The organism is Delftia sp. WSY_16 (assembly GCF_043104415.1).
Taxonomy (GTDB): Bacteria; Pseudomonadota; Gammaproteobacteria; order Burkholderiales; family Burkholderiaceae_C; genus Comamonas; species Comamonas tsuruhatensis.
On record NZ_JBICKS010000003.1, the window covers coordinates 279984 to 336993 of the forward strand.

At 69.7% G+C, this 57010-nt stretch carries 45 protein-coding genes (1 of these 45 running past the window's edge); 17 read left to right on the top strand and 28 right to left on the bottom strand.

What is annotated here, in order from left to right:
* Positions 1 to 3: 3 nt before the first annotated feature.
* From ACF8O7_RS02080 to ACF8O7_RS02105, 6 genes are all read right to left on the bottom strand, one after another.
* Positions 4 to 519 carry a nucleoside deaminase gene (locus ACF8O7_RS02080; protein ID WP_126311247.1) on the bottom strand — a complete coding sequence of 172 codons (516 nt, stop codon included), beginning with the start codon at positions 517 to 519 and terminating at the stop codon, positions 4 to 6.
* Positions 520 to 533: 14 nt separating this feature from the next.
* Positions 534 to 1301, bottom strand: a complete 768-nt coding sequence (locus tag ACF8O7_RS02085) for an ABC transporter permease (protein WP_012203071.1) — start codon at positions 1299 to 1301, stop codon at positions 534 to 536.
* Positions 1302 to 1317: 16 nt separating this feature from the next.
* Positions 1318 to 2160, bottom strand: a complete 843-nt coding sequence (locus ACF8O7_RS02090) for an ABC transporter ATP-binding protein (RefSeq protein ID WP_017406667.1) — start codon at positions 2158 to 2160, stop codon at positions 1318 to 1320.
* Positions 2161 to 2229: 69 nt separating this feature from the next.
* Positions 2230 to 3267, bottom strand: a complete 1038-nt coding sequence (locus ACF8O7_RS02095; protein WP_017406666.1) for an ABC transporter substrate-binding protein — start codon at positions 3265 to 3267, stop codon at positions 2230 to 2232.
* Positions 3268 to 3322: 55 nt separating this feature from the next.
* Positions 3323 to 3838: a nucleoside deaminase gene (locus ACF8O7_RS02100; protein ID WP_012203068.1), complete on the bottom strand. Its 516-nt coding sequence runs from the start codon at positions 3836 to 3838 to the stop codon at positions 3323 to 3325.
* 10 nt (positions 3839 to 3848) lie between these two features.
* Positions 3849 to 4877 (bottom strand): ABC transporter substrate-binding protein, encoded by a 1029-nt coding sequence (locus ACF8O7_RS02105; protein ID WP_016446613.1) that lies wholly within the window; start codon positions 4875 to 4877, stop codon positions 3849 to 3851.
* A gap of 597 nt (positions 4878 to 5474) precedes the next feature.
* On the opposite strand from ACF8O7_RS02105, the gene ACF8O7_RS02110 reads away from it, so the two are divergent.
* Complete coding sequence (locus ACF8O7_RS02110; protein ID WP_016451933.1) at positions 5475 to 6497, top strand: isopenicillin N synthase family oxygenase; 1023 nt, start codon at positions 5475 to 5477, stop codon at positions 6495 to 6497.
* Between the two features lie 201 nt (positions 6498 to 6698).
* On the opposite strand, the gene ACF8O7_RS02115 is transcribed toward ACF8O7_RS02110, so the two are convergent.
* The 4 genes from ACF8O7_RS02115 to ACF8O7_RS02130 form a co-directional block, all read right to left on the bottom strand.
* Entirely contained in the window at positions 6699 to 6953 is a 255-nt protein-coding gene (locus ACF8O7_RS02115; RefSeq protein WP_012203065.1) for an acyl-CoA-binding protein, read from the bottom strand.
* Positions 6954 to 7069: 116 nt separating this feature from the next.
* Entirely contained in the window at positions 7070 to 7843 is a 774-nt protein-coding gene (locus ACF8O7_RS02120) for an ABC transporter ATP-binding protein (RefSeq protein WP_126311245.1), read from the bottom strand.
* A gap of 61 nt (positions 7844 to 7904) precedes the next feature.
* The gene (locus tag ACF8O7_RS02125) at positions 7905 to 9113 is read right to left on the bottom strand and encodes a M20 aminoacylase family protein (protein WP_126311244.1); all 1209 of its coding nucleotides are present in this window, start codon (positions 9111 to 9113) and stop codon (positions 7905 to 7907) included.
* Positions 9114 to 9307: 194 nt separating this feature from the next.
* Positions 9308 to 10465 carry an ABC transporter substrate-binding protein gene (locus ACF8O7_RS02130; protein ID WP_126311243.1) on the bottom strand — a complete coding sequence of 386 codons (1158 nt, stop codon included), beginning with the start codon at positions 10463 to 10465 and terminating at the stop codon, positions 9308 to 9310.
* Between the two features lie 197 nt (positions 10466 to 10662).
* On the opposite strand from ACF8O7_RS02130, the gene ACF8O7_RS02135 reads away from it, so the two are divergent.
* Positions 10663 to 12741, top strand: coding sequence for a molybdopterin-dependent oxidoreductase (locus tag ACF8O7_RS02135; protein ID WP_392442139.1), 2079 nt, complete (start codon positions 10663 to 10665; stop codon positions 12739 to 12741).
* 90 nt (positions 12742 to 12831) lie between these two features.
* On the top strand, positions 12832 to 14598 hold the full coding sequence (locus tag ACF8O7_RS02140) for an AarF/ABC1/UbiB kinase family protein (protein WP_126311242.1): 1767 nt from the start codon (positions 12832 to 12834) through the stop codon (positions 14596 to 14598).
* 220 nt (positions 14599 to 14818) lie between these two features.
* Here ACF8O7_RS02140 and ACF8O7_RS02145 read toward each other — a convergent pair whose 3' ends face one another.
* From ACF8O7_RS02145 to ACF8O7_RS02155, 3 genes are all read right to left on the bottom strand, one after another.
* A complete protein-coding gene (locus tag ACF8O7_RS02145; RefSeq protein WP_016446620.1) occupies positions 14819 to 15793 on the bottom strand; it encodes a tripartite tricarboxylate transporter substrate binding protein in 975 nt (324 codons plus the stop codon).
* Positions 15794 to 15874: 81 nt separating this feature from the next.
* Positions 15875 to 16888, bottom strand: a complete 1014-nt coding sequence (locus ACF8O7_RS02150) for a TraB/GumN family protein (RefSeq protein WP_126311241.1) — start codon at positions 16886 to 16888, stop codon at positions 15875 to 15877.
* Positions 16885 to 17907, bottom strand: coding sequence for a fumarylacetoacetate hydrolase family protein (locus ACF8O7_RS02155; RefSeq protein ID WP_126311240.1), 1023 nt, complete (start codon positions 17905 to 17907; stop codon positions 16885 to 16887). Before ACF8O7_RS02155 ends, ACF8O7_RS02150 begins: the two co-directional genes overlap by 4 nt.
* A gap of 126 nt (positions 17908 to 18033) precedes the next feature.
* On the opposite strand from ACF8O7_RS02155, the gene ACF8O7_RS02160 reads away from it, so the two are divergent.
* From ACF8O7_RS02160 to ACF8O7_RS02195, 8 genes are all read left to right on the top strand, one after another.
* Positions 18034 to 18813 carry an IclR family transcriptional regulator gene (locus tag ACF8O7_RS02160; RefSeq protein ID WP_012203056.1) on the top strand — a complete coding sequence of 260 codons (780 nt, stop codon included), beginning with the start codon at positions 18034 to 18036 and terminating at the stop codon, positions 18811 to 18813.
* 167 nt (positions 18814 to 18980) lie between these two features.
* Positions 18981 to 20159, top strand: a complete 1179-nt coding sequence (locus ACF8O7_RS02165) for a DUF3108 domain-containing protein (RefSeq protein WP_193615940.1) — start codon at positions 18981 to 18983, stop codon at positions 20157 to 20159.
* Between the two features lie 235 nt (positions 20160 to 20394).
* Positions 20395 to 20688: a DUF3567 domain-containing protein gene (locus ACF8O7_RS02170; protein ID WP_034363542.1), complete on the top strand. Its 294-nt coding sequence runs from the start codon at positions 20395 to 20397 to the stop codon at positions 20686 to 20688.
* A 238-nt stretch (positions 20689 to 20926) separates the two neighbouring features.
* A complete protein-coding gene (locus ACF8O7_RS02175; protein WP_016451943.1) occupies positions 20927 to 22384 on the top strand; it encodes a nitrate/nitrite transporter in 1458 nt (485 codons plus the stop codon).
* Between the two features lie 13 nt (positions 22385 to 22397).
* Positions 22398 to 23939 (top strand): FGGY family carbohydrate kinase, encoded by a 1542-nt coding sequence (locus tag ACF8O7_RS02180; protein WP_126311239.1) that lies wholly within the window; start codon positions 22398 to 22400, stop codon positions 23937 to 23939.
* Positions 23936 to 25618: a glycerol-3-phosphate dehydrogenase/oxidase gene (locus ACF8O7_RS02185; protein WP_126311238.1), complete on the top strand. Its 1683-nt coding sequence runs from the start codon at positions 23936 to 23938 to the stop codon at positions 25616 to 25618. Before ACF8O7_RS02180 ends, ACF8O7_RS02185 begins: the two co-directional genes overlap by 4 nt.
* The gene (locus ACF8O7_RS02190) at positions 25612 to 27159 is read left to right on the top strand and encodes an FAD-binding oxidoreductase (RefSeq protein WP_126311236.1); all 1548 of its coding nucleotides are present in this window, start codon (positions 25612 to 25614) and stop codon (positions 27157 to 27159) included. The genes ACF8O7_RS02185 and ACF8O7_RS02190 overlap by 7 nt, the downstream gene beginning before the upstream one ends.
* Position 27160: 1 nt before the next feature.
* Entirely contained in the window at positions 27161 to 27727 is a 567-nt protein-coding gene (locus ACF8O7_RS02195) for a glycerol-3-phosphate responsive antiterminator (protein ID WP_012203049.1), read from the top strand.
* Between the two features lie 8 nt (positions 27728 to 27735).
* Here ACF8O7_RS02195 and ACF8O7_RS02200 read toward each other — a convergent pair whose 3' ends face one another.
* The 12 genes from ACF8O7_RS02200 to ACF8O7_RS02255 form a co-directional block, all read right to left on the bottom strand.
* Complete coding sequence (locus ACF8O7_RS02200) at positions 27736 to 28830, bottom strand: AbrB family transcriptional regulator (RefSeq protein WP_046239402.1); 1095 nt, start codon at positions 28828 to 28830, stop codon at positions 27736 to 27738.
* 72 nt (positions 28831 to 28902) lie between these two features.
* Positions 28903 to 29481 carry a hemerythrin domain-containing protein gene (locus ACF8O7_RS02205; protein WP_126311235.1) on the bottom strand — a complete coding sequence of 193 codons (579 nt, stop codon included), beginning with the start codon at positions 29479 to 29481 and terminating at the stop codon, positions 28903 to 28905.
* The gene (locus tag ACF8O7_RS02210; protein ID WP_392442147.1) at positions 29478 to 33071 is read right to left on the bottom strand and encodes an LAGLIDADG family homing endonuclease; all 3594 of its coding nucleotides are present in this window, start codon (positions 33069 to 33071) and stop codon (positions 29478 to 29480) included. The genes ACF8O7_RS02205 and ACF8O7_RS02210 overlap by 4 nt, the downstream gene beginning before the upstream one ends.
* A 55-nt stretch (positions 33072 to 33126) precedes the next feature.
* Positions 33127 to 33804, bottom strand: a complete 678-nt coding sequence (locus tag ACF8O7_RS02215; protein WP_126311231.1) for a carbonic anhydrase — start codon at positions 33802 to 33804, stop codon at positions 33127 to 33129.
* A 15-nt stretch (positions 33805 to 33819) separates the two neighbouring features.
* Positions 33820 to 34641: a peptidylprolyl isomerase gene (locus ACF8O7_RS02220; protein WP_392442151.1), complete on the bottom strand. Its 822-nt coding sequence runs from the start codon at positions 34639 to 34641 to the stop codon at positions 33820 to 33822.
* 97 nt (positions 34642 to 34738) lie between these two features.
* On the bottom strand, positions 34739 to 35476 hold the full coding sequence (narI, locus tag ACF8O7_RS02225; RefSeq protein WP_392442154.1) for a respiratory nitrate reductase subunit gamma: 738 nt from the start codon (positions 35474 to 35476) through the stop codon (positions 34739 to 34741).
* On the bottom strand, positions 35473 to 36186 hold the full coding sequence (gene narJ / locus ACF8O7_RS02230) for a nitrate reductase molybdenum cofactor assembly chaperone (RefSeq protein WP_392442157.1): 714 nt from the start codon (positions 36184 to 36186) through the stop codon (positions 35473 to 35475). Before narJ ends, narI begins: the two co-directional genes overlap by 4 nt.
* Before the next feature lie 11 nt (positions 36187 to 36197).
* Positions 36198 to 37739: a nitrate reductase subunit beta gene (narH, locus tag ACF8O7_RS02235; protein WP_034363529.1), complete on the bottom strand. Its 1542-nt coding sequence runs from the start codon at positions 37737 to 37739 to the stop codon at positions 36198 to 36200.
* A gap of 18 nt (positions 37740 to 37757) precedes the next feature.
* The gene (locus ACF8O7_RS02240; RefSeq protein WP_392442160.1) at positions 37758 to 41612 is read right to left on the bottom strand and encodes a nitrate reductase subunit alpha; all 3855 of its coding nucleotides are present in this window, start codon (positions 41610 to 41612) and stop codon (positions 37758 to 37760) included.
* A gap of 67 nt (positions 41613 to 41679) precedes the next feature.
* Positions 41680 to 43140 carry an MFS transporter gene (locus ACF8O7_RS02245; RefSeq protein ID WP_043820416.1) on the bottom strand — a complete coding sequence of 487 codons (1461 nt, stop codon included), beginning with the start codon at positions 43138 to 43140 and terminating at the stop codon, positions 41680 to 41682.
* 16 nt (positions 43141 to 43156) lie between these two features.
* Positions 43157 to 44479 carry a nitrate/nitrite transporter gene (locus ACF8O7_RS02250; protein WP_126311225.1) on the bottom strand — a complete coding sequence of 441 codons (1323 nt, stop codon included), beginning with the start codon at positions 44477 to 44479 and terminating at the stop codon, positions 43157 to 43159.
* Between the two features lie 156 nt (positions 44480 to 44635).
* Positions 44636 to 45598: an AraC family transcriptional regulator gene (locus ACF8O7_RS02255; protein WP_126311223.1), complete on the bottom strand. Its 963-nt coding sequence runs from the start codon at positions 45596 to 45598 to the stop codon at positions 44636 to 44638.
* 130 nt (positions 45599 to 45728) lie between these two features.
* Here ACF8O7_RS02255 and ACF8O7_RS02260 point away from each other — a divergent pair, with 130 nt between their 5' ends.
* From ACF8O7_RS02260 to ACF8O7_RS02270, 3 genes are read left to right on the top strand one after another with little or no spacing between them, the layout of a single operon-like run.
* The gene (locus ACF8O7_RS02260; RefSeq protein ID WP_126311222.1) at positions 45729 to 47723 is read left to right on the top strand and encodes a TonB-dependent receptor; all 1995 of its coding nucleotides are present in this window, start codon (positions 45729 to 45731) and stop codon (positions 47721 to 47723) included.
* A gap of 26 nt (positions 47724 to 47749) precedes the next feature.
* Positions 47750 to 48829: a trans-aconitate 2-methyltransferase gene (locus ACF8O7_RS02265; RefSeq protein ID WP_126311221.1), complete on the top strand. Its 1080-nt coding sequence runs from the start codon at positions 47750 to 47752 to the stop codon at positions 48827 to 48829.
* On the top strand, positions 48826 to 50067 hold the full coding sequence (locus ACF8O7_RS02270) for an MFS transporter (protein ID WP_277849332.1): 1242 nt from the start codon (positions 48826 to 48828) through the stop codon (positions 50065 to 50067). Before ACF8O7_RS02265 ends, ACF8O7_RS02270 begins: the two co-directional genes overlap by 4 nt.
* A gap of 4 nt (positions 50068 to 50071) precedes the next feature.
* Here ACF8O7_RS02270 and ACF8O7_RS02275 read toward each other — a convergent pair whose 3' ends face one another.
* Both ACF8O7_RS02275 and ACF8O7_RS02280 read right to left on the bottom strand, forming a co-directional pair.
* Positions 50072 to 50743 (bottom strand): response regulator, encoded by a 672-nt coding sequence (locus ACF8O7_RS02275; protein WP_012203037.1) that lies wholly within the window; start codon positions 50741 to 50743, stop codon positions 50072 to 50074.
* Between the two features lie 28 nt (positions 50744 to 50771).
* Positions 50772 to 52670 (bottom strand): type IV pili methyl-accepting chemotaxis transducer N-terminal domain-containing protein, encoded by a 1899-nt coding sequence (locus ACF8O7_RS02280; protein WP_126311337.1) that lies wholly within the window; start codon positions 52668 to 52670, stop codon positions 50772 to 50774.
* Between the two features lie 161 nt (positions 52671 to 52831).
* Between ACF8O7_RS02280 and ACF8O7_RS02285 the strand changes: the two genes are divergently transcribed.
* Positions 52832 to 53716 carry a ChaN family lipoprotein gene (locus ACF8O7_RS02285; protein ID WP_392442165.1) on the top strand — a complete coding sequence of 295 codons (885 nt, stop codon included), beginning with the start codon at positions 52832 to 52834 and terminating at the stop codon, positions 53714 to 53716.
* Between the two features lie 3 nt (positions 53717 to 53719).
* Here the strand turns inward: ACF8O7_RS02285 and ACF8O7_RS02290 are convergent, their stop codons facing one another.
* Positions 53720 to 55675 (bottom strand): putative bifunctional diguanylate cyclase/phosphodiesterase, encoded by a 1956-nt coding sequence (locus ACF8O7_RS02290; RefSeq protein ID WP_392442167.1) that lies wholly within the window; start codon positions 55673 to 55675, stop codon positions 53720 to 53722.
* A 73-nt stretch (positions 55676 to 55748) separates the two neighbouring features.
* Between ACF8O7_RS02290 and purU the strand changes: the two genes are divergently transcribed.
* Positions 55749 to 56597: a formyltetrahydrofolate deformylase gene (gene purU, locus ACF8O7_RS02295; protein ID WP_013804418.1), complete on the top strand. Its 849-nt coding sequence runs from the start codon at positions 55749 to 55751 to the stop codon at positions 56595 to 56597.
* Between the two features lie 19 nt (positions 56598 to 56616).
* Positions 56617 to 57010 carry the 5' end (the start) of a LysR substrate-binding domain-containing protein gene (locus ACF8O7_RS02300; protein WP_017405258.1) on the top strand. It continues 530 nt past the right edge of the window, so the window shows 394 of its 924 coding nt (coding positions 1-394); it begins with the start codon at positions 56617 to 56619; the stop codon falls past the right edge of the window.

Consider the following 57010-nt stretch of genomic DNA (forward strand, 5'->3'; position numbering starts at 1 on the left):
GGCTCAGCCCTGTTGCCAGAAGCCCCGGTGCGGCGCCAGCATCTCCTCCTGCAGCGCAGGCACGGGCCCCACGACCTGCACGCTGCGCTGCCCGCGCGCGAAGACCTCGCGGCAGGGCAGGGACAGCGTGGGATTTTCGGGATGGTCGCCCGTCAGCGCCAGCAGCGCCGTTTCCTCGGCGCCGTAGAGCACGCGGCCTATGCCGGCCCAGTAGATGGTTCCGGCGCACATGGCGCAGGGCTCGAAGGTGGTGACCAGGGTGCACTGCGCCAGGTAGGCGCCCGGATAGTTGGCGGCCGCCGTGCGCGCCAGCGTGGACTCGGCATGGTTCACCGTGTCGATGTTGCCCTGCTCGGCCAGCACGGTCTCGCCGTCGGGCGCCAGCAGCAGCGCGCCAAAGGGATGGCGGCCCATGGCCATGGCCCGCTCGGCCACGGCGCCTGCGCGGCGCAGCTGGCGGGCCGCCTGTTCGTCGGTCAGGGGCGTCATGGAAGGTGTCGTCGCGGGTGCGGGCGTCATGGCCGGATTCTCCTTCACTCGCCCTGCGAGCCGCGCCGGGCCCAGCCCGTGGTGCGCTTTTCGATGGCGCTGAACAGCTCGTACATCACCATGGCCATGGCGCCCACCACGATCAGGCCGGCAAAGGCCAGGCCCATCTGCATGGACGAGCCGGCCGACACCAGCAGGTAGCCGATGCCTTCGTTGGCCGCCGTCATCTCGCTGACCGTGGTGCCCACGAAGGCCAGGGTGATCGCCACCTTCAGCGAGCCGTAGAAGTAGGGCATGGAGCGCGGCAGGCCGACCTTGATCAGCACGTCCCAGCGCCGGGCGCCCAGCACGCGCAGCACATCCTCCAGCTCGGGCTCCAGCGTGGCCAGGCCGGTGGCGATGTTGACCATGATGGGAAAGAAGCTGATCAGGAAGGCCGTGAGGATGGCCGGCCCCGCGCCGATGCCGAACCAGACCACCAGGATGGGCACGAAGGCCGCCTTGGGCAGTGCGTTGAAGGCGGTCATCAGCGGATAGAACGCCGCATAGGCCAGGCGCGAGGAGCCGATCAGAAAGCCCAGCAGCACGCCCACCACGATGGCGATGCCAAAGCCCGCCATCGTCACCCAGTAGGTGCGCCAGGCGTGGGCGGCGATGATGCCGCTGAACTCGGCCAGCTGCCGGCCGATGGCCCAGGGGCTGGGGAAGATGAATTCCGAGACCTCGAAGGCCGAGCAGATGACCTGCCACAGCAGGATGACCGCCAGCAGCAGCACCCAGGGCGCCCAGCGTTCCGCGTATTTCTTGTGCATGTGAATCTCCCCCGTTCTATTGTTGGATGGCCGCGCCGGTCTTGCGCATGGCGCCGATGTGGCCGCGCAGCTCGTGCACGATGTCGGTGAATTCGCGCGTGTAGGTCAGCTCCAGCTCGCGCGGGCGCGGCAGCTCGATGTCGCGGCGCACCACGAAGCGGCCCGGGCTCTTGCTCATCACGTACACGGTGTCGGCCAGGAAGACGCTTTCGCGCAGGTCGTGCGTGACCAGGATGACGTTGAAGCGCTGCTCGGCCTGCAGGTCGCGCAGCACGCACCACAGCTCCTCGCGCGTGAAGGCGTCCAGCGCGCCGAAGGGCTCGTCCAGCAGCAGCATCTGGGGCTCGTGGATCAGCGCGCGGCAGATGCTGGCGCGCTGCTGCATGCCGCCCGACAGCTGCCAGGGGTACTTGTCCTCGTAGCCGCCCAGGCCCACCTTCTGCAGCAGGGCGCGCGCACGCGCCTCGTACTCCTTGCGCTTTTGGCGGAACTGCGAGCGGTGCGGCTCCACGATCTCCAGCGGCAGCAGCACGTTGTCCACCGTGGTGCGCCAGGGCAGCAGCGACGGCGCCTGGAAGGCCATGCCCGAGATCTTCAGCGGCCCGGTCACACGCTCGCCGTTGACCATGACGCGGCCCATGGAGGGCATCTTCAGCCCCGTGGTCAGCTTCATGAAGGTGGACTTGCCGCAGCCCGAGGGGCCGACGATGGCGATGAACTCGCCGCGCCGCACCTGCAGGTCGATGGCCTCGACCGCGAAGTGGTTGGCGCGCAGCAGCTCCTCGTTGTAGGCAAGCCAGACGTCGCGGAACTCGACGAAGAAGGCGTCGTCATCGCCGTGGGATGTGGAGGAATTCATGTCAGGCAGCAGGCAAGGGCCGTGCACGCCACCCGCTGGCGCACGCGCACGGTGTCAATCACTTTGTCGTTACTTCTTGGGCAGGATGTTCAGCTCGGCCGCAGACGGCAGGAAGCTGCCGTTCCAGACCTCGGCCGGGTTCACGCGCGTCTTGGTGGCGTAGACATCGGAGACCTGCGACGCCATCAGCGACAGCCGTGTGGGCACGACCTGGCCAAAGCCCTCGGCACGCGCGTCGGCGCTGTTGACCACGGTGTCGATGGCCAGTTGCAGGCGGCGCGTCTCCAGCTGGGTGTTGACGATGCCGTCGCGCTCCTTCACGTAGGCAATGGCCGCGCCCGGGTTGGCGATGACTTCCTTGGCCCCCTTGGCGAAGGCCTGCAGGAAGGCCTTGATGGCGGCCGGGTTCTCCTTGATCAGCTTCGGGCTGGCGATGATGGCGTTGCCGTACAGCTTCACGCCGAAGTCCGCATAGGGCATGACCACCACGTCGGCGGCCTTGATGCCGCGCGCCTCCAGGTTCAGCAGCGAGGTGAAGGTGAAGCCCGTGATGGCATCCACGTCGCCGCGCACCAGCATGGTCTCGCGCAGCGGCGGGTCCATGGCCGTCCACTGCACGGTGCCGACCTGGTTGGCCTTGGCGAACAGCGGGAAGGCGCGGCGGCCCGCATCGAACACGGGCGCGCCCAGCTTCTTGCCGGTGAGGTCGGCCGTCCTGGCGATGCCGCTTTTCTTGAGCGCCATCACCGAGGCCGGCGTGTTGTTGTAGACCATCATCACGGCCACGGGCTTGTTGGGCATGTCCGGGTTGTTGGCCTGGAATTCCATCAGCGCCGCGATGTCGGCAAAGCCCAGGTCATAGGCGCCCGAGGCCACGCGCTGCACCACGCCGCCCGAGCCGCTGCCGGCATCGACCGTGACATCCAGGCCCGCGTCCTTGAAGTAGCCCTTGGCCACCGGCTGCAGGAAGAAGGCGGCCGGCCCCTCGAAGCGCCAGTCCAGCTGGAACTTCAGCGGCGTGGCCGCGTGGGCCTGTGTATGGGCCGTTGCCAGGCCTGCGCTGGCGGACAGGGCCAGGACGGTGTGCAGGAACAGTCGTTTTTGCATGGTGGGCTTCCTCTCTGATGGTCAAAAGAAACGGTGGGGACGGAACGGGGCCGGATCAGCTTTTCCAGGCGCCCTGGTGCGATGCGGCGGCCTCGCCGATCAGCGCCGGGCCTATGCATTCGATGGCGTGGGACGAGGCGGCGAACACATCGCGGCAGGACAGCTCGGCATCCTTCTGGTCCAGGCGCTCGCCGCGGAATTCGCGCAGGCGCACCGCGTCTATGCCGTAGACCACGCGGCCTATGGCCGACCAGAAGATGGCGCCCGCGCACATCACGCAGGGCTCGGCCGATGAATACAAGGTGGCTGCGGACAGCGCCTCGCGGTCATGCAGGGGGCTGGCCAGGCGGATGGCCGACAGCTCGGCATGGGCCGTGCAGTCGCCGCTCTCGCCGTTGGCGTTGGAGGCCTCGGCCAGCACGCGGCCATCGGCGGCCACGATGAGTGCGCCGAAAGGGCGATTGCCGCGCTGGCGCGCGCGGTCGGCCATGGCGATGGCGCGGCGCAGGTACAGGCCGTCGCGCTCGTCGAGCGAGGCCTCAAGGGGCAGTGAAACGGTGGCGTGGTCCATGTGCACTCCCTCAGGCCTTGGCCATGCGCGCGGCCAGCGGCGGCAGCAGGCTGCGGTTGAACAGCGCATCGGCCGACACGGGTGCCTTGAGGCCGAAGGCCTGGCTGACCTGCTCGGCCTGTCGGGCCAGCAGCTGCGGGTCGATATCGCCCAGGCCGTGGCGCTGCGTATCGGGCGCGGCCAGGTATTGCGAGGTGATGGCCCAGCGCGCCAGTTCCAGCTTTTCATCCAGGATGGGCTCGCGCTGGCGCACGGCGGCCACGGCCAGCGCGGGCTGGGCCAGGCATTCGATGAGGGCGCGGTTGCTGGCGCGCAGGAATCCCGCCACCAGCGCCGGCTGCTCGGCCACCAGAGCGCTGGAGGCCAGGATGGCATTGCCGTACAGCTGCACGCCCGCATCGGTGTAGCGCAGCACCGACAGCTCCTCGGGCTTGATGCGTGCGAACAGCGACACGGCCGAGTCATGGAAATAGGTGGCCGCATCCACATCGCCGCGCACCACCACGTTGTCGCGCGCCGAGAACTCCGTCGTGGTCCAGGCGAACAGGTCGGCCGGCAGGTTCTGGCGCTGCGCGACCAGGGGCCAGACGCGGCGCGTGGACTCCACGGCGGCGGCGGCCACCTTCTTGCCCTTGAGGCTGGCGAACTCGCCCGTGATGCCCCGGTCCTTGCGGCCGATGATGGCGAACGGCGCGCGGTTGTAGTACTGGTAGACGGCCTGCACGCGCGCCGCGCCTGCGTTCTGCGCATTGAACTCGATCAGCGAGCTGATGTCGCCCAGGCCCAGCTGGTAGGCGCCGCTGGCCACCCGCGTGATGGATGCCACCGAGCCCGAGCCCACGTCGATGCTCACGTCCAGCCCCTCGTCGCGGTAGTAGCCCTTTTGCAGCGCCACGAAAAAGGGCGCGGTCTGCGAGGTCACGCGAAAGTCCAGCGTGAACTTCAGCGGTGTCAGCGCCTTGCCCTGGGCGAAGGCACCGGGCATCACGGCACTGGCAGCGGGAAGGGCGGCGGCGGCAAGGAAATGGCGGCGTTGCATGGTGGAACTCTCAGTCGCTATCAACATGGGGACCGGCCGCTGGCATGGGGCCGGGCGGCTGGCGTGACATGAGCAATTTCCGGGCAACGCGCACTGGGCGCGTGCTGAACGCTTCTACTCAGTGATGCTTGTATGCAAAGTGCGTACCACCCCCTGAGTCGCTTCGCGCCTTCCCCCTCTCTCGCTGCGCGGGAGGGGGACGACACCCTCGGTGCGGGGCGGCCCTTCCTCGGCGTCACTGGGCTGGGCGGCGCCGGTTTTCGACGCGGCGGGCATGCATCAGATTGGTGCCAGACGGTTCCGATGCGGCGCGTGCACCAAGCTGCCCGGCCCTCTTGCACCACGATGGAACGCAGGCGGCCATGAACCGGCCTTCGCGGGCTGGCGCGCTGTTTGCTTGGGTGGTTGGCAAGAGTAGAAGCGTTCAGCTTGCCGGTCTGTGCCGGCGCGGGTCATTGCTCTTGAAGCGGGTGCGGGAGCGGCGTGGCTGCGACCTGTGCCCTGTCAGCCACTTCAAGAGCGACGGGCGGGATCGGTGTCTTTTTGCGCCGGCCGCCGCGTGCCTTGCCACTGCCTTTGCGGCAAAGGAAACAGACCATGAACATGCTTGCCAACCCCACCCTGCCTTCGGCACCGGCGTCAGATTACGCGCTGGGTGAACTCGCCAAGGAGGCCCGCATGGGCGGCCAGGGGCAGGAGACGCGCGCACGGGAGGTGCGGGTGATCGACATCTCCGACTTCGACCGCCGCAAGGCCGAGATCGCCGATGCGATCTGGCAGGCCTCGGTGGAGATCGGCTTCTTCCAGGTGTCGGGCCACGGTATTCCCCAGCCCGATATCGATGCGGCCTTCGGGCGTGCCGAGCAGTTGTTCGCGCTGCCGCGCGAGGTGAAGGCGCAGTGGCCGCTGTCGCGCAATGCGGGCTGGGAGCACAAGGCGCAGATCCGGCCTTCCACGCGCACGCCCGACCAGAAGGAGTCCTACCAGGTGACGCGCCCGCGCATGGCCGGCCTGTGGCCCACGCAGCAGGAGCTGCCGGGCTTTCAGCAGGCCACGCTGGACTTTGAGCGCCAGTGCTGGCAGGTGGGCATGCAGCTGCTGTCGTGCTTTGCGCACAAGCTGGGCTTCGATGCGGACTTCTTCACGCGCGCCCACGACCCTTCGGTGCCCGCCTACCAGAGCACGCTGCGCATGCTGCATTACTTTGCGGTCGACCCCGCGCTCAAGGATGAGCTGGGCCTGTGGCGCGCAGGCGCCCACACCGACTTCGACTGCCTGACCCTGCTGTTCCAGCGCGCGGGCCAGGGCGGCCTGCAGGTGCTGCCGGGCAAGGAGATGGAGGGCCAGCAATGGACGCCCGTGGACCCCGTGGAGGGCGTGATCACCTGCAACATCGGCGACATGCTCACGCGCTGGAGCGACGACCAGCTGCCCAGCAACTTCCACCGCGTGCGCAATCCCCTGCCCCATGAATACCAGGGCGCGCGCTACAGCCTGGCCTTCTTCTGCCAGGCCAACGAGGACGCGGTGATCGAGGGCCCGCAAAAGAAGTACCCGCCCATCACGGGCGCGGAGTACCTGCGCCAGCGCATCAGCGCGAACTTTTCCAACAAATATTGATCCCCCTGAGCGGCTGCGCCGCTTCCCCCTGAGGGGGACGACACCCTCGGTGCGGGGCTGCCCTTCCTCGGTGTCCCTGGGGTGGGCCGCGCCAGTTTCCAGCGCTCCACTCTTTGACATAGTGTGGTGTGGCCTGGCCGGAAACGACAAGGCCCCGGAGTCCGGGGCCTTGTCTGTGTCTGCGATCGGTGGTGGTGTTGATCAGCGCAGCGATTCGATCAGGTCGATGTACTGCTGCTTGGCGTCGTCGGCCGAGGTGTCCTTGAGCTTTTCCCAGGCGTCCCACTTGGCGCGGCCGACCATGTCGGTGAAGCTGGGCTTCTTGGCCTCGTTGTCGCCTTCGGTGGCCTGCTTGTACAGCGCGTAGAGCTTGAGCAGCGTGGCGTTGTCGGGGCGCTCGCTGATCGAGGTGGAGTTCTTGACGGCGGCCTCGAAGGCGGCGTTCAGATCGGACATGGCGGGTCTCCTGGTGGGCGGTTCGTGTAGCGGCACAGTGTAGCCAAAAATGCAGGAATTTAGAACGACCGTGCTTTTTTTCACCGTCGTCCGAACCGAGACCGGCCATGCCCCTCCTATGCTGCGCTGCACAGGTGCCCGGCCATAGGCCATAGGTCTGCCTCGCAAGGCACGGGGGCCGGCGCCTGGCCCCGGGCGCTGCCCGGTTGCAGGATGCGGCCGTGCTCCATCACGACCACGCGGTCGGCGACGGCGAAGGCCTGCTGGCGGTCTTGCGTCGCATAGACGGCCGTACAACCCAGGCTGCGCAGCAGCCGGGGAATTTCCTCGCACAGGCGCTCGCGCAGGTTGCCGTCGAGGCCGGACAGGGGTTCGTCCAGCAGCACCAGGCGCGGGCGCTCCACCACGGCGCAGGCCAGCGCCGCGCGCTGCTGCTGGCCGCCCGACAGGCTGCCGGGAAGGCGCTCGCCCATGCCCTGCAGCCCGACCAGGCCCAGGGTCTGCTGCACCCGCTCGTGGATCTGCGCGCGAGGCAGGCCGCACATTTCCAATGGGAAGGCCACGTTGGCCTGCAGGCTCATATGGGGCCAGAGCGCTTGGCCCTGGAGCACCAGGCCCAGCTCGCGCCGCTCGGGCGGCAGGGACTGCGAGGCGCTGGCCGCGCACTGCCCGCCCATCCAGACTTCGCCGCGGCTGGGCTGCTCCAGCCCGGCCAGGATCTTGAGCAGGGTGGTCTTGCCGCAGCCCGAAGGACCCAGCAGGGCCAGCACCTCGCCGGGCGCGATCTGCAGGCTGATGTCCTGGAGCACGGCGCGCTCGCCGTGGATGCGCTTGAGCTGCCGGGCTTGGACGGCCACGCCCTGCGCGGCGGAGGATTCGATGGAGGTCACAGGGACCGCATGCTAGGTGCGGTGTGTGACATGCCGGTGTCGGCCGGACCCTGCAAGGGCCTCAGCGCGTGGGCTCGCTCAGCCAGCGCTGGGCCAGCTTCACCCAGAACGTGGCGCCCTGCGGAATCAGCTGGTCGTTGAAGTCGTAGCTGGGGTTGTGCAGCGTGCAGGGACCGCCGCCGTGGCCGATGGCGCGGTGGTCGCCGTCGCCATTGGCGATGAAGCAGTAGGCGCCGGGCTTTTCCAGCAGCATGAAGGCGAAGTCCTCGGCGCCCATGGACGGCTCCTGGGGCAGCACGTTGGCCTCGCCCACGACCTCGGCCATGACGCGGCGTGCGAACTCGGCCTCGGGCGCGGAGTTGATGGTGGGCGGGTAGTTGCGCACGAACTCGAACTCGCAGCGCGTGTCATGCGCCGCACAGATGCTCTCGGCCAGGGTCTTCATGCGCCGCTCGATCAGGTCCAGCACCTCCAGCGTGAAGGTGCGCACCGTGCCCTGCAGCTCCACGCTGTCGGGCACCACGTTCGTGGCCTCGCCCGCATGGACCATGGTGACCGAGACCACGCCCGCCTCGATGGGCTTGACGTTGCGGCTGACGATGGTCTGCAGGCCCAGGATGAGCTGGGCCGCCACGGGCAGCGGGTCGATCACCATGTGCGGCATGGCCGCGTGGCCGCCCTTGCCGCGCACGACGATGCGGAACTCGTTGCTGGACGCCATGGCCGGGCCCGGGCCCACGGCCATGGTGCCGGCCTTCATGCCCGGCCAGTTGTGCATGCCGAACACGGCCTGCATGGGGAACTGGGTGAACAGGCCGTCCTCGACCATCTCGCGCGCGCCGCCGCCGCCCTCTTCGGCCGGCTGGAAGATCAGGTGCACCGTGCCCTCGAAGCTGTCGCGGTGCGCGGCCAGGTACTGCGCGGCGGCCAGCAGCATGGCGACATGGCCGTCATGCCCGCAGGCATGCATTTTTCCGGCGTGGCGGCTGGCGTGCTCGAAGGTGTTGAACTCCTGCATGGGCAGGGCGTCCATGTCGGCGCGCAGGCCGACGGCGCGGCCGCTGGCGCCGCCGTCACGGCCGTGGATGGTGCCCACCACGCCCGTGCGGCCCAGGCCGCGGTGCACGGCAATGCCCCAGCCTTCGAGCTGCCGGGCCACCAGGTCGGCGGTGCGCAGTTCCTCGAAGCACAGTTCGGGATGGGCATGTATGTCGCGGCGCAGCGCGGTGATCTCGGGTGCGCTGTCCAGCAGCTCCTGCAGCAAGGCCATGGGGTTCTCCTTCTAGAGCGTGTTATGCACTTTTAAGTACCCGCGTTGGTTCTGCGCGCTGGTGATCGCAAGGCGCAGTGCGCCGCCAAGGCTCATGCCTTGGCAAGCGCTGCAACGCCGCGAGCGCCTGCGCGCAGAGCCAACCCGAAGGGAAAGCCGGGAAAGGGGCCCGGCCCTTCTCCAATGCTGCAAGCCTACACCCGGACCTTGCCGTCGCCGGTCAGCATGGACAACTCCACGAAGCGCGGCTTGGCCGATTGCGGCTTGAAGGCCAGCGGGAAGCCGGCCACCTGCTGGCCGTGCATGGCGTCGAGCGCGGCCACCAGGCCGTCGCGCGTGGGCTTGCCCGAGGCCGAGGCCTGGCGCAGCGCATCGGCGAACACGCGTGCCGCCAGATAGCCTTCCATGCTGGAGTAGTTGGGCGTCAGCTTGCCGCCGCCCTTCTGGATGGCCGCCAGGAAATCGCGCGTGATCTGGCGCGAGGTCTGGAAGGGCGAGGGCACGACCTGGGTGACGACCACCCCTTCGGCATCCTTGCCCAGCGTCTGCGCCAGTGCCTGCGAGCCGACGAAGGAGACGTTGTAGAACTGCCCGCCAAAGCCCGCCTGGCGCGCGGCGCGCACAAAGGCCGCGCTGGCCGAGTAGGTGACGATCTGCACGATGACATCGGCGCCCAGCGGCACCAGCGTCTTGACGGCCGCCGCCACATTGTTCGAGTTGCGCTCCACCGTGGCCGCGCCCACGGGTTCCAGCCCCTTGGCGGCCAGCGCCGCCTTGACGCCGGCCAGGCCCGATTCGCCATAGGCATCGTTCTGGTGCAGCACGGCCACCTTCTTCAGGCCCAGGCCCGTGAGGTGCCGCACCATCAGCGCCGTCTCGTCGGCATAGGAGGCGCGCACGTTGAAGACCAGTTGGGCCAGCTGGGGCTGGCGCAGCGCGTCGGCGCCCGTCAGCGGTGCGAACAGGGGCACGCGCGCCTTTTGCAGCAGCGGCAGCGCGGCCATGCTGGTGGACGTGCCCACGTAGCCGAACAGCGCGAACACGTCGTCGGACAGGAAGCGCTGGGTATTGGCCGCGCAGCGCTCGGGCTCGTAGCCGTCGTCCATCACGCGCAGTTCGATGTTGCGCCGGGCAATGCCCCCCTGCGCGTTGAGCTGTTCGAAGTACAGCTTGGCGCCTTCATGGAAGGGCTGGCCGATCTGTGCTGCAGACCCGGTCAACGGGCAGGACTGACCCAGCACGATGGTGCCTCCCGCGTCCTGGGCGCGCACTGCGCCGGTCCAGGTGGCGGCAGCCGCCGTGCTGGCTGCGATGAACTGTCTGCGGCTGAACGCCGTCTTGGGTCGGAGCATGAACTTGCCTGTTTTTGTCACTGGAATCGGCGCCGTTGCTGCGTGCAGCCGGCTGCAAGGGTCCGCATAATAAAGACAAGCGGCGATTGCGGCATGCAAGACCGGCACCGCCCCTTGCCCGTGACGGCCTTTTCCTGTTTTTCCGGCTTTCACGGTTCTTTCGCAAAGTCCCCACCCTGTCCGAGACCGCTGCCACCATGTCCTCCGCCACGCCCCCACTCCAGGCCACCTCACAGGTGCTGGGCGCCTGCCCCCATGACTGCCCCGATACCTGCTCGCTGGTGACCACAGTCGAAGACGGCATCGCCAAAAGAGTCCAGGGCAACCCCGACCATCCGCACACGGGCGGCGTGCTCTGCGCCAAGGTCAGCAAATACACCGAGCGCAGCTACCACCCCGAGCGTGTGCTCACCCCGCTGCGCCGCGTGGGACCCAAGGGTTCCGGGCAGTTCGAGCCCGTGGGCTGGGACGAGGCGCTGGCCGACATCGCCGCCCGGCTGCACGCGCTGGCGGCGCGCGATCCCGAAACCATCCTGCCCTACAGCTACGCAGGCACCATGGGCCTGGTGCAGGGCGAGAGCATGGACCGGCGCTTCTTCCACCAGCTCGGCGCCTCGCTGCTGGACCGCACCATCTGCTCCAGCGCCGGGGGCGAGGCCCTGAACCTGACCTATGGCGGCAAGCTGGGCATGCGCGTGGAGCATTTCACCGAAAGCCGGCTCATTCTCATCTGGGGCAGCAACAGCATCGGCAGCAGCCTGCATTTCTGGCGCTATGCGCTGGAGGCCAAGCGCAACGGCGCACGCCTGGTGTGCATCGACCCGCGCAAGACCGAGACCGCCGACAAATGCCACGAGCACCTGCAGCTGCTGCCCGGCACCGATGCCGCCCTGGCACTGGCCCTGATGCACGAGCTGATCACGCACGGCTGGCTGGACCATGACTACATCGCGCGCCACACGCTGGGCTGGGAGGAACTCAAGGCCCGCGCCCTGCAGTGGCCGCCCGAGCGCGCGGCCCAGGTCTGCGGCCTGCCCGTGGAGCAGATCCGCCAGCTGGCGCGCGACTACGGCACCACCACGCCCGCGGCCATCCGGCTGAACTACGGCGTGCAGCGCGCGCGCGGCGGCGGCAATGCCGTGCGCGCCATCGCCTGCCTGCCGGCCCTGGTGGGCGCCTGGCGCCACCGTGCCGGCGGCCTGCTGCTGTCCGCCTCGGGCGCCCTGCCCGCGCAGCGCGCCCGATTGCAGATGCCGCACCTGCTGGGCGAGCGCCGCCCGCGCACCATCAACATGAGCACCATCGGCGACGCCTTGCTGCACGAAGGCGGCAACGGCTTCGGCCCGCGCGTGGACGCCATCGTGGTCTACAACAGCAATCCCGTGGCCGTGGCGCCCGAATCGGCCAAGGTCGTGGCCGGCTTTGCGCGCGAGGACCTGTTCACCGTGGTGCTGGAGCAGTTCATGACCGACACGGCCGACCTGGCCGACTACGTGCTGCCGGCCACCACGCAGATCGAGCACTGGGACATCCACGGCAGCTACGGCCATACCGACGTGCTGCTCAACCGCCCCGCCATCACGCCGCTGGGCCAGGCGCGCAGCAACGGCCAGATCTTCCGCGACCTGGCCGCGCACATGGCGCGGCACGATGCCGCCTTTGCCGCCGCCCATTTCCAGACGGGAGACGAGCAACTGTGCCGCGAAGCCTTCGAGGGGCGCGGCGTGGACTTCAACGAGCTGCTGGACAAGGGCTTTGCCACCCTGGCCCTGCCCGAGGCCCCCTTTGCCGAGGGCGGCTTTCCCACGCCCTCGGGCCGCTGCGAATTCACCAGCGCCGAGCTGGCGCGGCGCGGCATGGACCCGCTGCCCGACTACCTGCCCAACTACGAAACCGCCGAAACGGATGCGCGCTACCCGCTGGCCATGATCTCGCCGCCGGCACGCAACTTTCTCAACAGCAGCTTCGTCAACGTCAAGAGCCTGCGCACCATGGAAGGCCGCCCGCTGGTGGAGCTGCACCCCGACGACGCCGCCCCGCGCGGCGTGGCCGAGGGCGACCGCGTGCGCGTCTTCAACGACCGGGGCAGCTACGAATGCCACGCAACCCTCAACGGCCGCGCGCGCCGTGGCGTGGTCAACGGCCTGGGCATCTGGTGGCGCAAGCACGGCGACAACGGCACCAATGTCAACGAGCTCACCCACCAGCGCCTGACCGACCTGGGCCGCGCGCCCAGCTTCTACGACTGCGCGGTACAGGTGCAGCGGCTGGCCTGAGCCCCGCCCCGGAGGCGGGCGATTCCTGCGCAATGGCGTCTGGCGCATCGGCACAATGGACCGCATTGCCACCACCGACAGGAGATGCCCATGCTGCAAACCGCCGTGGTCGCCGTGCGCGACCGTGCCCGGCTGCAGGAAATCGTCGGCGTGCTGCTGCGCTTCGGGCTGGCCGACCTGGTCGACACGCTGGGCCTGGCCCGCTTCGCGCCGCGCGGCAGCCAGCCCCATCCCGAGCATCCGCTGGATGCCAGCCGCCCCGAGCGCCTGCGCATGGCCCTCGAACACCTGGGCCCCAGCTTCGTCAAGCTGGGCCAGATCATGGCCACGCGCTCGGACCTGCTCGCGCCCGAATGGACGGCCGCGCTGCAGCAACTGCACAGCCACGCCGCCCCGCTGCCCTGGGAGACGGCCCAGCCGTTGATCGAGCAGTCGCTGGGCCTGCCCGTGGAGCAGGTGTTCACGCATTTCGATCCCGTGCCGCTGGCCTCGGCCTCCATGGCCCAGGTGTACCGCGCGCGGCTGCCTGCGGCCGAAGACCGGGATGACCGGGATGACCGGGAAGGCCGGGAGGACGGCAGCGGCAGCGACAGCCCCCCTGCGGCCCGCGCTGCCGACATCGAAGTCGTGGTCAAGGTCCAGCGCCCCGGCCTGCGCCCCCAGATCGAGGCCGACCTGCGCCTGCTCGAGCACCTGGCGTTGCTGGCCCAGGAACAATGGCCGCAGCTGGCACGCTACCGCCCGCGCGAGGTCACGCGCCAGTTGGGACAGGCGCTGCGCGAGGAACTGGATTTCACCGTCGAAGCCCACAACGGCGACGCCGTGGCACGGCACTTTGCGGCCCAGCCCGAGATCGTCGTGCCGGCCATCCACTGGGCATTGAGCGGGCCGCGCCTGCTGGTGCAGGACTTCGTGCCGGGCGTGCAAGCCTCGGCCGTGGGTGCGGACCCCGCGCTGGACGGCCCGCTGCTGGCGCGCCGTGGCGCCTGCGCGTTTTTGCAGATGGTGCTGCGCGACGGCCTGTTCCACGCCGACCCGCACCCGGGCAACCTGCTGGCCCTGCCCGGCAACCGCGTCGGCTTCATCGACTTCGGCATGGTCGGGCGGCTGTCTCCCCAGCGCCGCCGCCAGGTGCTGGGCCTGATGCGCGCCCTGGTCGAGGGCCAGGGCCGCAGCCTCTCGGGCGTGCTGCTGGATTGGGCGGCCGAAAGCGAAATGCCCGGCCGCGCCCCGCCCTCGGCCGCGCGCATCGAGGCTGCCGTGGACCGCTTCGTGACCCGCCACGGCCCCGGCGCCAGCAATGGCCGCCTGGTCATGTCCCGCGCCCTGCAGGACTTCATGGCCCTGGCCCGCGAAACCGGCGTGGCCCTGCCCGCCGACATGGCGCTGCTGCTCAAGGCCCTGATCACGGCCGACCAGGTGCTGCTGCAGCTGGACCCGCAATTCGACGTGGTGCAGACGGCCACGCCCCTGGTCAAGGCCCAGCTGCTGCAGCGCTACTCCCTGCGCAGCCTGGCGCGCCAGCGCCGCGCCGCCATGGCGCAATGGATGGACCTGGCCGACGACGCGCCGCACACCCTGCGGCTGGTGATGCAAAGACTGCGCTCGGGCCGGCTGCAGGCCGACCTGGACATACGCCACATCGACCGCCTCTCCCAGGCCCTGGAACGCGCCGCCACCCGCCTGGCCCTGGCCGTGGTCTCCGGCGCCTTCATCCTGGGCCTGGCCCCCGGCCTGCTGACCATGGGCCCGCGCCTGTGGGGCATCCCCCTCTTCGCCGCCCTGGGCGTGGCCGGCGCCGCCGCCAGCCTGGCCGTTCTTTTCACCACCATGCGCAGGCAGAAGGCGCTGGATTGATCGCTGGATTGGCGATGAGCAACGCCCAAAGGCACCGCCAGCACACCAGCGCCCAAACCCGCCACGGCCCAACCCAGAGACACCGAGGAAGGGCCTACGCCGGCCGCGCCGCCCCGCACCGAGGGTGTCGCCGGCTGCCCGTACGCCCCCTCCGCGAAGCGAGAAGGGGCGCCGTGCAACGGGCTACGTGCAACGGGAAGGCGCGCAGCGCCTCAGGGGGTCAGTCCAGCTTCACGCCCGCGCTCTTGATGATGGCCCCCCAGCGCTTGGACTCCGCGCGCGACATGGCCAGGAACTGCTCGGGCGTGCCGGGCAGCGCCTCCATGCCGAAGTCCTGCATGCGCTTGACCACGGCGGGGTTGGCCAGGGCCTTGTTGAGCTCGGCGTTCAGGCGCTGCACCACGGCCGGGGGCATCTTGGCCGGGCCCAGGATGCCCTGGAAGGCATAGACCTCGGTGTCGGGCACGCCGACCTCGGCCAGCGTGGGCAGCTCGGGCAGGCTGGGCACGCGCTTGCCCGTGCCGATGGCCAGGGCGCGCACCTTGCCCGACTGGATTACGGGCAGGCCCGAGGCCAGGTCCAGGAACATGCAGGGCACCTGGCCGCCCATCACGTCGGCCAGCGCGGGCGCCGCGCCGCGATAGGGGATGTGCGTCAGGAAGGTGCCCGTGCGGTTCTTGAACATCTCCATGGCCAGGTGGTGGGGCGAGCCGTTGCCGGGAGAGGCGTAGTTGACCTGGCCCGGATGCGCCTTCACGTAGGCCAGGAATTCCTTGAAGGTCTTGGCCTCGAAGTTCGGATTCACCACCAGCGCCATCGGGAAGCGGCTGATGCCGCCGATGTAGGTGAAGTCCTTTTCAGGATTGAAGGACAGCTTGCTGAACAGGTGCTCGTTGTAGGCCAGCACGGCGTTGTCGGCCGACATGATGGTGTAGCCGTCGGGCTTGGCCGTGGCCACGATCTGGGCGCCGATGTTGGTGGAGGCGCCGGGGCGGTTGTCCACCACGATGGTCTGGTTCAGCGTCTGGCGCATGGCCTCGGCCACGGTGCGCGCCAGCACGTCGGTGCCGCCGCCGGGCGGATAGGGCACGACCCAGCGGATGTTGCTGGCGGGCCAGTCCTGCGCCTGTGCAAAAGGCGCGGCCATGCCGGCGGATGAGGCCGCCACGGCGGCCAGGAATTGTCTACGGTCCATTGTTGTCTCCTGTGGGATGGGTGTGGATGGGTCCTGGCCGCGCCCTGTTGCTTTTGTTCATGGAGGCGGCGGCCGTGTGTTTCAGGGCGGGCTGGCTGCGGGGAACTCCACGCGCTGCACCTTGAAGCCCTGGGCCGCCAGCAGCGCCGGCAGGCCGCGCGTGCCCACCATGTGCAGGGCGCCCACGGCGGCGAACACGCTGCGGCCGGAGCGGATCTGCCGCGCCACTTCGCGCGCCAGGCCGGGGTTGCGGCCATAGACCATGCGGTCGTAGTCGGCGCGCTCGGCGGCATTGGCCATGCAGTCGCACCAGTCGGGCAGGCTCTCCAGCAGGTGGATGCGGCCATCGGCCCAGACGCTTGCGATCAGGCCCAGCTTCTGGGAGGCGATACCGCTTTCCAGCTGGCGCAGGCCGGACTCCACCGTCTCGGCCACGCGCGCGGGGTCGTCCGAGACCAGTTCGCGCAGTTGCAGCTCGGGCGTCTCCAGGGACAGCACGGGCTTGTCCAGCGCGCGTGCCATCCCGGCCAGAGAGAAGTCGATGCCGTAGGCCGCGTCCAGTCCCTCGCTGCGGCCGGCCAGCGACAACAGGGTGATCACCTGGGCGTCGGGGCGCAGCAGGGCCAGCTCGGGGCCGGCGCAGGCCAGGCGCCTTTGCTCCTCAAGCCGGCGCTGGAGATCGCCGCGCAGCGGCGGCGCATCGGGCCGCGCCTGCATGCCGGCGAACAAGACCTTCATGACCTCGGGATCGAGGATGTTCAGCTCCAGCGCCAGGCTGTCGGAGGCGCGCAGCGCGTCCGCCACCGTGGGGCCGGGCACGCTCCAGCCGAGCTTGGCCGCGTGCATGGTCCCGTAGAGCCAGCTGGTGCGGCCCCGGTGCTCGATGCGCCACAGCAGCCCACGGTCCTGCGCCTTGCGCTGCAGGGCGCGGATCTCGTCCGTGCCGGGCATGCGCGCCTCGGGCGGGCAGGTGACGGGGTCCGCGGCCGGGGGCGCCGCGAATGCCCCCGCCAGCGGCGACAGCGCCAGCGCGGCCAGGCCGGCGCGCAGCGACCTGCCCGCCAGGCGCCACCAGGGTGCGCAGACGCGGCTCATTCGGCAGGCTCGACGATGTTCTGGTCGATGGCGCCGAAGATGCTCTGGCCGTCCTTGCCCTTCATCTCGATGCGGATGGTGTCGCCAAAGCGCATGAACTCGGTCTTGGGCGCGCCGTCCTGGATGGTCTCTATGCAGCGCTTCTCTGCGATGCAGCTGTAGCCCTTGGGCCACTCCATGCGCCGGTTCTTGCCCTTGCCGCTTTCCACGCCCTTGTTGCTCACGGTGCCGCTGCCCACGATGGAGCCGGCGCGCACATTGCGCGTCTTGCAGATATGGGCGATGAGCTGGCCGAAATGAAAGCTCATGTCCTCGCCCGCATCGCACATGCCGACCTTGCGGCCGTTCCAGGTGGACTGCAGCATCAGGTGCAGGCGGCCGCCCTTCCAGGCGTCGCCCAGCTCGTCCAGCGTCACGGCCACGGGGCTGAAGGAGGTGGCAGGCTTGGACTGGAAGAAGCCGAAGCCCTTGGACAGCTCATTGGGGATCAGGTTGCGCAGGCTCACGTCGTTGGCCAGCATGACCAGGCGCACGCCGCCCAGCGCACGCTCGGGCGTGGCGCCCATGGGCACGTCGGCGGTGATGACGGCGATCTCGGCCTCGAAGTCGATGCCCATGGACTCGCTGGGCACCACCACATCGTCGCAGGGGCCCAGGAAATCGTCGCTGCCGCCCTGGTACATCAGCGGGTCGGTGTAGAAATTGGCGGGCACCTCGGCGCCGCGCGCCTGGCGCACCAGCTCCACATGGTTGATGTAGGCCGAGCCGTCGGCCCATTGGTAGGCGCGTGGCAGCGGCGCCATGCACTGGCGCGGATCGAAGGCAAAGGCATGGACCGCCTTGCCGCTGTTGAGCAGGTGGTAAAGGTCCTGCAGCTGGGGCGCCATGTAGCTCCAGTCGTCGAGCACCTGCTGCATGCGGCTCGCTATGCCGGTCGCATAATGGGCCTGGCTCAGGTCGCGTGACACCACGACCAGTTGCCCGTCCCGCGATCCGTCCTTGTATGTGGCAAGTTTCATGCTGCTCCCCCGTGCCGCCGCCGCGCGCCACGGCATCCGGGCAGCGGCCTGGATACCCATGGCGACGCAGCCACGAATTACGATAAGTTAAATTGATTTAACTAAACAAAACCAAATTCTATTGCAATGGACAAGGAACGCGCAGGGATTCAATCGGTCGAGGTCGGTTTTACATTGCTGGAGGCGCTGACGCGCGCCCGGGGCCCGCAGATGCTCAAGGACTTGGCGTCCGACGCCGGCATGAGCGCCGCCAAGGCGCACCGCTACCTCGTGAGCTTCCAGCGCATCGGCCTGGTTACCCAGGACGCGCGCACCTCCCGCTACGACCTGGGCCCGGCCTCGCTCAAGCTGGGCCTGGCATCGCTGGCGCGGCTGGACCCCGTGCGACTGGCGCGCGAACGCATGCCCGCGCTCATGGAACGCATCCACCACACGGCGGCCATCGCCGTCTGGGGCAACCACGGGCCGACCATCGTGCACTGGGAGGAAAGCGCGCAGTCGGTCACCGCCAATCTGCGCCTGGGCGACGTCATGCCCATGCTGGCCTCGGCCACCGGGCGCTGCTTCGCGGCCTGGCTGCCGCGCGAGGTCACGGCCCCGCTGCTGGAGCCAGAAGTGGACAAGGCCCGCCGCATCCAGCGCAAGGACCTGCCGCTCACCCCCGAGGCCATAGACGCCATGCTGGCCGAGGTGCGCGAGCGCGGCACCGCCCGCGTGGTCGATACCGTGCTGCCCGGCATCGTGGCCTTTTGCACGCCGGTCTTCGACTCCTCGGGCCATATCGTGCTGGGCCTGACCACGCTGGGCTCGATTGCCACCTTCGACCCCGAATACGGCGGCGCCATCGATGCGCCGCTGCGCGAGGCCTGCGTGCAGCTGTCCCAGGACCTGGGCTGGAATGCCTGAGATGAAGCTACACCCCCTGAGTCGCTTCGCGCCTTCCCCCTGGAAGGGGGACGACAGCCTCGCTGCGGGGCGGCGCGGCCGGCGTAGGCCCTTGCTCGCTGTCCCTGGCCTTGGGCCGCGCCGGTTTCATGGGCTGTGGGTGGCGCGCAGCACTATGGATAACTGACATGAGCCTGCGCCAGCGCGCCCTGCCCGCCCTCACCGCCGTGGTGCTGGGCGGCCATGCGCTGGCCCTGCTGGGCCTGCCGCTGTGGAACCAGGTATCGGCACCGCGCACCGAGGTGGCGGCCATGCAGACACGGGCGCTGTCCCTGCCCGAGCCACCCGCTCCCCCGCCTGCCGCCGCGCCCGAGACACCTGCGCCCGTACCCAAGCCGCAACCCCGCCCTCGCCCCAAGGTCCAGCGCCCGACACCCGCCGCGCCCACCGCACCCGTGGCCGAGCCGCTGGACACGCCCATCCGCGAAACCGTGGAGCCCTTGCCGATGGCCGCAGCGCAGGAGCCTGCCGCATCGGACGCCTCGGAAACCGCCCGTGCTGCTGCCGATACGGGTGCCGGCAGCGAGCCAACCCCGGCCACACCGCCGGCGCCGCCCGCTCCCAAGCCCGAACCCGAAACACCGTCCGCTCCCTCGGCCGGCCCGGCCCAGGGCATGGCCATCACCTCGCCCGACGGCACGCCGCTGGCCTCCGACGCCCCCGTTCCCGTGCAACTGCCCGATCCCGCTCGGCTGTCGTTCGCCGTCACCGGCCAGGCCAAGCGCTTCAACTATTCGGCCAATGCCGAGCTGGTCTGGCGCCATGCCAACGGCCAGTACCAGGCCAGCCAGGAAGTCAGCCTGTTCCTGCTGGGCTCGCGCTCGCAGACCAGCGAGGGCCGCATCACCGACAGGGGCCTGGAGCCCAGCCGCTTCAATGACAAGGCGCGCAAGGAGCAATCGGCGCAGCTGGCGTTCGACCAGAACCTGGCGCGCTTCAGCACGGGCGCGCCCGACGCGCCCATCGCGCCCGGCGCGCAGGACCGGCTCAGCGTGTTCCTGCAGCTGTCGGCCCTGCTGGCGGCGGCGCCGCAGCGCTACCCGGCGGGCACGCAGATCAGCTTCATCACCGTCAGCGCGCGGCGCGCCGACCGCTGGACCTTCCGCGTGGGCGAGACCGAGACCCTGGAGCTGCCCTCGGGCAGCACGCAGGCGCTGCGGCTGGACAAGATCGCGGCGGCCGGCGATGACCAGCAGGCCTCGCTGTGGCTGGCGCCGTCCATGCAATACCTGCCCGTGCGCATCCGGCTGGCGCAGGACAACGGCGACTTCGCCGATCTGCAGCTCAAGAGCCGCCAGGCGCCATGACACAGGGGCCACCGGTGGGACACCGGTGATTTCCCGGTAGTCCTGCACTTGCAGCCAACGCCACCGCCCGCCTACCACAGCGCGGCCTGCGGCACACGCCGCAGCGCATGCCAATCCGTGGAATACTGCATGCAAGTGCCTGCGATAGATCGGGACCCCCACGGTCCTTGAAATCCGGTGCTTCGCAGCCATGTAGGCTGTGCGACGCCCGGCAACGGGCCAGAAAGGGAACACCATGCAAATGCTTTACGACTCCGAATCTTTTGTGGTGCTCCATCTGCGTCCCGACATGGATCCGGATGCAGCGGCCGGCGAAGCTGCGGTCGATGCCGCCCGTCAGCTGCCACGCCACGGCTTCGAAATCGTGGACAAGCGCTCGGGCAAGGAGGTCTATCTGGACGGCTCCTGGGCCGAGATGTTCCAGAAGCAGATCATCGCCTGGCAGCAGGACGCCCCCACCGAGGAAGAGGTCGAGGACGCCCTGGAGCGCTACGCCGGCCTGGCCCAGCAGCCTGTCGTGGTCCACTGACAGCACACAGCGCACGGTCCCGTGAAGGGACTTCGCGCCAGGCCCGCCGCAGGTTCTCTGCGGCGGGCCTTTTCTTTGGGCGCGGCCATTGCGCGCACCCTGGTGCTTTCACCGATCCGCAGGCTGCGCCTGCTGCCTAGAATCGCCGCACAGGTTCAAGATTTGAAGACCATCTGTGAGATGGTCTTGTCGCGCCTGTACGGTTTGCCGGCCTCTTGCAGAAACACAGGAGGCCAGCATGCAGACCAGCATCCACAGGGTTCGCGGCGTTCAGGATGTCATCGCCTACATCGACGCACGCCAGGGCATTTCAGGCCGCGCCGGCACCATCTGGTGGCTGGCCCTCGGCGGACTTTTCCTCGACGCATTCTCCAACTCCGCACTCAGCGTGGGCCTGGGCCCCATGACGCGCGACCAGCAGCTGACGCCGGCCGAAGTGGCCTGGATGACGTCGCTGGCCTCCTGGGTGTCCATCGCCTTCAATCCCATCGGCGGCTGGATGGCCGACCGCTGGGGCCGCATGCGCCCGCTGGTCATCGCCAAGGTGCTGGCCGTGGCCGGCGCGCTGCTGGTCAGCATGGCGCCCGACTACGCCACCATCCTCTTCGGACGCTTCTTCGTGGGCGCGGCCTATGGCATCGACTTCGCCATCGCCATGGCGGTGCTGGCTGAATTCACGCCCGCCCGCCTCAAGAGCCGGCTCAATGTCTGGCAGGGCATGTGGTACATGGCCGTGTGCAGCAACCTGGTGCTGGCGCTGTGGTTCCATTCCTGGGATGTGGGCGATTCGCTGTGGCGCTATTCGGTGGCCGCCACGGCGGTGTTCGGCCTGTTCATCCTGGGCATGCAGGCCGCGCTGCTGGTGGAAAGCCCGACCTGGCTGGCACGCAAGGAGCGGCTGGATGACGCCGCCCGCGCCATGACGCGCATCTACGGCGCACACGGCCAGCGCTTCGAGGCCGCGCCGCCCGCCGAACGCCTTCCCGTGCTCAACCCGGCGCGGCGCGGGCTGGCCAATGTGCTGCTGATCTTTCGCGGCATCTACCTGCCGCGCACGCTGCTGGCGGCCACGGTGCAGATAGGCCAGTCCATCCAGTACTTTGCCGTGGGCTGGTACCTGCCGCTGATCAGCGCCTCGCTGTTCGGCAAGGACTTCCGCGAGGCCACGCTGGGCGCGCTGGTGTTCAACGTGTTCGGCATCGTCGGCGGCTTCCTGTCGCCCGTCATCGGGCGCAGGCTGGGCCTGCGGCGGGCCTCGGCCTTCGGCTTTGCGCTGGTGTTCCTGATGCTGCTGGTGCTGGGCCTGTTCAACGGCCGCATGCCGATCTGGCTGGCCGTGGCCGTGCCCTCGCTGTTCATCCTCTTTCATTCGGGCGGGCCCGGCGCCAACGGCAAGAGCCTGTCCACGCTGTCGTTCCGCAGCGAGCTGCGCGCGGGCGCCAACGGCGTGATCGGCGCGCTGGGCGCCATGGGCGCGGCGCTGGGGCTGCTGGTGTTCCCGCTGTTCCGCCAGCAGTACGGGCTGGAGAACACCTTCCTCATCCTGTCCGTGGTGCCGCTGCTGGCCAGCATCGTCTGCTTTTCCATCCGCTGGGACCCCACGCGCACCACGGTGAACCCCGACGACGAGCCCGGCGCGCCCCAGTTCGCGGACGACGCCGCCCCGCCCGCCAAGATCGCTCAAACCACCGCCTGAAAGAGAACACCCCATGCACCATGAAGCCGTGATCCTTTGCATCGACGAAGGCACCTCGGGCACGCGCGCCGCCGTCGTGGGGCGCGACGGGCAGGTGTCCGCCCAGGACTATCTGCCGCTGGAAATCCACTGCCCGCGCCCCGGCGTGGTCGAGCAGGACGCCGACCTGCTGCTGGAGCGCACGCTGGACGTGTGCCGCCGCGCCATCGCCCGCGCCCAGGGCAGCGGCCAGCAGATCGTGGCCCTGGCCATTGCCAACCAGCGCTGCTCGGCCGTGCTCTGGGACACGGCCACGGGCCGTTCGCTGGCGCCCATCATGGTCTGGCAGGACTCGCGCCACCGCGACGAACTGGCCCTGCTGGCCGGCGACTGGGATGCGCGGCTGATCCGCCACGCGGGCCGGCCCGTGGGCGTGCGTTCGCCCTACCTGTGGGCCGCGCGCAAGCTGCGTGAGGATACGGCCGTGGCTCGTGCCTGGCAGCAGCGCCGCCTGGCCTTCGGCACCATCGACTCCTGGCTGCTGTGGCATCTGTCGGATGCGCGCGCCGTGGTCACCACGCCCACCAATGTGACCTCGGGCAACGCCTATGCGCTGGGCGATCACCGCTACCTGCAGGACTGGCTGGACGCGCTGGAGTTTCCCGCCGAGTTGCTGCCCCGCCTGTGCGAGGACGTGCAGGACTTCGGCCGCACGCGCACCGAGCTGCTGGGCCTGGCCGTGCCCATCCTGGCCTGCGCGGGCGACCAGCATGCGGCCGCCGTGGGCCTGGGCTGCCTGGAGCGGGGCCAGGCGCTGTGCGTGCATGGCACGGGCAGCTTCGTCGATGTGCTCACGGGAACAAAGCTGCCCGCGCATGACGCGGCCCATGAAAGCTCGCTGACCATGACGGCGCGGCGCATGGACGGTGTCTCGCGCTATGCCATCGAGACCTATGTGCCCACCACGGGATCGGCGCTCAACTGGATCTGCGAGAAGCTGCAGTGGTTCGACAACCCGCAGCAGATCAGCACCCTGGCCCGCGAGGCCAAAACGCCGACCGACCTGGTCTTCATCCCCGCGCTCACCGGCCTGCGCCTGCCGGCCATGGAGCCGGGCGCGCGGGCCTCGATCTCGGGCGTGTCCATGGCCACCTCGCGGCCGCAGCTGGCGCGCTCCATCCTCGAAGGCATTGCGCATTCCGTGGCCTCCTGCGTGCAGGCGGACGAGGCGGCCGCAGGCACCGAGGTGGGCGAGCTGCTGGTGGGCGGCGGCCTGTCGGGCAGCGATGCGCTGCTGCAGATCCAGGCCGACCTGGGCGGCCTGCCCGTGCGCCGCCTGGCCGATACCGACAAGGCCAGCCTGCGCGGCATCGCCTTCATGGCCGGCAGCGCAGGCCTGCTGTGGGACGGGCTGGAGCAGGCCTGCGCCACGCTGCGCACCGAAGCGGTCTTCACCCCGCGCATGGCCGCCGACGAGCGCGGCGAGCGCCGCCGCATCTGGCGCGCCCGCGTGGGCGACGAACTGGCCCGCGCCCGGGCCCCCGGGCGCAGCGCCGCCCTGGAGGGCTGCGCATGATGCAATGGCCCTTTGGCAAGGAGCGCAGGGACAGCGCCATGCTGACCCAGACCGCGCCGCTGCAGCTGCAGCGCGCGGACCAGCTCGCGCGGCTGGGTGACGAGGCCTTCGACCTGCTGGTCATCGGCGGCGGCATCACGGGTGCCTATGCGGCGCTGGACGCCAGCCTGCGCGGCCTGCGCGTGGCGCTGGTGGAGAAGGACGACTTCGCCTCGGGCACCTCGTCCAAGTCCTCCAAGATGGTGCACGGCGGCCTGCGCTACATCGAGCAGGGCAACCTGGGGCTGGTGCGGCACTCGCTGCTGGAGCGCCAGCGCCTGCGCCGCAATGCGCGGCACCTGGTGCAGCGCCTGCCCTTCCTGTTTCCCGTGATGGAGCGCGACGGCGTCTTCGACGCCCGGCTGGCCAAGGCCTTCGGCAGCCTGCTGTGGACCTATGACCTGGCCGGCGGCTGGCGCGAAGGCATCCTGCACCGCAAGCTCGGCAAGGCCGAGGTGCTGTCGCACTGCCCGACCTTCCGCGAAGAGCAGCTCCTGGGCGGCTACATGTACTTCGATGCACGCGTGGACGATGCGCGGCTCACGCTGGCCGTGGCGCGCACGGCGGCCTTCCATGGCGCGGCCGTGCTCAACCATGCCCGGGCCACCGCCATCACGCGCAACGCCCACGGCGGCGTGGACGGCGCCATCGTCCAGGCCGATGGCCGCGAGATCACGGTGCGCGCGCGCAGCGTGGTCATGGCCACGGGCGTCTGGCTGCGCGACTGGGATGGCCGCAGGCCCGACCAGCAGGCGCAGCTGCACGTGCGCCCCGCCAAGGGCGTGCACGTGGCCATTCCCTGGCTGCGCATACGCAACGACTGCACCGTCACCATCCCCGTGCCGGGCCGCAGCCGGCGCGCCACCATCACGCGCTGGGGCGATGTGTCCTACCTGGGCACCACCGACGAGGACTATGCGGGCAGCCTGGACGACGTGCACTGCACGCGCGCCGAGCTGGACTTCCTGCTCGAAGGCGCCCGATCGGCGCTCAAGGTGGACCTGTCGCCCGAGGACGTGGTCGGCTCCATCGCCGGCTGCCGCCCCCTGGTCGGCCCGCCCGGCGGCAAGACCGTGGAGATGAAGCGCAACCACGAGATCCATGTGGCAGCCGACGGCCTGGTCACCATCGTCGGCGGCAAGCTCACCACCTCGCGCCACATGGCCGAGCAGACCGTGGACGCCGTGGAAAAGCTGCTGGGCCGGCGCACGCGCTGCACCACCGCCTCCGCCTTCCTGCTGGGCGCGGCCGGCTACGACGCCCAGGCCATCACGGCCACGGGCGGACTGTCGGCCCACCTGGGCGAGCGCTACGGCACGGAGGCGCGCTTCGTCAGCGACATCCTCGACGCGCATCCCGCGCTGGCCCGGCCCATCGTCGAGGGACTGCCCCACACCGAGGCCGAAGTCCTCTACGCCGCGCGCCACGAAATGGCGCGCACGGTGGAAGACGTGCTCTCGCGCCGCATGCGCGCACGCCTCATGGCGCGCGATGCGTCGGCCCGCGCCGCAGCGCGCGTGGGCGACATCCTGGCCCAGGAACTGGGGCTGGCACCTGCGCAGATAGCGCAGCAGATCCACGACTACCGCCGCGCCATGGAGCGCGAGAAACAGATTTTGATGGGAGACATCCAATGCTGAGCAAAGACGCAATCGCCCGCGGCTACAACCGCCGCAACTACGTGGTGGGCGCCCCCACGACCCCGGGCTGGGCGGCGCAGGCCGCACCCGCATCCGAAGGTGCGGCCACTGGCAGCCCCTGCGGCCTGCAGCACGAGCCCGTGGCCGTACCCGAGGCTGTGCTCGCCGCGCTGCGCGCCGCCTGCGACCGCGTGCAGACCGAGCGCGCCGACATCGTGGCCGGCACGCGCGACTGGTGGGCGCGCACCATGGTGGCCGAGACCTCGGGCCACCCGGCCACGCCGCAGGCCGTCATCGCCCATGCATCCACCGTGGAGCAGGTGCAGGCCGTGATGCGCATTGCCGACGCGCACGCCATTCCCGTCACCGTCTCGGCCGGGCGCAGCAACGTCACGGGCGCGGCCCTGCCCCTGCGCGGCGGCATCGTGCTGGACCTGTGCGAACTCAATCGCTTCATCGCCATGGACGAGCAAAGCCAGATCGTCGAGGTCGAGGCCGGCATGTTCGGCGACGTGTTCGAGGAAACCATCCAGCGCCGCCACGGCATGACCATGGGCCACTGGCCCTCGTCCTTCGGCATCAGCACCGTGGGCGGCTGGGTGGCCTGCCGGGGCGCGGGCCAGCTGTCCACGCGCTACGGAAAGATCGAGGACATGGTCCACGGCATGGACGTGGTGCTGGCCGATGGCCGCCTCGTCACCGTGGGCGGCTACGCGCGCGCGGCCATCGGGCCGGACCTGCAGCAGCTGTTCATCGGCTCGGAAGGCACGCTGGGCGTGATCGTGCGCATCCGCTTCAAGCTGCACCGCCTGCCCGACCACGGCCGCGCCATCGCCTATGGCTTCGCCAGCTTTGCCCAGGGCCTGGAGGCCTGCCGCCAGATCCTGCAGCAAGGCGCCAACCCCGCCGCGCTGCGGCTGTACGACGCGCTGGAAAGCGGCGTGCAATTCGGCCGCAGCGACCTCAACGTGCTGCTGATCGCCGACGAAGGCGCGCCCGAGATCGTCGATGCCGTCATGGCCATCTGCGAACGTGTGTGTGCACCCTTGGGTGAACGGCTGGACGGCGCCGCCACCCTGGAGCGCTGGCTGGACACGCGCTACCTGACCGGCAAGAGCGCCGAGGGCTTCAAGAAAGGCCCGGGCTTCGTCGCCGACACGCTGGAGATGTGCGGCCCCTGGAAAGACCTGCCGGCCATCTACGAGGAAGTGGTCGCCGCCCTGCAGGCCATCCCCGGCACCCTGGCCGGCTCGGCCCACCAGTCGCATGCCTATGTGGATGGCGCCTGCCTGTACTTTTCGCTGCGCGGCGAGGTGGCCGTGGACCAGCGCGCCCAGTGGTACCGCGCGGCCTGGGACGCGGCCAACGCCGTGCTGCTGCGCCACGGCGCCACGCTCAGCCACCACCACGGCGTGGGCCTGCTGCGCGCGCCCTACATGCGGCAGTCGCTGGGCCCGGCCTTTGCGCTGCTGGAGGCCACCAAGCGCATGCTGGACCCCAAGAACCTGCTCAATCCCGGCAAGCTGGGGCTGGACCTCTGACATGGGCCGCCCGGACAACTCCCTGGGCGCGCGGCTGGCGCGCCGCCCCGTCATCGCCACCCTGTACGGGGCCGAGCAGATGGACGCGCTGCTGGCCAGCCAGGCCGAAGTCGCCATCGTCGCCAACATCGAACTGCGCCGGCTGCGCTCGGTGATCTCCACCATCACCGGGGCGGGCAAGATCGCCATCGTCAACATCGACAGCTGCGACGGCATCTCGCCCGACAAGGGCGGCGTGGACTACCTTGTGGACCTGGGCGCCAGCAGCCTGCTGTCCACGCGCGTGGCCACCATCCAGCGCGCCAACAAGGCCGGGCTGCTGACCATGCAAAAGGTCTTCGTCACCGACCGCTCCACCTGGCCGCGCAGCATCAAGGCCGTGGAGCAGAGCGACCCCAACCTCGTGCAGATCATGCCCGCCCCCATGCTGGCCCACATCACCGAGGCCGAGCGCCGCATCCTGCCGCCGCTCGTGGCCTCGGGCTTCGTCTGCAGCCAGGAGCAGGTCCAGCAGGCGTTGGCCGGTGGGGCGATTGCGGTATCGACCAGCGACAGTGGGCTGTGGTGAGGTGGGCCCTAGGCCGTGCGCGACGCGGCCGGCCCGCGCGCCTCCACCCAGCGGAACAGCGGCGCCACCAGCAGCAGCACGGCGATCAGCCGGCAGACCTGGAAGGCCGTGACCACGGGCACGCCCAGTTGCAGCACCTTGGCGGTGATGGCCATCTCGGTGATGCCGCCCGGCGAGGTGCCCAGCAGCAGCGTGACCCAGGGCAGGTCCACGGCCAAGTGCAGCAGCCAGGCAAAGCCCGCGCAGATCGCCATGAGCCCCACGGTGCCCACGGCCACGGAGCCCAGCCAGCGCGGCGCGGTGTGCAGGAATTCGCGCTTGAAGCGCACGCCCAGGCTGATGCCGATCACCAGCTGCGCCGCATTGACCAGGGCCTGGGGCACGGCCGACAGTTCCTGGCCGCACATGGTCAGCAGCATGGACACCAGCAGCGCTCCCAGGAACCAGGGGTTGGCGCGCCTGAGCCGGTCCATGGCCCAGGCGCCCAGGCCCGTGAGCACGGCCAGCAGCGCCAGCCCCGGCCATTCGACGATGCGGATGCTGGGCGGCGTCAGCCCCTCCAGCCCGTGCAGGCCACTCCACTGCAGCGCGAACGGAATGCTCACGGTGACGATGACCAGGCGCAGGCTGTGGCTGGCCGCCACCAGGTCGGTGCGCGCGTTCTCGCGCTCGGCCAGCAGCGTCATCTCCGACGCCGCGCCAATGGCGCCAGCGAAATAGGTGGTGGCGCGCATCTCGCCAGCCGGTATCTGCGGCATGCGCGGCGCATGCACGCGGTACAGCCAGGCGCCGAAGCCCCAGCCCAGCAGCAGCGCCCAGACAATGGCCACGGCAATCGCCCACCACAGCCCCGCGATCAACTGCACCACGGCCGGCGTGAAGTACAGGCCCAGCGAGGCGCCGATGATCCACTGCCCGCCGTTGCGCAGCCGGCCCGAACTGGCCGTGGGCGCGCCCAGGATGGAGGCCAGCGAGGTGGCGATCAGCGGCCCCAGCATCCAGGGCAGCGGCGTGCGCAGCCACAGGCACAGCTGGGCGGCGGCAAGGGCGCCCAGCAGGGTCAGTGCGATGCGAAGCAGGAAAATGGGGCGGCGCTCGGGCATGGCAGGCGAGGCGGGGTCAGGTCCAAAGCCTGCGAGTATCGCCGCGCCGGCTCCCGCGCGCTGCCGGCGGCGCTATCTCCGTGACAGGTCCGCGCCGCGCCGCACGGCCATCTCACGGCCCATGGCCGCCTGCGTTGCCTCTGGCAGCAGGCCGCGCGCCTGGGGGTAGGCCAGCCGCTCTTCATTCTCGACATGGCTGGCATAGCAGGCCGCGAAGCGTTCGAACACCGCCTCGTCAGCCGCGCCAAAGCCCTGGCAACGCCCCTCGGCCATGTCCAGCAGCGGCTGGCGCGCCAGCGCCCAGTCGGCGCTCATCAGGCCGTGCTCGCGCTGCAGGCGCTGCACCAGGGCCACGGTCTGCGCATCGCCCTGCTCCAGCAGCGGGGGGAAGACATGCAGCTCTTCGTCCTCATGGTGCAGCGGCGCCGCCTGGTCGAAGTAGCGCAGGATGTCGCGCGCCGCCTGGCGTGCGCTGTCGTCGCAACCTTTGGTCCGGAGATGCACGCGCAGCCGGTCCAGCAGCGCCAGCATGCGCAGCACGCGCTCGTGGCAGGCTTCGAGCATCTCGAAGGGCTGGTCGAAGCCCGTGCCGGGCGCGCGCCAGCCGGGCACGGCATCGCCCTGCGGGCGCGGGGCCACGGTAACTTTCACCCACAGCTCCCCAGATGGCCGCAGGCCGTGCAGTACTCGCAGCCGTCCTTGCGGATCACGGCATGGGCGCCGCATTCCTCGCATTTGCGGCCGGCCATGACCATGGGGTCGGTGGCCAGGGCCTCGGGCTCGGGCAGCGGCGATGGGGCGGGCGGTGCGCCGCCGCCGCGCCGGGCCAGGATGTTCTGCACCGCATAGGCGATGGCGGCCACCTCGGAGTCGTGCCACATGGGCACGCGTGTGCCGTCGTCGCGCTGGTGGGTGCCCAGGCGCACGGGGCCCCGGTCCCAGGCCACCTTGCGCATGTCGCTGAGGGCGCGCTCCAGGAAGCCGCCGCGCGCGGCCAGTGACAGCAGGCGCATGCTGGAGGTCACCCATTGCTGGGACTCGCCGCTCTGGCCCACGGGCATGAAGAATTCGATGGCGCGGTCCACCGTGCGGCCATCGGGCAGGACCACGGGCAGGAAGGAGACGACCAGGTACAGGCGCTTGGGGCCCTGCTGGGTCCAGTACTCGATCTTCTCGGCCACGGCATCCAGCGCGCCCTGGGGGCGGCTTTCTATCACGGTGCGCAGCGGGTCGGGTGCGGAAGCCGCAGCCCCTGCCGGCGCGGGGGAGGCCGGCTTTTCAGCAGATTCGGGCGCATGGGTCTCGAGCACGGAGCCCAGGATGGTGTTGGGCCGGTAGGTGGCCAGGCCCTTGAGGCTGGCCTTCCAGGCCTGGCGGTACAGGTCCTTGAAGTCCTCGTAGGGATAGTCGGCGGCCACGTTGACGGTCTTGGAGATCGCCGTGTCCACGAAGGGCTGCACGGCCTGCATCATGGCGATGTGGCCGGCCGCAGGCATCTGCAGCGCGCTGACGAAGTACGCGGGCAGCTGCTGCACGTCGCCGCCCAGCGAGCGGTACAGGCGCCAGGCATGGTCCTCGACCGCGTACTCGGCGCTGCCGCCATCGGCCGTGCGTTTCTTGCGCTTGTAGGTCCAGGAGAACGGCGGCTCTATGCCGTTGGAGGCGTTGTCGGCAAAGGCCAGGCTGACCGTGCCCGTGGGCGCGATGGACAGCAGGTGGCTGTTGCGTATGCCGTGCGTGCGTATGCGCTGGCGCAGCGCATCGGGCAGGCGGCTGGCGAAGGTGCCTTCGGCCAGGTAGCCATCGGCGTCGAACTTGGGGAAGGCCCCCTTCTCGCGCGCCAGCTCCACCGAGGCGCCATAGGCCGCATCGCGCATGCGCTCGGCAATGCGCGCGGCCATGGCACGGCCCTCGGGCGCGTCGTAGCGCAGGCGCAGCATGGCCAGCGCATTGCCCATGCCGGTGAAGCCCACGCCGATGCGCCGCTTGGCCTCGCTTTCCTCGCGCTGCTGCGGCAGCGGCCACCAGGTCAGCTCCAGCACGTTGTCCAGCGCACGCACCTGCACGCCCACGGCGCGCTCGAAGGCCTCGAAGTCGAACACAGGCTCGCCCGCGAAGCCGAACGGATGGCGCACGAAGCGCGTGAGGATGACGGGGCCGAGGTCGCAGCATCCGTAGGAGGGAAGCGGCTGTTCGCCGCAGTTGTGCACATACAGGCCATTGGCGTCGAAGGCGTGGCAGTCTGCCACCGTGACGTCATAGACCATTTCCTCGCCGTCGCTCTCCAACGCCTGGACGGTGGCAGTGAAGCGCTCACGGTTCGGGGTGCGCCGGTACTGGGCCAGGGCCTGCTCCAGCCGTTCGGCCTTGTCGGTATCCGCAAGGCCTATGCGGTCGGCAAAGATGCCAAGGTTGTCGCCGCTGATGACCAGTTCATGCTGTGCCTGGGTTGCATAGTCGCGCTGGCCGCCTTTGCCGTCGGGCATGGCGCGCAGTTGGGCTGGCCGACGGTTCTCATAAATCGTCGACGCCATGCCCTGGCGCAGCAGCATGCGCTGCACGGTACGCAGCAACTCAGAATCGCTCTGGGACAGGCGCAGGCTCACGCCCTTGTCCTGTGTGCCCTGGACCGATCCATCGGCATCAAACAGGCCGCGCAGCAGCCCTGCGGAAAATGCAGAAGAGGCCGCTTCCATGGACTTGGTGATGCACTTGCACCCTGGCTCCATCCCCATGCCAAGCGCCAGATCGCGCAATGCGGCACTGGCCATGCGCGCCTCGCCAAGTCCCGCCACTGGCCGCTGGAATCCACGGAAATCCGCGCGGTGGCGCAAGCTGGCTGCTGCAGCCTCAGCGGCCTGCATGATGCCTGCCGCGCCCGTGGCGGCATAGGCCACCGCACTGCTGGCGTTGCCTGCGACCTGGCGCAGCTCGGGCGCCCATACGCTGATCACGGCCTTGTCGGCCTTGAGGGTTCCATCGCCTATCAGCAGGCCCAGCAGGTAGCCTTCGGCCTCGGTGCCCTGCCCATCCCAGCCTTGAAACGCACGGTGGTTATGAAGCAGTACCTCGTCGCCTGCCTGCAGTTGGGCGGCCGGAGTCCATTCGGCCTGCAACGCATAGCGCGTGCGGCGAGCGACACGCCGCACCAGATGGTCTGCGGTCAGGCGCAGCACCTGGCCCTCGCGTGTAGTCAGCCGCAGCACCGGCTTGCGGCCGGTGGCGAAGAAGCCCGCGCTTTCGGTGGCGTAAACCTGGCCGTCGACCACGGCGCCAAATGTCTTTCCGACGAGGTCTGCAACCTGGGCTGGTCCCGACTCGGTGAGTACCCAGGTATCTGCCGTGACGCAAGGATTCGTCGCCGCGATCTCCTCGCAGTAGCGCAGGTTGTTGTCGTCGTTGATGTGGTCCAGGAAGAGGATGCCGGGCTCGGCGAAGTCGTAGGCCGAGCGCATGATGGTGTCCCACAGCGTGCGGGCGGGCAGGGTCTGGTAGACCCACTGGCCGTCGGCGCGCTGGTGGGCACCCTGCTCCAGCAAGGCGGTGCCGGGGCGGGCGCGATGCACCAGGTGCCAGGGCTGATCTTCGGCCACGGCCTGCATGAAGGCGTCGCTGACGCCGACCGAGACGTTGAAGTTGTTCCAGCGGCCCGGCGTGCGCTTGGCGGTGATGAATTCGAGCACGTCGGGGTGGTCGATGCGCAGCACGCCCATCTGGGCGCCGCGCCGCGCGCCCGCGCTTTCCACGGTGGCGCAGGACTGGTCGAAGACGTTGATGTAGCTGCACGGGCCCGAGGCCAGCGAGGCGGTGGCGCGCACCTCGGCGCCACGGGGGCGGATGCGCGAGAAGTCGTAGCCCACGCCGCCGCCGCGGCGCATGGTTTCGGCGGCTTCGCGCAGGGCTTCGTAGATGCCGGGGTAGCCGCCGTCGTCCACGCCCTGGATGCAGTCGCCCACGGGCTGCACGAAGCAGTTGATCAGCGTGGCCTGCAAGTCGGTGCCGGCCGCGCTCATGATGCGCCCCGCGCCTATGGCGCCGGCCTGCAGGTTGGCCAGGAACAGGGCCTCGCATTCGGCGCGGCGCGCCTCGGGCTCGACCGAGGCCAGGGCGCGGGCCACGCGGGCGTAGAGCTCGCCCACGCCGGTCTCGCCGTCCTTGAGGTATTTCTCGCGCAGCACATCGAGGCTGATGGGCTGCAGATCCGCCGCGTCCTGCGCGCGGCCCAGGTTTTCGCGATGCATTGGCATGGCTCCCGTGTTGACTTGCCTGCCGCCGTCCCTGGCACTTGCTCGGGCCTCAGTCGACAAGCACTTGTCCATCATGCTCCACGTAGGGCGGGTACGGCCCGGTGCCGCTGTGCGGAGCTTGAGATGCCGCAACAAAGCGGCCGGTCTGGACATCGAAGACATGGACTTCGCCGTCTTCGATGACATAGTGCCATCCGTGCAGGCTGAGCTGCCCGGCCTCTACCCGCGATCGCACCATGGGATAGGCCATCAGCCGTTCGAGCTGCAGCACGACGGCGCGCTGCTCGGTGCGGCGCAGCGCCTCGGGGCCGGCCTGCACGGGCAGCACGGCCTCGCGGCCCAGGTCCAGCCAGCGCTGCAGGTTGCGTGCCTCGGGCGAGACTTCTCCATACAGGGCCTTGATGGCTCCGCAGTGGCTGTGGCCGCAGACCACGATGCGGCTGACCTGCAGGTTGAGCACGGCGAATTCGATGGCCGCCGCCGTGCCGTGGTGGCCGTGCGATCCGTCGTACGGCGGCACGAAGGCGCCCACGTTGCGCACCAGGAACAGCTCGCCCGGCGGCGCCCCCGTGAGCAGGTAGGGCACGAGGCGCGAGTCCGAGCAGCCGATGAACAGCGTGGTCGGATGCTGGCCCTCTTCGACCAGGGTGCGGAACTGCGCGCGGTACTGCGGGAAGGCGTGCTCGTGGAAGCGCCGCAGGCGCTGCAGCAGTTCGTCGTCGGGCATGGGCACGTCCCCCTGCTATTGCACCAGCGGCGAGTCGGCCGCAGCGATGCGCACGCCCACCACCTCGGACTGGCCGGCCAGCAGTTGCAGGTACTGGTGGAGCGCGCTCACCCAGGTCTGCTGGTGCAGGGCCTGGGCGACGGCTGGGCGCGCCTGCTGCCAGTCGGGCAGAACGCCCGCCTCGCGCGTGCAGACCTCGACCACGTGCAGGCCGAAGCGGCTGTGCACCAGGCGCGGCAGCACGCCGATTTCCTGGGAGGCAAAGACATCGCGCGCGAATTCGGGCGCGCAGTCGCTGCGGCCCAGCCAGCCCAGTTCGCCGCCATGCTGGCCGCTGGGGCAGTTGGACCATTGGCGCGCGGCCTCGGCAAAGCGCAGGCCGGCGTCGTCGGCGCAGCGCAGCTCGATCAGCAGGGCCTCGGCCCGCTGGGTGAGGGCGCGCACGTCCACGCCGGGCGTGACGGCAAACAGCACGTGGCGCAGGCGCACGCGCTCGCCCTGGGCGAAGCGCGCGGGGTTGGCATCGAAGTGGCGGCGGCAGGCGTCCTCGCCGGGCTCGGGCAGGTGCAGCGATTGCTCCAGCAGCTGCTCTATGGCACGGGAGGCGCGCTCGCTGATGACGCCGTCGTCGCCGGCCGCATCATCGGCGCCCAGCAGGCCTTCGCGCTGGGCCGCCTGGCGCAGCAGCTCGGTGCAGGCGCGCTGGCGCAGTTCGCGCTCGGGCGGGCGCTGTCCGGGTGCGTGCAGCGGCGTGTTGTTGATGCGGGCCACCTCGGCACCGGCCTCGCCCACGGGCTGGAAGACCGGCACTTCGGGAATCGCCGGGAAATCCCCCATCGGGGCAGAAGAAGTAGAAGTTGAAGAAGGGTTTGAAGACGCGCAGCCGCAGTGGCCGCCGCCCGATCCGTTGCATCCATGTTCCATGTCGCTCTCCTCAATGGCCGGGCTTGGCGTCACGGCGTGCCGACGATGCGGGCAGGCCCAGGCGGCGCGAGCGCACCAGCTGGTAGGGGCGCAGCAGGTAGACCAGGGTGCCGAAGCCGCTCCAGACGTGGACCAGGCGCGTGAAGGGAAAGACCAGGAAGATGCTCATGCCCAGGAACATGTGGGCCTTGAACACCCAGCCGGCATCGTCCAGCAGTTCGGCCGCGCCGCCACGGAAGGTGACGATGCGCTGCGCCCATTCGGCCAGGGCCATCATCATGGAGCCGTCCATGTGCTTTGCCGACAGCGGAATGGTGGCCAGGCCCAGCAGCAGCTGCAGCCACAGCAGCCAGAGAATGGCGATGTCGCTGAACCTGGAGTGGGCGCGGATGCGCACGTCCAACAGCCGGCGGTGCAGCAAGATGGTGAGGCCGATGAAGCCCAGCGTGCCCGCGATGCCGCCGCTGACCATGGCCAGCAGCTGCTTGGCGCCTGCGGCCATGAAGGGCTCGTAGACGAAGTGCGGCGTGAGCATGCCCACGGTGTGGCCGAAGAACAGGAACAGCACGCCGATGTGGAACAGGTTGCTGCCCCAGCGCAGGCTGCCGCTGCGCAGCAGCTGCGATGAATCGCTCTTCCAGGTGTACTGGTCGCGGTCGAAGCGCAGCCAGCTGCCGATGAAGAACACGGCCAGGCAGATGTAGGGGTAGAGGCCGAAGAGCAGGTGGTCTATCCAGGAGGGGGTCATGTCAGGCTCCTTTGGCGGGGTCCTTGGGCTTGGGGCGCCGCCGTGCGGCGCACGAAATGCACGGGCTGCTCGGCGCCGGGGCGCGATTGGCCCTGGCTGCTGCAGCCGTCGAAGGCGGCGGGTTCGGCCCAGGCCTCGTCCATGGCGGGCTCGGGGCGGATTTCCACGCGCTCGGCCCTGTGGCCGGTGATCTCCAGCACGGCCGCGATCACGCTGGCGTAGGGGCTGTCGCGCCGCGCCAGCGCCGTGAACAGGGCGTTGAGGATGTGGGCCATCTCGCCCAGGAATTCACGGGCGATGGCCGGCGGCTGGGTGGAGGCGAACTCCAGCACCACGGCCAGGTGGTCGGGCAGTTCGTCGGCTTCGAAGGCCAGGCCCGCGCGCTCGTAGGTCTGCTGCAGGTCGATCAGCGCCGGGCCTCGGTCGGCCGAGTCGCCGTGCACATGCTCGAACAGGTGCAGCGAGGTCTGGTGGCCCCGGTCGAAGGTGTCCACGTAGCGGGCCTCGGCCTCGAAGGGGTCCATGGACTGCAGCTGCTCGGCCAGCTGCTGCAACTCGCGCAGCCGCGCGGGCGCCACGGATTGCTCCAGGCGCAGGGCGTCGATCAGGCCCGGCAGCAGGGCGCGCAGCTCCGCGCCGGGGTAGCCGATGAGGCAGGCCAGCGCGCGCAGCGTCAGGCGCACGGGGGAGGAGGTGTTGTGATTGAACATGGCGGCAGTCCTCACATTTGCGCACGGATGGGGATGGTGCGCGGCTTCTTGCCGCCGAACAGGCTGGCGTCGGTGCTGCCGTCGGAGCAGCCGTTGCCGAACGAGAAGCCGCAGCCGCCGCGCAAATCGAACGCGCTTTCGGCGTATTCGCGGTGGGCCGAGGGGATGACGAAGCGGTCCTCGTAGTTGGCGATCGCCATGGTCTGGTACATGTCCTCGACCTCGTGCACCGTCAGTCCCGCGTACTGGAGCACGGCCAGGTTCTGTTCCTGGTCCACGTGCTTGCTGCGCTGGTACGCGCGCATGGCCAGCATGCGCTCCAGCGCGCGCACCACGGGCGTGGTGTCGCCGGCGGTGAGCAGGTTGGCCAGGTACTGCACGGGGATGCGCAGCTGCGAGACATCGGGCAGGTCGCCATTGATGGGGCTGCGGCCGACACTGTCGAGATGCCCGGCGTTCGCCGCCGAGGTGATGGGCGACAGCGGCGGCACATACCAGACCATGGGCAGGGTGCGGTACTCGGGGTGCAGCGGCAGGGCCACCTTCCAGTCCACGGCCATCTTGTAGACGGGGCTGGACTGGGCGGCCTCGATCCAGGCGTCGGGGATGCCGTCGATGCGTGCCTGGCGGATGACCTCGGGGTCATTGGGGTCCAGGAAGATGTCCAGCTGCGCCTGGTAGAGGTCGCGGTCGCGCTCCACGCTGGCCGCTTCCTCGATGCGGTCGGCGTCGTACAGCAGCACGCCCAGGTAGCGGATGCGGCCCACGCAGGTTTCGGAGCAGACGGTGGGCTGGCCGGCCTCGATGCGCGGGTAGCAGAAGATGCATTTTTCGGCCTTGCCGCTTTGCCAGTTGTAGTAGATCTTCTTGTAGGGGCAGCCCGAGACGCACATGCGCCAGCCGCGGCACTTGTCCTGGTCGATGAGGACGATGCCGTCCTCCTCGCGCTTGTAGATCGAGCCCGAGGGGCAGGACGCCACGCAGGCCGGGTTCAGGCAGTGCTCGCACAGGCGCGGCAGGTACATCATGAAGGTGTTCTCGAACTGGCCGTAGATGTCCTTCTGGATCTGCTCGAAGTTCACGTCATGGCTGCGCTTGCTGAATTCGCCGCCCAGGATTTCCTCCCAGTTCGGACCCCATTCGATCTTCTCCATGCGCTGGCCCGAGATCAGGCTGCGCGCGCGCGCCGTGGGCGCGGCCTTGCTTTCCCTGGCCGACTGCAGGTGCTCGTAGTCGTAGGTGAAGGGTTCGTAGTAGTCGTCGATCTGGGGCAGGTTGGGGTTGGCGAAGATGCGCATCAACAGGCTCCACTTGCCGCCCTGGCGGGGCGCGATGGAGCCGTCCGTGCGGCGCATCCAGCCGCCGTTCCACTTGGCCTGGTTTTCCCACTCGCGCGGGTATCCGATGCCGGGCTTGGTCTCGACGTTGTTGAACCAGGCGTATTCGACGCCGGGGCGGCTGGTCCAGACGTTCTTGCAGGTGACGGAGCAGGTGTGGCAGCCGATGCACTTGTCCAGGTTCAGCACCATGCCGATCTGTGCGCGGATTTTCATCGTGTTTCTCCTTGTTGTTCAGGCATGGGCGGCCGCGCCGGCCGGAGCTTCGTCATCCAGCCAGTCGATGCGGCGCATCTTTCGGACCAGCACGAACTCGTCGCGGTTGGTGCCGATGGTTCCGTAGTAGTTGAAGCCGTAGCTGTACTGCGCGTAGCCGCCGATCATGTGGGTGGGCTTGAGCACGATGCGCGTGACCGAGTTGTGGATGCCGCCGCGCGTGCCGGTGATCTCCGAGCCCGGCGTGTTGATGGTCTTCTCCTGCGCGTGGTACATCATCACCATGCCCGGCTTGACGCGCTGGCTGACCACGGCCCGCGCCGCGATGGCGCCGTTGGCGTTGTACAGCTCCACCCAGTCGTTGTCGGCGATGCCGGCGCTCTTGGCGTCGTCCTCGCTGAGCCAGACGATGGGGCCGCCACGCGCCAGCGTGAGCATCATCAGGTTGTCGCCATAGGTGGAGTGGATGCCCCACTTCTGGTGCGGCGTGATGAAGTTCAGCGCGATCTCGGGGTGGCCGTTGGGCTTTTGGCCCTGCACTTCCTGCAGCGCCTTCATGTGCACGGGCGGGCGGTAGCTGACGAAGCCTTCGCCGAAGTCGCGCATCCACGGATGGTCCTGGTAGAACTGCTGGCGGCCGGTGAGGGTGCGCCATGGGATCAGCTCATGCACGTTGGTGTAGCAGGCGTTGTAGCTGACCTTCTCGCTTTCCAGGCCCGACCAGGTGGGCGAGCTGATGATCTTGCGCGGCTGGGCCTGGATGTCGCGAAAGCGGATCTTCTCGTCCTCGCGGTGCAGGGCCAGGTGGGCGTGTTCGCGCCCCGTCTGCTTCGACAGCGCCTCCCAGGCCTTGACGGCCACGTGGCCGTTGGTCTCGGGCGCCAGCATCATCACCACCTCGGTGGCGTCGATGTCGGTGACGATGCGCGGGCGGCCTTGGCTCACGCCTTCCTCGCGCACCAGGCCGTTGAGCTCGCCCAGCTGCTCCACCTCGGTCTCGGTGTTCCAGCCAATGCCCTTGCCGCCGTTGCCCAGCCTGTCCATCAGCGGGCCCAGGGCCGTGAAGCGCTTGTAGAGGTTGGGATAGTCGCGCTCGACCACGGCAATCTGCGGCGCGGTCTTGCCGGGGATCAGGGCGCACTCGCCCTTCTTCCAGTCGCGCACGCCATCGGGCTGGGCCAGCTCGGCGGGGGTGTCGTGCATCAGCGGCGTGAGCACCACGTCCTTTTCCACGCCCAGGTGGCCCACGCAGACCTCGCTGAAGGACTTGGCGAAGCCCTTGTAGATCTCCCAGTCGCTCCTGGCCTGCCAGGCCGGGTCCACGGCCGCCGACAGCGGGTGGATGAAGGGGTGCATGTCGCTGGTGTTGAGGTCGTTCTTCTCATACCAGGTGGCCGTGGGCAGGACGATGTCCGAGTACAGGCAGGTGGTGCTCATGCGGAAGTCCAGCGTGACCAGCAGGTCCAGCTTGCCTTCGGGCGCCTTGTCGTGCCAGCGCACTTCCTGCGGCTTGGCCGAATGGCCGGCGCCGGGCCGCCCCAAGCCGGCCGCCCCCTGGGGGGAGGCGCGCAGCGCATCGGGGGGGTCTTGTTCTCCAAGGTCTTTTCCTTGCACGCCGTGCGTGGTGCCCAGCAGGTGCTTGAGGAAGTACTCGTGGCCCTTGCCCGAGCTGCCCAGGATGTTGGAGCGCCACACGAACATGTTGCGCGGCCAGTTGGCCGGGTGGTCGGGGTCCTCGCAGCTCATGGACAGCGAGCCGTCCTGCAGGGACTGCACCACGTGGTCCTTCACGTCCAGGCCCTGGGCCTGGGCGTCGCGCACCAGCTGCAGCGGGTTGGCCTGCAGCTGCGGGGCGCTGGGCAGCCAGCCCATGCGCTCGGCGCGCACGTTGTAGTCGATCATGGCGCCGCCGTACTGGCTGCGGTCGGCCAGCGGGGACAGCACCTCTTCCACGCCCAGCTTCTCGTAGCGCCACTGGTCGGTGTGGGCGTAGAAGAAGCTGGTGGAGTTCATCTGGCGCGGCGGGCGCAGCCAGTCCAGCGCAAAGGCCAGCGCGGTCCAGCCGGTCTGCGGGCGCAGCTTTTCCTGGCCCACGTAGTGCGCCCAGCCGCCGCCGCTCTGGCCGATGCAGCCGCACAGCATCAGCATGTTGATGATGCCGCGGTAGTTCATGTCGCAGTGGTACCAGTGGTTCATGGCCGCGCCGATGATGACCATGGACTTGCCGCGCGTCTTCTCGGCGTTGTCGGCGAACTGGCGCGCAATGGCGATCACCTGGTCACGCGGCACGCCGGTGATCTTTTCCTGCCAGGCCGGGGTGTAGGGCGCATCGGCGTCATAGCCGCCATCAGCGCCCTCGCCTTCCAGACCGCGGTGGATGCCGTAGTTGCCCGCCAGCAGGTCGAACACGGTGGCCACGATGGCCTCCTCGCCGTCCAGCACCATGCGCGAGACGGGCACGCGGCGCAGCAGCACATCCGTGCCCTGCTCGTTGGCGTCGAAGCCCGGCGACTGCAGGCCGCCGAAGTAGGGGAAGGCCACGTCGGCCACTTCACTGTCCACGCCCTGGCCGTCCAGCACCGAGAGCTTGAGCTGCACGTCGTTGCCCGTGCGCGCCTCCTTGGATTCGAGGTTCCACAGGCCCTCGTCGGCGCGGCCGGCCTCGCCCCAGCGAAAGCCGATGGAGCCGTTGGGCAGGGCCACGCCGCCGTCCTTGCCGTAGGCCACGGTCTTCCACTCGGGATTGCTGTCCTGGCCCAGGTGGCCGTCGAAGTCGCTGGCGCGCACATAGCGCTCGGGCACCAGGGCCGTGCGGCCATCGGGCAGTTGCTGGCGCTTGAGGCGGATCAGCAGCGGCAGGTCGGTGTAGCGGCGCGCATAGTCCTCGAAATAGGCCGGGCGGCCGCGCTCGCCGAAGTAGAACTCCTTGAGGATGACGTGGCCCATGGCCATGGCCACGGCCGCGTCCGTGCCCTGCTTGGGGTGCATCCACAGGTCGGCCAGCTTGGCGACCTCGGAGTAGTCGGGCGTGACGGCCACGACCTTGGCGCCCTTGTAGCGGACCTCGGTGAAGAAGTGGGCGTCGGGGGTGCGCGTCTGGGGCACGTTGGAGCCCCAGGCGATGATGAAGTTGGAGTTGTACCAGTCGGCGCTCTCTGGCACGTCGGTCTGCTCGCCCCAGGTCTGGGGGCTGGCCGGCGGCAGGTCGCAGTACCAGTCGTAGAAGCTCATGCACACGCCGCCGATCAGGCTCAGGTAGCGGCTGCCTGCGGCATACGAGATCATGGACATGGCCGGAATCGGCGAGAAGCCGATGATGCGGTCCGGCCCGTGCTTCTTGATGGTGTAGACGTTGGCCGCCGCGATCATGCGGTTGACCTCGTCCCAGCTGCTGCGCACGAAGCCGCCCAGGCCGCGCTGCTTTTGCCACTCGCTGCGCGCATCCGCGTTCTCGACGATGGCGGCCCAGGCATCGACCGGGCTCCTGGCCACGGCCAGTGCAGCACGCCAGTGCTTGAGCAGCCGGCCGCGCACCATGGGGTATTTGACGCGGTTGGCGCTGTACAGATACCAACTGTAGCTGGCGCCGCGCGCGCAGCCGCGCGGCTCGTGGTTGGGCAGGTCGGCGCGCGTGCGCGGGTAGTCGGTCTGCTGGGTCTCCCAGGTCACGATGCCGCCCTTGACGTAGATCTTCCACGAGCACGAGCCCGTGCAGTTCACGCCGTGCGTGGAGCGCACCACCTTGTCATGCGCCCAGCGGTCGCGGTAGGCGTCTTCCCAGGTGCGGTCCTCGCCCGTCACCTGGCCATGGCCGTTGGAGAATTCCTGCCGGGGCAGGGAGAAGTAGGAAAGCTTGTCCAGAAAATGGCTCATCGCGGGACTCCTTGTTGTTCGTTGCGGTGCGTTGCTGTTCGGTGCAGTAGTGCCTGCGGCCCGGGTCTCAGCAGGGCATCTCGGCGTTCCTGCGCGCGTAGTACCACCAGGTCACGCCCACGCACAGCACATAGAAGGCGGCAAACACCCACAGCGCCAGCTCGGGCCCGCCCGTGGCGGCGATGGAGCTGCCGTAGCTCTTGGGGATGAAGAAGCCGCCGTAGGCTCCCAGCGCGCCCGCAAAGCCCAGGGCGGCCGCGCCTTCGGTATTGCCCTCCTTGAGGGCATGGGCCTGGGCTTCCTCGCTGGGATGGGCGCCCAGTTCGCGCTGCTTGAGCGCCAGGAAAATCGCCGGGATCATGCTGAAGGTCGATCCGTTGCCGATGCCCGTGGTCAGGAACAGCACCAGGAACATCAGGAAGAAGCCCATGAAGCTGCCCTCGGCAGGGCCGAAGCCCAGCGCGTAGCCGCCGCTGCCCTTGGGCAGGAAATACAGCACGCCCACCACGGCCACGGCCATGACGAGGAAGTTCCAGAACGTCACGCGCGCGCCGCCCGCCTTGTCGGCCAGCCAGCCGCCAAAGGGCCGCGACAGCGCGCCCAGCAGCGGGCCCAGCCAGGCATAGGCCAGCGGATTGACCGCCGGGAACTGGCTCTTGATCAGCAGCGGAAAGCCGGCGGCAAAGCCGATGAACGAGCCGAAGGTGCCCAGGTACAGCAGGCACATCACCCAGTTGTGCTTGCGCCGGAAGATGGCGGCCTGGGCCGCGAAGCTGGCCTTGGCGTCGGCGATGTCGTTCATGCCGAACCAGGCGGCCAGCGAGGCGATGGCGATCCACGGCACCCAGATGAAGGCCGCGTTCTGCGCCCAGACCCGGGTGGTCTCGCCGGCCTTGGTGATGGTCTGCGCATCGCCGCCGAAGACGCCGAAGATGCCGGCCGTGATCACCAGCGGGCTCAGGAACTGCACCACCGACACGCCCAGGTTGCCCAGGCCCGCGTTCACGCCCAGGGCCGAGCCCTTGCGCTCCTTGGGAAAGAAGAAGCTGATGTTGGCCATGCTGGAGCTGAAGTTGCCCCCGCCCAGGCCGCACAGCAGGGCCAGGATCAGCATGGTCGGATAACCGGTGCTGGCATCCTGCACGGCGTAGCCTATGCCGATGGCCGGGATCAGCAGCGAGGCCGTGGACAGCGCCGTCCAGCGGCGCCCGCCCATCAGCGGCACCATGAAGGAATAGAAGATGCGCAGCGTGGCGCCCGACAGCGCAGGCGCCGCCGCCAGCCAGAACAGCTGGTTGGTGGAGTAGGTGAAGCCCAGCGCGGGCAGGTTCACGGCCACCACGCTCCAGACCTGCCAGATGGCAAAGGCCAGGAACAGGGCGGGCACCGAGATCCAGAGGTTGATCCTGGCGATGGCCTCGCCCTCGCGCTCCCAGAACTGTTTGTCCTCGGGGCGCCAGAGGGTCAGCACGCTGCCGGGGCGGCTGCGCGCGGATGCCTTTGCGGCGGTCTTGGTGTTCGCATGCATGTGCAACTCCTGCGGTTCAGCGCGCGGTCGGCTGCACATCGCTGTGGCCGCCGTGGCTGTTGAGCACGTCGGTGCGGCGCACCTCGGTGAAATACATCCAGATCAGCGACACCCAGACCACGCCGTACAGCAGCATGAAGGCGCTGGAGCGGATGCCCGTCCAGTCCAGCAGCACGCCGAACAGGATGGGCAGGATGAAGCCGCCCAGGCCGCCGGCCAGGCCCACGATGCCGCTGATGGCGCCGATGTTTCCGGGGTAGTCGTCGCTGATGTACTTGAAGACGCTGGCCTTGCCGAAGGCCATGGCAATGCCCAGCACGAACATCAGCGCGGTGAAGGCATGGACGTTCAGGCCCAGGTGAAAGCGGGTGCTGCCCTCGGTGGTGAGTACCGTGAAATCCGTCTGCGGATAGGACAGCAGGAACAGGCAGATCCAGCACACCCACAGCACCCACCAGGTCACGCTGTGCGCGCCGTACTTGTCCGACAGCCAGCCGCCGATGGCGCGCAGCACGCCGCCCGGCAGCGAAAAGCAGGCCGCCAGCAGGGCCGCCACGCGGATGTCCAGGCCGTACTCGCCCACGTAGTACTGCACCATCCACAGGCTCAGCGCCACATAGCCGCCGAAGACGATGCTGTAGTACTGGCAGTACTTGAGCACGCGCGGGTCCTTGAGCGCCTTCAACTGGTCGCTGAAGCGCACATTGCTGGGCACCAGGTGGGCCGGGTCGCTGTGGCTGAACAGCCAGAACAGCACCAGCGCGCCCAGCATGATGGCCGCATAGGCATGCGGCACGGCGGCCCAGCCGAAGGCCACCAGGATCACCGGCGCCACGAACTTGTTGACCGCCGCGCCCGAGTTGCCCGCGCCATAGATGCCCATGGCCATGCCCTGGCGCTCCTTGGGAAACCAGCGCGCCACATAGGGCGTGCCCACCGAGAACGAGCCGCCCGCCAGGCCCACGAACAGGCCGATGGTCAGGAAGTGCCAGTACTCGGTGGCATAGCCCATCACCCAGATCGCGGGCACGGTGACGGCCATCAGCACCGCCATCACGATGCGCCCGCCGAAGCGGTCGGTCCAGATGCCCAGCGGCACGCGCACCAGCGAGCCCGTGAGCACGGGCATGGCCGTGAGCAGGCCGAACTGCGTGGCGTTCAGATCCAGCATCTTCTTGATGGGGATGCCGATGATGCCGAACATCATCCAGACCATGAAGCAGACCGTGAAGGCCAGGGTGCTGACGGCCAGGACCGACCAGGCCTGGCGGTCGTGGCGTGTGCCTGTGCTGGTGCTCTTTCGGGGGTCGCCCTGTGCGGTGGGCGCTGTGTTTGCCATTTTGTTTTCCTCGTGGGGGCTATGGCTTGCATGGTCCCGCGCGAGGGCCGCGCCGCACATCCGCCAGCCGTACGCTCGGACAAGGCGGAAGAACTAGGAGCGCGCAGGCGGGCCTAGTTCCAAAGAACTATCGGGGACAAAAAGGCTTGACGCAGATCAGGAACGGCGGCCGAAGACCGATTTCGGGCTGCGCCCGTAGAACCGCGCAAATGCCGCACTGAAGTTCGACGGATGGGCATAGCCCACCTGCCAGCCGGCCTGGGCGACCTGGCAGCCGGTCTCCAGCAACGCCCAGGCGCGGCGCATGCGCAGCTCCAGCAGCAGGGCCTGGGGCGTGGTGCCGAAGACGGCGCTAAATCCCTGCTTGAGCCGGTGCTCGCCCAGACCCACGGCGGCGCTCAGGTAGGCCAGGGTCAGCGCGCGGTCCATCTGGGTGGACAGCAGTTCGCGCGCCTGCTCCAGCCGGACCAGTTCGTCGGCCGACCAGCGCGGTGCCGCCTTGGCCGGCTGCGGCGCAGGCGCGAGATGCCGCAGCTCCAGCGCGGCCAGGCTCAGCATGGCGATGTGGCGGTCCAGCGCATCGGTGGGCTGATGCCCGGGTGGCTGGGCCAGACGCCGCGCCAGCGCCAGACTGGCCGGCAGGCTGGCACGGTGGTCCAAGGGCCGCACGCCGGCCGCGCCGTCCACCTGCGTCAGCCGCCGCGAAAGCTCGGCCCCCAGATAGCGGTCCAGCGCTGCACCCGACAGCAGCAGGCGCAGTTGGCGCACGGTCTGGCCTGCCGCATAGCGGCGCTCGCCCTGGCTGCCGCGAAAGGCTGCCAGCGTGGTCTGCCCCGCGCCGAAGCGCAGCGCCGCACCCGTACGCGCCACAAAGCCCGATTCCCCGGCCAGCCCCAGCGTGATGACCAGGGTGCGGCCCTGGTCCGAGGCATCGGCCTGCACGCTGTCCTCCACCAGGTCGCGCAGCGGGCAGTAGTGCGAGCGCGCCAGCACGATGCCGTCGCCCAGCGTGAAGCGCTCCGCATGGCAGTCGCCCAGCTCGGCGGGCAGGGCATGCCGCGTCCAGCCCGGTGCACAGGGCTGGGGCAAGGCAAGCGAGGAAGGGATGCGGGAGGTCATGGGAGAGGAATGGATGCGCGCTTCGCATAGGAAATGCTCCGGCGCGCATACGTTTTCAAATGATAGCGATTCTCATCTTCCCTAGCATCGGTCTCCAACGAGATTCCCTTTTGGAGAGGACGAGAAAACCATGGCATTCCCCCTTCGCTGGCCGGCCGCGCTGGCCCTGGTCCCCTTCACGGTGGCGGCCCAGGGCCAGGCGCCCGAAGCCGCCCTGCCCGAGATCACGGTCACGGTGAACAAGCAGGCCGAGAGCCTGGACGCCGTGCCCGCCAGCGTCTCCGTCTTCGACGGCGCGGCGCTGGAGGCGGCCGGCGTGCGCGGGCTGGACGCGCTGTCCGCCCAGGTGCCGGGCTTTGTGTTCCAGGCCTTCGGCCAGTCGGGCGTGCAGCCGCCCGTGATGCGCGGACTGACGGCCAACTTCGTGTCGTTCTCCTCGTCCACACTGCTGCTGGTCGATGGCGTGCCCACGCTGATGGCCCAGGGCTTCGAGCACAACCTGCAGGGCGTGGACCGCGTGGAGGTGCTGCGCGGCCCGCAATCGACCTTGTACGGCCGCAATGCCGAAGCGGGCGTGGTCAGCATCGTCACGCGCCAGCCCGGCGACACGCCCTATGCATCGATCAGCGCCGAGGCCGGCAACCACGGCCAGCGCGCGGGCAGCTTCGAGCTGGGCCGCGCCCTGGTGCCGGGCCAGCTCTACATCGGCCTGTCGGGCGAGTGGCGCGCGCAGGACGGTTTCATACGCCAGCAGGCGACGGGAGCGCGCGTGGACGACCGCGAGCGCGCCAGCGGCCGCCTGGCCCTGCGCTGGACGCCCACGGCCGAGACCGAGGCCACGCTGCGCTACGCCCAGCAGCGCTGGGACGACGGCGCCGCGCAATGGGGCAGCATTGCCGCGCCGCGCGCCACGGTGAACTCGGGCACGGACAGCTGGAACCGCTCGCGCGGGCAGACGCTGTCGCTCGATGTCTCGCACCGCTTTGCCTCGGGCCTGCGGCTGCGCTCCATCACCGCGCGCAATGTCTTCGACGACCGCGTGCTGCAGGACACGGACTTCCAGCGCGCCGACCTGCTCCACGTGCGGCGCGACTACCGCCTGGCCACGACCTCGCAGGAACTGCGCCTGGAGGGCGAGGCCGCAGGCCTGTGGAACGCGCGCTGGCTGGCCGGCCTGTACCTGGACCGCGACGACCATGACCTGCGCTACGAGCAAAAGCTGCCCGCCGCGCTGATGCGGCCCACGGCCGGACTCAAGGGCAGCACGGCGGCGCTGTTCACGCACTGGACCGTCCCGCTGTCCGAGCGCTGGACGCTGGCGGCCGGCGCGCGCGCGGAGCGCAACCGCGTGGAACTGGCCCCCGTGGGCGCGGCGGCGCGCAGCGACGACTGGTCGCGCTTGAGCCCCAAGCTCTCGCTGCAATACCAGTGGTCGCCCCAGGGCCAGGTCTACACCAGCCTCAGCGAGGGCTACCGCGCGGGCGGCTTCAACGTGTTCTCTCCGGCCATGGGCTATGCGGCCTACGAGCCAGAGACCGTGCGCGCCTGGGAGATCGGCACCAAGGGCCGACTGCTGGGGCAGCGCCTGCGCTATGCGGCCTCGGTCTACACCCAGCAGGTGCGCGACATGCAGGTGCAGCAGATGGGCCTGCCGGGCGTGGTCTACATCACCAATGCGGCGCGGGCGCGCTCCACGGGTGCGGACTTCGAGCTGGACTATGTGTTCGGCGGCGGCTGGCAGCTGCAGACCGCCCTGGGCCTGAACCGCACGCGCTTCGGCAGCTTCCGCGACGGCACCGCCGTCTACGACGGCCACCGCAACCCGTTTGCGCCCGACATGACGGCCCATGTGGCGCTGCGCTACGACGCGCCCGGCCGCTGGTGGGCGCAGGCCGCCGTGCAGGGCGCGGGCAAGGTCTACCTGGACGCCGCCAACGCCTACCGCCGCCCCGGCTACGGGCTGCTCAACCTGTCGGCCGGCTATGCCCAGGGGTCCTGGGAAATCGCCGCCTACCTGCGCAATGCCGCCAACCGCCGCTACGACGCCGTGGGCTACCTCAACGGCCAGGTCGTGGTCTACAGCCCGCCGCGCGAGTTCGGCGTGCGGCTGACCTGGCGCATGTGACTCCCTTTCGTGAAAAGGACCTTCCGATGAATACACCCCGCTGCGAATCCCCTACCCACGCCCCCTCCCACGCCCTGCAGCCGCTGTGGGATCTGGCCGCCGCCCAGGTGCAGGCCGAGGCCCTGGTGCTGGCGCTCGAATCGGGGGCACTGGACCGGCTGGCCACGCCACAGACGCCGGCCGAGCTGGCCCAGGCCCAGGGCTGGAACGAGGCCAATACCTCCCATTGGCTGGAATTGCTGTGGAGCATGGGCCTCTTGCGGCGCGGCCAGCACGAGCCCGTGAGCTACCTGTTGGCCACCGATGCGCTGCGCTACCTGCACAGCGCATCGCCCGAGTCCTGCGGCGCGGCCTGGCTGTTCCGCCTGCGCTCGCTGCGCCACTCCGCCACGCTGCTGCGCGGCCTGGTCGAGCACGGCCCTGCCGGGGACGGCTCGGCCTGCCGCGCCCCCTTGGCCACGGGCAATGCCGAAGGCTGGGCCGCCGCCGCGCGCGCCCAGATCGGCCAGGAGCAGCGCGCCGTCAGCGTGCCTGCCGCGCTGCAGGTGCTGGACCAGGTGCCCGAGGTCGCTGCCGGCGCAGGCACCCCGCGCCGCATGCTGGACCTGGGCGGCGGCCCCGGCTGGATCGCGCTGGCCCTGCTGCGCCGGCAGCCCGCGCTGCAGGCCTGCGTCTTCGACTGGCCCGAGGCCGTGGCCGTGGCGGCGGACAACGCCCGCCAGTCCCGCCTGTCCGACCGCTTCACCGCGCTGGGCGGCAATCTGGCCACGGACGGCATAGGCAGCGGCTACGACCTGGTCTGGTGCTCGTCCGTGCTGCACTTCGTGCCCGATGCGGCAGCCGTGGTCGCCAAGGTGTTCGACGCGCTGGCGCCCGGCGGCGTCTTCGTCTGCGCCCATGCCGAGGTGGATGAGACGCCCGAAGCCGCCCTGCGCACCCTGCCCTACTACCTGCCCATGCGCCTGCTGGGCCGCAGCGTGACCCGGCGCGGCGAGCTGCAGGCGCTGCTGGCGCAGGCGGGCTTCGAGCGCATCGAACGCATCGAGTCGCGCGAGTTTCCGATGGCGCCGCTGGCCGTGCTCATTGCCCGCAAGGCCGCGCCATGACGACCGCAGCTCCCCGCCCTGTCTGGCTGCTCCAGGCACTTTTCGGCTGGCTGCACCTGGCGCTCACGGCGCCCAGCGTCTACCTGTGGCTGGGCCTGCCCCTGGTCATGCGCCAGCATGGCTGGTCGGGCACGGCCATCGGCCTGTTCCAGCTGGCGGGCCTGCCCGCGCTCATCAAGTTCGCGCTGGCCGCGCCCGTGGAAGCGCGCAGCGCGAACGGCCAGCCGCGCTACCGCGCCTGGGCGCTGGCCCTGTGCCTGGCTTATGCGGCCGTGCTGCTGGCCCTGGGCTGGCAGCAGTTGCTGGCCGAGCGCCTGTGGCTGTTCGGCCTGGCCTTCGCGGCCGCGCTGGCCGCCACCTGGGCCGACATTCCCGTCAGCGCCCTGGCCATCCGCCTGCTGCCCGCGTCCGAGCGCATGCGCGCCGGGGGCGTGCGCGCAGCGGCGCTGTCGCTGGGCGCCATCGTGGGCGGCGGGATGATGCTGCTCATGCAGGCGAAATGGGGCTGGCGCGCGCCCTTCCTGTGCCTGGCGGGCGCGCTGGCGCTGGGCGCCCTGCTGCTGGCCTGGGTGGTGCGTCATGAGCCCGGGGAGGCGCCCTCGCCTGTGCTGCTGCCTGCGCCCAAAGCTGGACTGGCCGCCATGGTCCGCGGCTATGGCGCCCAGCCCGGCGCCTGGCGCTGGGCCCTGGTGCTGGTCAGCTACTTTCCCTTCATCGGCGCGGCCTGGTTCTACCTCAAGCCGCTGATGCTGGACCACGGCTTCGCGCCCGCCCAGGCCGCCCTGCTGGCCGGCATGGGCGGCGGCGTGGTGGCTGCGCTGGCGGGCGCGGCCTCGCCCCTGCTCACGCGCCGCCTGGGCACCCGGCGCGCCCTGCCCCTGTATGCGGGCGGCAACGTGGCGGCGCTGGCGCTGCTGGCGGCCGTCATCGCAGCCGGCGCCCCGGCCCCGGGCCTGGTCGCGGCCGTGGCCTGCGTGGCAGCAGCCATGGGCGCCTCCTCGGCCTGCGTCTTCGGACTGATGATGCAATTCGCCCGCCCGCGCTGGCAGGCCTTCGACTACGGCCTGCAGGCCAGCCTGTTCGCCGCCAGCCGCATGCTGGTGCCGCTGGCCGCCGGCGTGGCGCTGGACGCCATGGGCGCAGCGGCCATGCTCACCGGCCTGGCCGTGGCGGCCGCGCTGGCGTGGGTGTGGGCGCTGCGGTGTGCGGGGGATGGGTGGGCTTCAGCCACAGCGTAGGCCGCTAATCCCGCTGCCGCTCCGACGCATACACCGCCGCCTGCACGCGCGAGCTCAGGCCCAGCTTGCGCAGGATGTGCTGGACGTGGATCTTGACCGTGGTCTCGGCAATGTCCAGCGTGCGGGCGATTTCCTTGTTGCTGGCGCCTCGGGCGATCTGGACCAGCACCTCTTCCTCGCGCGGGGACAGCGGCGAGGCCGGGGCCTCGTCCGGCTCGGGCGCCTGGGGCTCGGGCGCGCCCTGGGACTGGAAGGCGGCCACCAGCTTGCCCATCATCTCGGGGCTGACTACGGGCTCGCCGCGCGCGGCGCGGCGCAGGGCCTCGGACAGCAGGTCGCCGTCGATGGTCTTGAGCAGATAGCCCTGGGCGCCGTTGCGCAGCGCGGCCGCCAGGTCCTGGCCGTCCTCGCTCACGGTGAGCATGACGACGCGGCTGCCGGGCGATGCGGCCCGCAGGCCCGCGATGGCATCGACGCCCAGCACACCGGGCAGGTGGTTGTCCAGCAGGATGACCTGGGGCGCCAGCGCGGGCACCAGGCGCAGGGCCTCGCCCGCGTCGCCGGCCTCGCCGACCACGCGCAGGCCTGCGTCCTGGGCGATGAGGGCGATCAGGCCGCGGCGGAACAGCGTGTGGTCGTCGATGACGAAGACGGAGATGGGGCTGGAGAAGGACATGGGGCAGCTTTTTTCTTCCGGGAGCGTGTCACGCGTTCGAGGGGAGGGCCTGCGCTGGCGCGCCGGCCGAGGCCGACGGCGGCAGCTCGATCAGCACGCGCGTGCCCTCGCCGGGGCGGGAGTGGACATGGACCAGCGCCTGCGCCAGCAGGGCGCGCTCGCGCATGATGCCCAGGCCCACATGCAGCGAGTCCGGCGCCACGTCGGCGGGGACGAAGCCGCAGCCGTCGTCGCTGACCTCGAAGCGCCAGGGGTGGCGCCCCACGCGCAGCTGCACATGCCTGGCACCCGCGTGCTTGCGCACGTTGGACAGCGCCTCCTGCACCATGTGCAGCACCTGGATCTGCACATCGGGCGCCAGCGGCAGGCCCTGGCCCGTCATGCTCAGCGAGGTGGCAATGCCCGTCTGGTGCTCGAACTTGGACAGCGTGGCGCGCAGCGCGGCCTCGATGTCCTCGGCGCTGGTGCGCGTGCGGAAATGCACCAGCAGCTCGCGCACGTCGGCATAGCATTCGCGCACGCCCACTTCCAGCTCGCCCAGGCTGCGGTCGCGCGCCTCGTCGCGGCCCTTGGCCACGGCGTCGCGCAGCAGCTGGGTCTGGATCTTGAGAAAGGCCAGCGACTGGGCAATGGAGTCATGCAGCTCGCGCGCGATCAGGCCGCGCTCCTCGGCCACGGCGGCTTCGCGCTCCAGCGCCGTGGCGCGCAGGCTTTCCATGGCACTGGCCAGGTGGCGCGCCATGGCGGACAGCAGGTCGCGCATGTCGTCCGTGAGCACCACGCTGGAGCGAAAGAACAGGTTGACCTCGCCCAGCAGGCGCTGCTGCAGTTGCACGGGGATGCTGACCACGGTCTCGAAGCCGGCCTCGCGGCAGTGGGGCAGTTGCAGGTCGCTGGCCGGGGTGATGGGGATCACGCGCAGCCGCGCCTGCTCGCGCGGCTGGCCGCACAGGCAGGCGCCCGTGTGCAGGCAGTGCTCCTGCACCGACATGGACTGGGGCAGGCCGTCGCCGGCCAGCAGCACGTAGCGCTCGTTGGCCTCGTCGGACCAGCGCACCGTGGCCGCATCGGCCTGGGCTGCCACACGGATCTGGCGCACGAACCCTTCGGCCAGGGCCTGGAGGCTGGCCGCCTCGGAGGCCTGCACGCTGACCGCGTACAGCGCCTGCAGCTGCTGGTGCTGCACGTTGAGGCTGGCGGTCTTCTCGCGCACCTTGTCCTCCAGTTCGGCGTGCGAGCTTTGCAGCGACTGGGCCATGAGGTTGAAGCCGGCCGCCAGCTGGCCGAACTCGTCGTCCACCTCCACGCTCATGCGCGTGTCCAGGTGTCCGCGCCGCATGCGCTCCAGCGCCGAGCGCAGCTGGCCCACGGGATGCAGCACCAGCCAGTAGCTGGTGGCCATGAAACTCACGGCCGCGATGATGGCCAGCGCCATCAGACACATCTGAAACAGGTGCAGGATGGCCGTCCAGCGCGAGAGCCGGTCCTCGATGGCCTCGACAAAGCCGTCCACCTCGCGCACGAAGGCGTCGGCGCTGCCCATGATGGCCTGCGCATCGGCCTGGTCCTCGGCCTGCCAGCGCGCGTGCAGCGCGCTCCAGTCGCGGCGTATGCGCTCGTAGCGCTCCCTGACCTCGTCGCTCCAGGGCACGAACAGCGGGCGCGACATGTCGCCGCTGCGCAGCAGGTCCAGGCTGGCGTCGAACTGCTGCGCGCGCGCCTGCCACTGCGCAGGCGCCTCGTTCTGGCGCGCCATGGCCATGCGCACCATGCTCATGCGCAGCCGCCCGGCCTCGTTCACGGCGGCCGCGCCGCCCTCCAGCTGCCAGGCCACCCACAGCGTGAAGCCGATCGATGCCACGGCCGCCAGCAGGCAGGCCGCGCCCATGAGCAGCAGCTTGGTCGAAAGCGAGGGCTTGCCATGCATGGTCGCACTGTAGCCACGGCGCATTTGCGCGTCTTGACCTGAATCAAGCGTCACCCGTTTGCGCCGTGCCCCCGCCCCGATTCCTAGGATCCTTTCAACTGCCCCCAATGCCCACAGGGCCTATGGGGGCCCCGGGCAAGGCCAGTGTTTAGCATGGGGCCATGCAAGTCCGCTCCATCCCCCGCCCCTTCATCCGCACCCCGCGCCTTGCCGGCCTGGCAGCGGCCGCATGGCTGGCGGCAGCCCTTGCCGGCTGCGCCAGCTCCTCCGCCCCGGCGCGGGACTGGACGCAGCAGTTGCAGCGCTGGTCAGACGCGCCCATCGTGCTGCTGGGCGAGCAGCACGATGCGGCGGCCCACCAGGCCTGGCAACAGGCCACGGTGCAGCAGCTGGCCACGCAGGAGCGCCTGGCCGCGCTGGTGATCGAGATGGCGCCGCGCACGGGCTCCACGGCCAGCCTGGCGCGCGATGCCTCCGAGGACGCTGTGCAGCAGGCCCTGCAATGGCAGGACGCCGCCTGGCCCTGGCCGCGCTACCGCGGCGTGGTCATGGCCGCCGTGCGCGCAGGCGTGCCCGTGCTGGGCGGCAACCTGCCCCGCGCCGACATGAAGCAGGCCATGCGCAACCAGAACCTGGACACCCACCTGCCGCCCGAAGCCTGGCAGCGCCAGCTCGACGCCATCCGCGAAGGCCACTGCGGCCTGCTGCCCGACACCCAGCTGGCGCCCATGGCCCGCATCCAGCTGGCCCGCGACGCCAGCATGGCCGAGGTGGCCAGGGCCGCAGTCAAGCCCGGCACGACCGTGCTGTTGGTGGCCGGGCGCGGCCACGTGCTGCGCGGCGTGGGCATTCCCACCTGGCTGCCCGAGGCCGCAGGCGCCAAGGTGGCCGTGGCGCAGGCGGGGGAGACATCGGTGGCGCAGGCCTCGGATGTGGATTGGCTGCAGAAGACGGATGCCCTGCCCGCCAAGGACCACTGCGCCGAGCTGCGGGAGAAGTTCAGGAATCCGCCGGCGCCGCGGGCGGATGCGGGTCGGGTGGACTGAGCTTCACCCCTGCACGGCCCACATTCCCTCGTTGCCCGAGACCCACTCGCCGAACGCCTGCGCAGGCATGGGCTTGCTGCACAGATAGCCCTGGAAGAAGTCGCACTCCTTGCCGCGCAGGAACGCCAGCTGCTCGGCCGTCTCCACGCCCTCGGCCAGCACCTTCAGCCCCATGGCATGCCCCAGCGCGATCACCGACCCGCTGATGGCCATGTCGTCGGCGCTGTGCGGGATGTCGCGGATGAATCCCTGGTCGATCTTGAGCAGGTCCAGCGGGAAGCGCTTGAGGTGGGCCAGCGAGGAATAACCGGTGCCGAAGTCGTCGATGGCCAGCCGCAGGCCCTGGGCGCGCAGACGGCGCATGACAGCCAGGGCCTCCTCGGGGCGCTCGGCCAGGGCGCTTTCGGTGATCTCCAGCTCCAGGCAGTGCGGGGCGAAGCCCGTGGCGGCCAGCGCGTCGGCGGTGGCACCGGCGATGTCGGTCAGCAGGAACTGGTGCAGCGAGACATTGACCGCGATGGTCATCTCGGGCAGGCCCTGATCGCGCCAGCGCTGGCCCTGGGCGCAGGCCTCGCGCAGCACCCACAGGCCCAGCGCGCCGATGACGCCCGAGCTTTCGGCCACGGGGATGAAGCGTGCCGGGGAGATGAGGCCCTCGTCCGGGTCCAGCCAGCGCACCAGGGCCTCGGCGCCCACCAGGCGGCCCGTGGCCAGGTCGATCTGGGGCTGGAAGTACAGGCGCAGGTGGCCCAGGTCTATGGCCTGCCGCAGCCGTGCCTCCATGGCCAGGCGCTCGCGCGCGGCCGAGGTCATGTCTTCCTCGAAGAAGCACCAGGCACGGCCGCTGCGCGACTTGGCGCCGTAGACGGCGGCATGCGCGCCCTGCAGCAGGTCCTGGGCATTGCCGGCGTGGGAGGGGTACATGCAGATGCCCACGCTGACGCCGGCCATGACGGACAGGCCGTCCGGCGAGCTCCAGGGCTGGCCGGCCGCCGCGATCAGTTGCCGTGCACGGGCGATGGCGTCGCCGCGCTCGCTCATGCCCTTGCACAGCACGGCCAGTTCGTCACCGGCCATGCGACCTATGAGGTCCTGGGGACCCAGGGAGTCGTGCACACGGGCGGCGATGTGGCGCAGCACCTGGTCGCCGATGGCGTGGCCGTAGCTGTCGTTGACGTCCTTGAAGCGATCGATGTTCAGCAGCATCACGGCCAGCGTGCCCTGCTCGGCGGCCGCCTCGGCCACGGCGTCTTCCAGCAGCGCTGTGAAGCGCACGCTGTTGGGCAGGCCGGTGAGCATGTCGCGGTGGGCCAGGAATTCGAGCTGGGCCTCGCGCGCCTTCTCGGCCGAGATGTCGGTGAACATGCACACGTAGTGCGTGACCTTGCCCTGTGCGTCCTTGACGGCGCTGAGCGACATGCGCTCGGGAAAGACCTCGCCGTTCTTGCGGCGGTTCCAGATTTCGCCCTGCCAGTGGCCCGTGGCCTGCATGCTGTCCCACATGGCCTCGTAGAAGGCCTTGTCGTGGCGGCCGGACTTGAACATGCGCGGGGTCTTGCCCAGCATCTCCTGCTCGGTGTAGCCCAGCAGCCGCGTGAAGGCGCTGTTGACCGAGAGGATGCGGCTGCGCGCATCGGTGACGACCACGCCCTCCATGGTGTTGTCCACCACGGCGGCGGCCAGGCGCTGGCGTTCGTCGGCCTCCCGCCCGGCAGCCATCGCGGCATGGGCAGTGCGCTCTCCACGGCGCATGCGCCACAGCAGCCAGCCGCCGCCCACGGCCGTGACCAGCACCAGGGCCACCGAGGACAGCATGCGCCGCTGCGCTGCCGGCCCGGGCGGTATCTGCAGGTGCGCCAGCAGCCATTCCACGCCCCAGAGCCACAGCAGACCTGCGCACACATACAGGGTCAATGCGCCCCAGAGCGGTATTCGGGGCTGCTCTCCCTGATCTTGCATGTGGTTCCTCAGAACGTTCCCAGAACGTGTGACTTGCGCAGGGTCGTGTGCATGCTGCGACAATTGCGCCGCTATGACCCAAGCCTATATTCTTACCCTTTCGTGCCCCGACCGGCTCGGTCTGGTACATGCCGTCTCGGGCTTTCTGCTCGAGCAAGGCGGCAACATCGAAGAGGCCGCGCAGTATAACGACCCGGCCACCGGACTGTTCTTCATGCGCGTGCAATTTGCCTGCAACGGCTGCGATCCCGCGGCTCTGAGGGCGGCCCTGGCCGACCTGGGCGGCCAGTACCAGATGAAGTGGCGCCTGCACACCAAGGCCGAAGCCATGAAGACCGTGCTCATGGTCAGCAAGGAAGGCCACTGCCTCAACGACCTGCTGTTTCGCTGGAAGAGCGGCCTGCTGCCGGTGGACATCCGCGCCATCATCAGCAACCACCGCGAGTTCTACCAGCTGGCGGCCAGCTACAACATCCCCTTCCACCACATCCCCGTCACGGCTGCCACCAAGGCCCAGGCCGAGGCAAAGCAGTTCGAGATCATCGAGGCCGAAGGCGCCGAACTCGTGGTGCTGGCGCGCTACATGCAGGTGCTGTCCAACGACCTGTGCACCAAGCTTGCCGGCCGCGCGATCAACATCCACCACAGCTTCCTGCCCAGCTTCAAGGGCGCCAAGCCCTACTACCAGGCCCATGACCGCGGCGTGAAGCTGATCGGCGCCACGGCCCACTATGTGACGGCCGACCTGGACGAAGGCCCGATCATCGAGCAGGACGTGGCCCGCGCCGACCACACCGACACCGTGGAGGACCTCACGGCCCGCGGCCGCGACACCGAGAGCCAGGTGCTGGCCCGCGCCGTCAAGTGGCACAGCGAGCACCGCGTCATCCTCAACGGCCACAAGACCGTGGTCTTCCGCTGAAGCCGGCTCCCGGCCGCCCATGGCGAACGTGACCCTTGCCGCCGGCAGCGGCTTTGCCCCGCCCGGCAGCGGCGCCCGCCGCATCCCGCCCATACAGTGCCTGCTCACTTTCGAGGCGCTGGCGCGGCTGCGCAGCGTGACGCAGACGGCCGAGGAGCTGTGCGTCACGCCCAGCGCCGTCAGCCACCGCGTGCGCCAGCTCGAGCAGATCCTGGGCACGCGGCTGTTCGGCCGCTCGGACTTTTCGCTCACCACCGAAGGCAGCGCCTACCTGTCCCACGTGCGCGAGGGCCTGGGCGCGCTGCAGCGCTTTCCGGGCGAGGTGACGGCACCGGGCCGCCGCAGGCTCAAGCTCGCCGTCACGCCCACCTTTGCGCGCGTGATCCTGATCCCGCGCCTGCGCCAGTTCACGG

Excerpts from the sequence above, each read along its gene's own strand:
- ACF8O7_RS02080 (WP_126311247.1), bottom strand. The coding sequence starts at position 519 with ATGACGCCCGCACCCGCGACGACACCTTCCATGACGCCCCTGACCGAC.
- ACF8O7_RS02085 (WP_012203071.1), bottom strand. The coding sequence starts at position 1,301 with ATGCACAAGAAATACGCGGAACGCTGGGCGCCCTGGGTGCTGCTGCTG.
- ACF8O7_RS02090 (WP_017406667.1), bottom strand. The coding sequence starts at position 2,160 with ATGAATTCCTCCACATCCCACGGCGATGACGACGCCTTCTTCGTCGAG.
- ACF8O7_RS02095 (WP_017406666.1), bottom strand. The coding sequence starts at position 3,267 with ATGCAAAAACGACTGTTCCTGCACACCGTCCTGGCCCTGTCCGCCAGC.
- ACF8O7_RS02100 (WP_012203068.1), bottom strand. The coding sequence starts at position 3,838 with ATGGACCACGCCACCGTTTCACTGCCCCTTGAGGCCTCGCTCGACGAG.
- ACF8O7_RS02105 (WP_016446613.1), bottom strand. The coding sequence starts at position 4,877 with ATGCAACGCCGCCATTTCCTTGCCGCCGCCGCCCTTCCCGCTGCCAGT.
- ACF8O7_RS02110 (WP_016451933.1), top strand. The coding sequence starts at position 5,475 with ATGAACATGCTTGCCAACCCCACCCTGCCTTCGGCACCGGCGTCAGAT.
- ACF8O7_RS02115 (WP_012203065.1), bottom strand. The coding sequence starts at position 6,953 with ATGTCCGATCTGAACGCCGCCTTCGAGGCCGCCGTCAAGAACTCCACC.
- ACF8O7_RS02125 (WP_126311244.1), bottom strand. The coding sequence starts at position 9,113 with ATGGCCTTGCTGCAGGAGCTGCTGGACAGCGCACCCGAGATCACCGCG.
- ACF8O7_RS02130 (WP_126311243.1), bottom strand. The coding sequence starts at position 10,465 with ATGCTCCGACCCAAGACGGCGTTCAGCCGCAGACAGTTCATCGCAGCC.
- ACF8O7_RS02135 (WP_392442139.1), top strand. The coding sequence starts at position 10,663 with ATGTCCTCCGCCACGCCCCCACTCCAGGCCACCTCACAGGTGCTGGGC.
- ACF8O7_RS02140 (WP_126311242.1), top strand. The coding sequence starts at position 12,832 with ATGCTGCAAACCGCCGTGGTCGCCGTGCGCGACCGTGCCCGGCTGCAG.
- ACF8O7_RS02145 (WP_016446620.1), bottom strand. The coding sequence starts at position 15,793 with ATGGACCGTAGACAATTCCTGGCCGCCGTGGCGGCCTCATCCGCCGGC.
- ACF8O7_RS02150 (WP_126311241.1), bottom strand. The coding sequence starts at position 16,888 with ATGAGCCGCGTCTGCGCACCCTGGTGGCGCCTGGCGGGCAGGTCGCTG.
- ACF8O7_RS02155 (WP_126311240.1), bottom strand. The coding sequence starts at position 17,907 with ATGAAACTTGCCACATACAAGGACGGATCGCGGGACGGGCAACTGGTC.
- ACF8O7_RS02160 (WP_012203056.1), top strand. The coding sequence starts at position 18,034 with ATGGACAAGGAACGCGCAGGGATTCAATCGGTCGAGGTCGGTTTTACA.
- ACF8O7_RS02165 (WP_193615940.1), top strand. The coding sequence starts at position 18,981 with ATGAGCCTGCGCCAGCGCGCCCTGCCCGCCCTCACCGCCGTGGTGCTG.
- ACF8O7_RS02170 (WP_034363542.1), top strand. The coding sequence starts at position 20,395 with ATGCAAATGCTTTACGACTCCGAATCTTTTGTGGTGCTCCATCTGCGT.
- ACF8O7_RS02175 (WP_016451943.1), top strand. The coding sequence starts at position 20,927 with ATGCAGACCAGCATCCACAGGGTTCGCGGCGTTCAGGATGTCATCGCC.
- ACF8O7_RS02180 (WP_126311239.1), top strand. The coding sequence starts at position 22,398 with ATGCACCATGAAGCCGTGATCCTTTGCATCGACGAAGGCACCTCGGGC.
- ACF8O7_RS02185 (WP_126311238.1), top strand. The coding sequence starts at position 23,936 with ATGATGCAATGGCCCTTTGGCAAGGAGCGCAGGGACAGCGCCATGCTG.
- ACF8O7_RS02190 (WP_126311236.1), top strand. The coding sequence starts at position 25,612 with ATGCTGAGCAAAGACGCAATCGCCCGCGGCTACAACCGCCGCAACTAC.
- ACF8O7_RS02195 (WP_012203049.1), top strand. The coding sequence starts at position 27,161 with ATGGGCCGCCCGGACAACTCCCTGGGCGCGCGGCTGGCGCGCCGCCCC.
- ACF8O7_RS02200 (WP_046239402.1), bottom strand. The coding sequence starts at position 28,830 with ATGCCCGAGCGCCGCCCCATTTTCCTGCTTCGCATCGCACTGACCCTG.
- ACF8O7_RS02210 (WP_392442147.1), bottom strand. The coding sequence starts at position 33,071 with ATGCATCGCGAAAACCTGGGCCGCGCGCAGGACGCGGCGGATCTGCAG.
- ACF8O7_RS02215 (WP_126311231.1), bottom strand. The coding sequence starts at position 33,804 with ATGCCCGACGACGAACTGCTGCAGCGCCTGCGGCGCTTCCACGAGCAC.
- ACF8O7_RS02220 (WP_392442151.1), bottom strand. The coding sequence starts at position 34,641 with ATGGGGGATTTCCCGGCGATTCCCGAAGTGCCGGTCTTCCAGCCCGTG.
- narI (WP_392442154.1), bottom strand. The coding sequence starts at position 35,476 with ATGACCCCCTCCTGGATAGACCACCTGCTCTTCGGCCTCTACCCCTAC.
- narJ (WP_392442157.1), bottom strand. The coding sequence starts at position 36,186 with ATGTTCAATCACAACACCTCCTCCCCCGTGCGCCTGACGCTGCGCGCG.
- narH (WP_034363529.1), bottom strand. The coding sequence starts at position 37,739 with ATGAAAATCCGCGCACAGATCGGCATGGTGCTGAACCTGGACAAGTGC.
- ACF8O7_RS02240 (WP_392442160.1), bottom strand. The coding sequence starts at position 41,612 with ATGAGCCATTTTCTGGACAAGCTTTCCTACTTCTCCCTGCCCCGGCAG.
- ACF8O7_RS02245 (WP_043820416.1), bottom strand. The coding sequence starts at position 43,140 with ATGCATGCGAACACCAAGACCGCCGCAAAGGCATCCGCGCGCAGCCGC.
- ACF8O7_RS02250 (WP_126311225.1), bottom strand. The coding sequence starts at position 44,479 with ATGGCAAACACAGCGCCCACCGCACAGGGCGACCCCCGAAAGAGCACC.
- ACF8O7_RS02255 (WP_126311223.1), bottom strand. The coding sequence starts at position 45,598 with ATGACCTCCCGCATCCCTTCCTCGCTTGCCTTGCCCCAGCCCTGTGCA.
- ACF8O7_RS02260 (WP_126311222.1), top strand. The coding sequence starts at position 45,729 with ATGGCATTCCCCCTTCGCTGGCCGGCCGCGCTGGCCCTGGTCCCCTTC.
- ACF8O7_RS02265 (WP_126311221.1), top strand. The coding sequence starts at position 47,750 with ATGAATACACCCCGCTGCGAATCCCCTACCCACGCCCCCTCCCACGCC.
- ACF8O7_RS02270 (WP_277849332.1), top strand. The coding sequence starts at position 48,826 with ATGACGACCGCAGCTCCCCGCCCTGTCTGGCTGCTCCAGGCACTTTTC.
- ACF8O7_RS02275 (WP_012203037.1), bottom strand. The coding sequence starts at position 50,743 with ATGTCCTTCTCCAGCCCCATCTCCGTCTTCGTCATCGACGACCACACG.
- ACF8O7_RS02280 (WP_126311337.1), bottom strand. The coding sequence starts at position 52,670 with ATGCATGGCAAGCCCTCGCTTTCGACCAAGCTGCTGCTCATGGGCGCG.
- ACF8O7_RS02285 (WP_392442165.1), top strand. The coding sequence starts at position 52,832 with ATGCAAGTCCGCTCCATCCCCCGCCCCTTCATCCGCACCCCGCGCCTT.
- ACF8O7_RS02290 (WP_392442167.1), bottom strand. The coding sequence starts at position 55,675 with ATGCAAGATCAGGGAGAGCAGCCCCGAATACCGCTCTGGGGCGCATTG.
- purU (WP_013804418.1), top strand. The coding sequence starts at position 55,749 with ATGACCCAAGCCTATATTCTTACCCTTTCGTGCCCCGACCGGCTCGGT.